This is a genomic window from Paenibacillus sp. NPDC101420 (genome assembly GCF_050277435.1).
Lineage (GTDB): Bacteria > Bacillota > Bacilli > Paenibacillales > Paenibacillaceae > Paenibacillus_AQ.
Genome location: NZ_JBNNSE010000007.1, coordinates 115,343 through 173,013, shown reverse-complemented (window position 1 = coordinate 173,013; position 57,671 = coordinate 115,343). Strand labels below are relative to the sequence as shown.

The window sequence follows — 57,671 nt, the reverse complement described above, 5'->3', positions numbered from 1 at the left end:
TTTTCAGCAATTTTTTGTTTAAGCTCTTCTCTTTCCGGCCCTGTATATTCTCTTTGCAGCAGATTTACGCCAGCATTTCTCAGATGTCTTGGTGTCAGTCCGAAATCGATAAGCGCAGCCGGATTTGGAACTGGCGGCAGCAGTTTTACCGCTACAATCGGGCAGATTTCATTTTCATTAAATTGATGCGACTGTTCGACCGCATATTGCATTAATTCCTTAGCGGCATCATAACTTGACGGTAAATAATGAAGATAGCTGTCCATACTTTCAAGACTGTCAACGAATGTTCCCTGCTTTTTCATGATTGCGGCAAAAGACACGACAAATTTCTCGTTAATTACAAGCCCAAACAAAGGTTCCTGGGATGTGTTGGTTTGAAAGGTTACTAGTTTCATGTTGCAGCGCCTCCATGCATGTAGTGTGATGTTGTTCTGTTACATCATATTACATGGAGCGAATGCATGCAAGTGCTTGCTTGCATTTATGTTTTCCACTCTCTATAATAAAGGCATGCTTTACCCCAAAAACATATACACAAAGGAGAATTTTCATGAAGTATGGACGTATTATCCAAAAACCTCGCGTTAAATTTTTTGAAGTCGCAGATGGCGTCTTTGCCGGTATTTCGCCGTATCGCGGCATCAGTTGGGCCAATGCCGGGTTCATCAACAAGGGTGAAGGGCTGGTGTATGACACGTTCTTCGATTTGTTCCATGCACGGGAAATGCGGGAGGCTTTTAAGGAAGTAAGTAACGGTGGCTCTCCCGCATATGTGGTGAACTCGCACTATAACAGTGATCATGCCTGGGGAAACAAAGTGTTTGAAGATGCTTGCATTATTATGCACAAGGAAGCGTCCAGAGAGCGTCTCACCGAAAATATCGCCTGGATGGATAACGTCATCAGAAGAGGAAAGGATTCTCCGGAATCGACTTCGGGCGAGCGGTTTTTTGCAGCGGAATTTGAAGGATTCGACCTGGAAGGCGTAGAATGGGTGCTCCCGAATATTGAGATAAAGGACGATATCAATATCCGTCTTGGCGAAACGGAAGTTATGATTTACAACGTAGCTCCGGCCCACTCTGACAGTGACTTGCTGCTGTGGATGCCAAAAGAAAAAGTGCTGTTCGCCGGCGATGTCGTGTTTAACGGTTGTACGGCATACAGCGAAGAGGGAACCCACAATTGGGTTAAAGTGCTTGACCGCATTATTGATGAAATTAAACCCGAAATCGTTATTCCAGGACATGGCGCCATCTGCGGCCTGGACTTCGTGAAGGAGCAGAGAGACTACCTCCTGAACTTGATCAGCGAGTTCAACAAGCATTACAATGACGAAATTGATGCCTTGTCCCTGACCAAGCAAATTGATATTTCCCGCTTCCTTCATTGGATTCAGCCAGAACGCTTGTATGTTACAGTGGACATCCTATTGAAAAGCAAACGAGGATTACCACCCCTTCCAATTTGGAACGAGGTGCCTGCTAAGCTGGAAGACATGAAAGTTTTTTTGGCCGGAAAATATGGCAATCAGATCAAGCCATGGGACCCTATGAGTGTTTGGCAAGAATAGCAATTTACAGCTAACCTATGAAAAACAAAAAACGGCCCTGTCGCAAACGATGCGAACAGCGGCCGTTTTTTTGAATTGTTCAACGGAATTAAATGGGCGCTTAGAACCGATTATGATCAACCCCAACTAGATTTGGAGAAGATTCCCGTTGTTTTAATATTTATTATTCCAAATAGCCTTTTGCAATTTTCATCAAAGTTTCTTTGCTTACTTTATTTATGTCTCCACGTAAAGTATAGGCGTATTTCACCTTTTTGTCTGGGCTCTCGTATACCCATTTCAGCTCGTGCGTCTGCGAAGGAGCAAATTCTGTATGCAGCATTTCTACTCCCTTCACTTGAACCTTCTCCTGCTTAAATTCAACCTTCTCGTCAATATACATTGTAGGATCGCTCTTTCCACTCAGATTAGTGATATTAACCCCGATTTTATCTTCGCCATTTTGATACGTAGCAAAGAGAAGGAAAAACTGATCTGTCATTTCAACCGGCATCATGGCATATCCCTGATTGGATTCTTCCGCCTGCTTTCTCAGCTTTTCTGCCATTTTCTTTTTTTCTTCCGAAGAAGGAGGATTCACTTCCTGAGCATTTTTAAAGATTACGTCCGCCTTTTGGAATGTATAATTTCCATTGACTTTGTCTGCGATCTTAATGGATTTATCCGTAATCTTATCTCTCAATTGAGAAAGATCTTGGAAGATAGTCACCTTCGTTCCAAGAATTGTTTCATGATTCGGATTATTGGCAACCATATAAAACAGCCCAGCTTCCCCGTTCTTTAGCACCTTATCCTTAAGTTCATAAAATGCCTTGTAACGCTCTATCTCATCTTTCGATTCTGCTTTTCCGTAATCTTTCGTCGATTTAGTCTCATATACGACTTCGCCATCCTTATTCGTCAAAGAATGATATTGAACTGCCGCATAACCTGTGGAGGCCATTAACATCATCCCTACACACGCAGTCAAAACAACTTTATATTTCATAAAAAACCTCTCCTTTTCTTTTGGCTTAGCATGTAATATTCTCATTACTTTTCCTGTCAAGTCGGCGTCGGGAATGCGCGGGTCATCAAACAGTTTTTTCAAATCCCGATCCCTGTCCATATTCATACACTCCCACTCCCTTCACTTGAGCATAATACTTTCGAAATTTTGCAGATGTACGTTCGTACCTTTTACGAAGGCTGGCGCTGTTTTTACCGAGAATCAATCCGATCTCCTGGTAGCTTTTATCCTCGACACAACGTAAGATTAACAAATTACGCTCTTCCGCCGATAATTTTGCCATGGCCTGATGTACGGATTCATCAAAATAGTTGGCTTCAATATGCAAGTCGACTTCATTATTTTCTTTCTCATCCTGGTAAAAGAAAGGCAAATATTTCACTAACTTTCGCTTACGGATGATGTCGATACATTGATGGTAGGCAATCTTGTATACCCAGGCGCCAAAATCCATCTGATATTGGGTATATTTTTTCAAGGTGCGGAAGGTCTTCAAAAATACTTCCTGTGCGTTTTCCTCGGCTTCGGCGTAATTGCCCAGCATATGATAACAGTAGAGAAAAATCGGTTTTTGATAAATATCCATGATTTTCTCGAATTGTTCTGTGTTCCCATCCAACACATCTGCAATGATCTGATTTAACTCCGTATCATTCAAGCTGTCTCCCCCCTTTCACTCTATACAACGAAGAGCTCGACCCAAAATGTGACAGCAATTGTTCATGGATTAAGCCATAGCTAATTACTTCAAAGAGTATGCCATCATAAACCTTAGGAATATCATGACTATGTATCATCACATTTTCTGTAGTAGATTCAAAGAAAAAACGGATTTTGGTGTTACCTAAATCATATATAAAAAACGAAAGGTGCCCTAAACAGCCATAAATTGGCTTTCTGGACACCGCAAGTGAATTAAATCAGTCTTTTGTTTTAGATATTCATCTAGGTACGATTGTTGAAAAAAAACTGTAATAAGTAGTGCTAGAACTTCATAAATCCATATCGTCAGTTTACTCATGAGCAGCCCAATCGATTCGAAATTGTTTCTCTTGATGTCCATTTCCTTCTCCTATTAAACTGCATACTTTATTCTATTAACAAGAAGGGAGCTGAATGCAATGGGACTTAGTTTTCGTAACAATACGAGTTTAACTGTATATGTTGCTTTCGCATATTACTCCTCTGCAAGCTGTAATCAGGGCTCTAACCCCTTGATACCTTGGCCCAGCTGGTATGAAGCGGTAGGTTGGTACACAATAAATCCAGGTCAAACGGTAGAGGTATTGAGTGGAGCAGTCAACAATCGAGAGATATATTACTATGCTGAATCTACAGATAGGAGTCTTGTATGGTCAGGTGTTAACTATCTTACTCTACCGCAAAATGCTTTCAAACTTTGTGGTGGCGCAGGTTACTGTGATGCTCCGCTTTGTAGAAGGCTAGGATTGAGAAAAATCAGTATTGGTAACTTCAGAAATTATACAGTTAATATTGTATCTAGTAATATTCAAAGTCAATCTAAGTTTTTAAATGTCAACACAGCAGTTCCTGGTAAAAAGAAGAGTGTTGGCCGGAGTACCTCTCCTATTAAAGGTCTTCGAGTTGTACGGCCTGCTGCTGGCAGAAAATCTATCTCGAAACGTTAAGCGAAAAAATGCAGAAACAGTCTTGGACTTTCCTATTCAGTCCAAGACTGTTTCTACTTTTCAAAACATCACACTCCAACTTCTCCGATCATTTGCTGTTCGATTTGTTTCATCTCATAAAAATAGCCTTTTTGCCCCATCAACTCCGAATAGGAACCCGTTTCGACTACCTTGCCTTGGTCCATGACCACAATTCGGTCCATCTCTTCCAATCCGGTTAGCCGATGACAAATCAGGAGAAGCGTATCATTAGCCGCCTGTGCGTAGAGATGCTTCAAAACGTGATGCTCTGTCACATAATCCAGCGATGAAGTTGGTTCGTCCAGAAGCCATACCCGTCCTTTGCGGAGCATCGCTCGCGCCAGAGCCAACCGCTGCTTCTCGCCGTCTGACAGATTCTCTCCTTTTTCATACACCATATCGGTCAACGATGTATCGGGCAGCTGCATTTTAGCTAGCACATCCAACAATTGTTCGTCAGTATGTTCTTCTCCATTCAGCAGCAGGTTGTCCCGGATCGTTCCCCGGAAAAAATGACTTTGCTGAAACACTACATTAGCCGTCTGCCAAATGCTCGTCTCATCCAGTACCTTCACCGAAGTACCGTTTAATCGTATATCTCCAGCCGTTGGTGTTCGCAGTTTGAGCAGCAATTCGATAATTGTTGATTTTCCTGACCCACTCGGCCCGACAATCGCCGTTTTGGAGCCAGGTATAATGTGCAGGGACACATCCCTGAGCGCCGGTCTCCACTCCCCATCATATTGAAACGTAACATCGGATAGTTCCATCGTAACAGCATGATCAACAGACAATGTGCCAATTGGCTGCGAGGACTGCTCATCAAAGGTCTGAACTGTTTCCGTCAGTCGTTTGGCTGCGTGTTCGCTGTCCTCTTTATACGCGGGTAATGTGGCCATAGCCGTCGCTTCTTCAAATACGGTTTGGGATGCCATGACCAACATGGCAAGAAATACGCCTGCAAGCGCTCCTTCCATAATTAAATAGGCGCCGAGCGTCAGCACTCCCCAGGAAACGAGAAACGTAACAAAAGTGTGCATCGATTGCCCGCGCAACAAGTGCCCGTCTGCTCGTTGCTGTTCAGTTGCCAATACAGCGGAAGCGTGCTGAAGCTGTTCCTCCCGTTGTGCCAATTGACCGTATACTTTCAAATCCCGGAAACCGTACAACACTTCGGTAACTTCCGTAGATAGCTGCGCCCTCTGCTCACGAACGCGTCCATGTATTCTCCGCTGCCCGAGTAACACAATTCCCGGTACAACGAATGCCGTTATCAGCATACCTAGTACAAACAAAACGGCAATCCAGATCGAAAAGGTAGAAGTAAACAGCACCGTAGCCAAAAACACCATAACGACCATGATCGGAGGATAAGCGACTCGCAAGAAATAATTTTGTAAACTTTCGACATCCCCAACGATCCGCGCAAGCAAATCCCCGCTTCGATTTTTGTTCAATATACCAGGCGTTAAAGGAATAAGCTTGGCAAAAAAGGATGTACGTAAACGGCTAAGCATGGAGAATGTCGCCCGGTGAGAATATAAGCGTTCTCCATAACGACTCGCCGCCCGAAGCAGACCAAGCAGTTTGACCATCGAGGTGAGTACAATTAAAGTATAAAGCGGTGGCGCAAATACCGTTTGCGAAATTAGATACCCGCTCGCAGAAAAGAGTGCCACACCGGCTATGCCGGCGATAAATCCACCCAAAATCGAAAGAATGATATCCTTACGCTCCTGAATCATCGCCTTTGACAGAACGGCCAGTTCATTCATGAGGATATCCCCCCTTTCCGCTCTACATCAATCATCTCGGCATATTGAGGCAGGCGCCCCAGAAGCTCTTCATGCCGTCCGGAGTCCACCAACACTCCATTGTCCATAAACAAAATCTTGTCGGCTTGTTGAATCGTATATAATCGGTGAGCCACCGTAATCATCGTAGCCGTTTTTGCCAGTTTGGCTATGGAGCGTTGCAGTACCCGCTCGGTGTGCAAATCCAGTCCAACTGTGGGTTCATCAAACAAAATGATAGCAGGACGCTTCAAAAAAGCGCGTGCTAAGGCAAGCCGCTGCTTTTCCCCACCAGACAGTCCCCTGCCTCCTTCACCAACAAAGGTATCAAATCCATGCTCCAATTGGGCTGTAAGCGCAGTGAGTCCTGCTTCCTCCCCCGCCCGCTCAATTTCTGCCCTGGAGATGCTCCCACGAGCACCAATCGCAATATTTTCAGAAAATGTGCCTGCAAAAATATACGGATGCTGCGTAATGTAGCTAATATGTTCGAACCATTCGGTTTCATCGTATTGCGAGAGTGGACTTCCATTCACCAGAAGCGTTCCAGATTCTGGTTTCAGCAGACCGGCAATGAGATGGAGCAAAGTCGTTTTACCGGAACCACTTTTACCTACAATCGCAATATGTTCTCCCGGTTTAAACTGGATCCGACCCGTCTCAAGCTTGAATGAATCTGGAGCATATTGAAACTGAAGATGATCTATTTCCATGGATGGCGGTACTGAAAGATCATTGGAATTTCCAATTTCTAATTTGCTTCCCCTGTCGACCCTATCCATGATGTCGATCTCGTTGATTCCATCGGTTGTTAATGCTCCTTCAATGCTATTCGCGTCCCTACTCTCCCCTGCCGGTTCTTCAAGCATCTGTTCCACCTTACGAACCGCACCCATACTTGTCCGGCCACTGTGAAAGGCCGTTCCCGTATTCTTTAAAAGGTTGTAAAACTCGGGAACGAGCAACAACACGAGAAAGGCGGTGTGGAACGTCATAGATTTGAAAACAAGCAATTGGATGGCCAGTTCAAGAGCGACAATGCCAATGCTTAGCATCACGATCGATTCCAGCATGAAGGTATTCGTAAACGCAATCTTCAAAATGCCCATTGTGGCATCACGGTAACTAAGGCTACTGTGTTCAATTTTCTGTTGCTGACGGTGTGCCCGTCCAAATATTTTTAACGTCACCAGCCCTTGAAGAGAATCCAGAAAAGTACCTGAAAACTCGGCCAGCTGCGCATATTTTTCTTCGGATTTGTTCTTCGTTTTCAGCCCTACCAAAATCATGAATAGCGGGATGAATGGAGCTGTAAATAATAGAATGAAACCTGTGTTGGCATGTTGGATAAATGTAACGACCAAAATCAGAATCGGGATGATAGCAGCTTCCATCATACGTGGCATGTACTGACTGAAATAACTATCAGCCTCATCCACAGCATCCAGAGCAATACTGACCTTCCATCCCGTCTGTCCACGAAGGGTTGAAGGCATGGAAGCATGGGTCAAGTTTTGAAGCACGGCTGCGCGCATATTTGTCTTGGCAGTGGCAGCCATTCGCAAGCCAACTTTACCGTTTCCATATGACAACAATGTGCGTGCAGCCATAACAGCCAGAAGAATGCCGAGCAACACGATTACCGATGAAAATGAAGCTCTCTCCACAAAAATCCGTTGGACTGCTTCAGCAAGCAGTCCAGCCTGACTCACAATAGCAGTACCAAGCGCGAGCGAAAGGATCGCGAGGAGGGCCATATTTTTTCTTTGTGAAGACATTTGTTGAGAAATCAGACTGGATTTCCTCGGCACAGATCACACCTCCTTTATATATAGGCTTATAGAGAAACCTCAAACACACCGTAATGGATCAATTAGCTTTATTTTTTCCCTTTTACATAATCCGCATCAAACAGGAAGAGTTTGAAGACCAGAATAAGGGATGGGATCAACAGGCACAGACCGCCGATAAACACAACAACTAACGCTAAGCCCATTGCTGGTGAAGTTGCACTGCTCTGAATCGTGATATACGGATCGAGAATATAAGGGTATTGCCCAATTCCATATGCGAAAAAGGCACAGAAAAATTGCAGCATGATGCATATGAAAGCTAATCCGTAACGGCGTCCGTTATATAAGAGCCACATCGCGATCATGAAGAAAGCAACGGAAAGTGCCAAGAGCCACCATAAATCCATCATATTTTGAAAATGCCGCTCATTGTGTTGACCCAAATAGATAAATGCTGTCAGTGCGAGAATTATAGTCGGTGTGCTCCAAAACAGGGCGTAGTTCCGCATCAGCTTCAACGCGGAATGATCCTCTGCACGAGATGCGTAAAAAGTCAGAAATGAGCCGCTTATGAACAAAACGGACACGATTGCCAGTCCAACGATGCTCCACGATAACGGATTGGTAAACAGCGCCCAGTAATCCAGAGAAACCGTCTCAGCCTGCTTCACAATAAAGCCGCCTTCAGACAAAGTAAGTGCCACTGACAACGAAGCCGGAATAAGCAGACCTGTAGCTCCGTACAAAAAAAGATATACTATGTTTTTCTTGGAACCATAATTTTCAAAAGCGTAGAACGAACCGCGAATCGCAAGAAGAATAACTGCAATACTTCCCGGAACAAGCAGCGCAGAGCCATAATAATAGGCCGTATCCGGAAAAAATCCGACGATGCCAATATAGAAAAAGATAAAAAATACATTTGTAATCTCCCAAACGGGTGATAAATATCGGGAAATCAGACGATTAATGAGATGATCCTGCTTCGTCAAACGGGCATAAAAGGCGAAGAATCCTGCTCCGAAATCAATGGAAGCTATAATTAAATAGCCGTACAAGAACAGCCAGAGCACCGAGATGCCAATTATTTCGTAACTCATCATTCAGTGCCCCCCTTTTCCACAGATTGATTAGGATGTTCCTTCATCCATTTCTCCATCTCAGCTTCTGCCGGATTATTGTTGAACAAACGTCTTAGCACGATTACACACATACTGCCGAGTACGATGTACAAGAGTAATAAGGCGAAGAATATAATTCTTACATTCGGTGAAGTCGTGGCAGCCTCCTCTACACGCATATATCCGCGGATAATCCACGGCTGTCGCCCAACCTCTGCATAAAACCAGCCCAGCTCTACAGCTAGAAAAGCGAGCGGTGCGATCAGTGCGATGATGCCAAGCATCCACTTGTTAAGCACATTGCGTTTTTTCCAGAACACAAACAGGAAGTACAGGACTGAAATCGCGAGCAGAGCAAATCCGATTCCAGCCATTAAATCAAACAGATAGTGAACAAGAAGCGGTGGCCATTCTTCCTTGGGGAATTCCTCCAGCCCCGTTACCTCCGCATTAAAGTCTCCAAAGGCCAGGAAGCTGAGCACTTTCGGCAAATGAAGAGCCCCTATCACTTCATGCTCTGCATTCAGCCATCCCATTAGAACCAAGTCCACACCGCTACCCGTCTCAAAATGCCACTCTGCCGCTGCAAGCTTCTCTGGCTGATGCTCGGCCAAAAACTTGGCGGACACATCACCAGCTAATGTGTTCAGCAAGCTGAACAGCAAAACGACCGCCATCATGAGATTCAAGGATTTTTTGTGGTATGCGGACACTCCTTTTCTCAGCATCGCAAAGGCTGCAATCCCGGCTAACAAGGCAGCTCCTGTCAAATAGGCCGAGCTTAATACATGGAATACCTTGGAGAACGTCGCCGTATTCAGCATCGCTTGCACCGGGTCAATCGCTGTGAATTGGCCCGCTTCCATGACAAAGCCTCCAGGCTGGTTCATGAATCCGTTCACCGTCGTAATAAAAACGGCAGACATGCCTGCCCCGGCGACAATCGGAATCGTCAACAGCCAATGGATATACGGATTTTTAAACCGATCCCACGTATACAAATAAATGCCCAGGAAGATGGCCTCAAAAAAGAACGCGAACACTTCCATGAATAACGGAAGTGCAATAACATTCCCAGCCAGTTTCATAAAATTCGGCCATACCAAGGCTAATTGCAGTGATATGGCTGTACCGGTCACGACACCAACCGCTACAGAAATGACAAATCCCCGAGACCATCTCTTTGCCATAAGTGTATAATGGGGATCCTTTTTGCGGATCCCGATGAACTCTGCAATAGCGATCATTAGCGGTATACCGACGCCAATCGTCGCAAAAATAACGTGGAACCCGAGAGTCAAGCCTGTCACCAGCCTGCTCCATAGCACCGTATCAATTGCCATTCTTTACTGCTCCCTTCAAACGCTGTTCATTTTTCGTCATAACTTGATGCTTATGATTAGGCCGGCTAATTCTTGGGCTGCATTCAATATCAGGTTTAGCAGGGCTCAGCGACATCGTTGCCTGTTCGTTTTAGTATGACGTTCCTCGTTCTTTGCTATGTAAAAAGAGAAAAATTTCACAAAGCAAGAGTTGGCGAGCCTGATTTACCTGATACTGAGCAGTCAAATTAATAACGTGACCTAATGATTAAAATCATCTTATCTTAAATTGCAAGTAATTCAATCACAGATATCTCTTAATCCCTAAATGTTCAAGAAAGGGTCAAATCTTTCTGACAACTCAGTGAATAACATAAAAAGAACCCAAAAGAGCTATTGATTCAATAGCGTATATATGATTTCACAAGTCTCCTCCTACTTCGATGTTAGAAAAAAACAATATTTCCTCATTTTAACCTCTAATATATACCCCCTTCTGCAACAAAAAAAACACTGACTCAAATCATCAGTGTTTTTGAATTAAAGCTAATGTCATCTTCGTCATGACAAATCTTTCTCCATTTCATATTGCTCGATGTATACGTCAAGACCAACACTTTGAAGGAAACGTATAGAATTTGTATCTCTTTTGTCTACATTATTGACGGTGATGATAGAATGTCTCTCTCCCATCCAATGAAATAAGGAACGCCCAAATCCCTGGTTTCTTTCTTCTCGCAAAATACCGAACTGTACAACTGCTCCATTGGCCGATTTTATTACCGCGTATCCACAAATCTTATTCTCTTCCCTTATCGTGACCACATCGTATAAATGCGGATTTCGTAAAATTGCATGAACAGATTGTTCCCAAGAAGGTTCAAAATTCCAATAAGAATGTACCGATGTCCAATCGAATTCTTCCAGTCGAACCATTGTAATGAATGTATGTCTATGATCGTCCGGAAGGGTGACATCAATACGCCCCTTGAAACAAGCCAATTCTCTATGGATTTGAAATCCTATGGCGGTATACGCTTTTATAGCTTTATCATTCGTTTGAATCACTTCAAGCAAACACTTTTGAATATGAGCTTCTTTAAGGATGGGAAGAGCATGACGATAAATTTGTTCGACTAGCCGTCTCCCTCTATATAAAGGAACGACTCCTGTACCAGTATTAAATGCAGTACTTTCGCCGTTACGATCCCCGATGCCATGCATAACAAATGCAACCAGCTTCTCTTGATCAAAAGCACCAAACGACATCTGATAATTTACTCCCGCACCTGCAAATTTATCAGCTAAATACTCCGAAGAAACATGAAATGGAATTACATAATCGGAGAAGGCTTCGTTAAAGCAAGTTGTAAACTCTTGTAATTCAAGATCCTTAACACTTTTGATCAACATGTAGTTTTTTTCTCCTTTTCTTTTGGTACTAAGTTCTTAATCATCAGCCAATCTCCAATTCATCATTTAGTACGGCCATAGAAAAAAGAATACCCATCTGACTTTCCAAGCTTAGTCGTCTCCGTTCCGTCCACTATCTTGACCGCCTTCAGTAACGATATAATTTGTGTATTCATGAGCTTTGCATCAAATTTGCCCATCTCTCTATCTTCACTATCCACGAGCAGATAGTCGGGCATTGGAATGAAGCCAATCACCGGTATCCCTGCTTCAAACAAAGGCTGACTCTCTCCAAACTCAAACTTGTTATGTCCACGTAATAATACAGTACGTGTGCCGTCGGTGTTTTCAATAGCCTTCAGCCAAATGGCCGCCATCATTTCATTGCCCGCATAGGTATATTCTGTACTTATTTTTCCAGTTGGTCTATAGTGACCCGTATCATCGTCCTTCCACTCCATACTGCCTAAATGCTCAACCGTAATTCCAGCTACAGCTTTTATATGGCCTTTCTTGCCATCCCAGAGCTCTCGATGCCCCTCCATCCAAGTGGAAGTCGCCTGAGAAGATCCTTTGAAATCAGGTAATCTAAAATGGCCTGTCACAAAAGCGAAAATCATCGTACGTTCCGGCTGCTCCTGCTGTAAGTAACGAATCATGGACAGCATGCCCACAGCACCATTTTCCTCCACCACATTTATCCCATCCGTATGGGTATTTATGATAATCGCTTCATCTTTATTTTTCCCGTCAATTTTCACATAAAAGGATTCTGTTGGAGCATTTTTTTGTATTTCCGCTTCTAAAATAACCGTACCTTCTTTGTGCTCCTGGGCTGCACTGATCACCTTTTTCCCTTCCGTTTCATTGACCCAGATCGCAGGAATTCCAGCATAAGCTGTAGTAAAAGGCACATACTGCTTTTCAACCTTATCGTCGGATACCCCTTTCCAGACAACAACAACAGCTTTCACACCCATTTCCTTCGCTTGCTCCAATTTAGCTTCTTTTAAAGCTGTAGTGAGGACTAGATCGCCTTCATTTGGGGCAATTTGGCTTTCCATTGGAGAGGAATCCCGCATGTTCATAACGATCCCACTTGGGAAATTTCTGAAATTCTCAATTTCAATGACAGCAATTTTTCCGCTGGCCTGGTCATACTCACCACGCTTCGTATATACCAGCTCCCCTGTTACCCCATTTTCGTCAGTTTCCCCGGAATAAGGAAAAGCTGAAGAGATATGAATTGACTGCTGATCAATCATTAAAGAGCTGCTCTTTTCTTCCCATCGGTCAAAAGTATAGTGATCACGATAAACTTTCAGCCCCATATCTGTTACCTGTTGCTCCAGCCATGAAATAAATTGATTATGACCCTCAGATCCAGTTGTACGGCTTCCAAAAGAATTCATTACTTCAATATCCTTCAGCATCACTGCTGCAGAATCCAATTTACGTTCATCGATCGTCACAGCCGCATCAGTTGGTAATGCCACAGGTGTTGTAATAGGTTTTGCATAGATTCCAATACCCCAAAGTGCAGTAACGATAAGAGCAGCAATGCTGAATAACACTTTACGAACCACTATCAATGGAGTGACTCTTTTGCTCACCTTTTGCCCAAAGAGTCCTCTCCATATGCCTGCTACGATCAGCAGCAAGATAGAAAGCGCAAGCAGCCAAAACTCTCTTGTTAGTAAGAACAACCCTTCTCCCACCATCGTACTAATTAACACCACATGTAACTTCTCACGCTTCTTTAAAAGTAAAAAGGAGATGACTAATTCCGCTAACAAAAGGATAATGGTCACTATCGAGATAACCGTTTCTTTGCCAATAAATACCGTAGCACAGAGTGCTAGGATCAAAAGCAGCACCGCTGACAATCGTCTATATAAGTTTTCTAACATGACGCCCTCCCATTGTATCTACTACTATTTTGACATTACATTTGTAATGCCTTATGGTTTTAGCATATTGAAAAGACTCATGAAAAACAATAAAACGAACACCAGAATGTACAAACGGAGGGGAAATGTCATCTCAAATCATGAATTATTCAGTCCAAATACCTCTCAGCATCGTTCCAATAAAGAAACCAACCGCTTGACAAGAGAAGCCATCTGCACGGCATTAGTCTACTTGATCCAGGAACAGCCTTTTAACAAAATCACCATCACCGACATTGTGAAGCGTGCAGGGGTCTCTCGAACGGCCTATTACAACAACTATTCCTCCAAGCAAGAGATCCTGGTGGATTTGGTCGATTCGCTTATTTTCGAAATTAATCAAAAACTCTTACCTTACACCAATGAATTAACAGGCAAAGCTAAAGAACCTCAAAAATTTATCAGAGTGCTTTTTGAAGTTGTTTTTCAGCAGCGGAACATCTACAAAGCACTTCAAAGCGCAAAGTTTGATGATGTGATTCTGGATTGCTTGAATGAAATGATGCTCTCTACTGCTCACGACAAAAGCGATGAAAATGTGTACCGAATATACTTTAAAGCGGGGGCCCTCTATAATGTTCTCCTTAAATGGATACAATCAGACTTTGCAAAATCCATTGACGAAATGACCAAAATTTGTCTTGAGGTATACCATACTCCAATGTCCCAGGAATAAGGTTTAAAAATCGTGTTTATAAATGAAAAAACAAAGAAACCACGGAACCAAGTTCGGCTCCGCAGTTTAATTATCAACCCTACTATTGAATTTGAATTTGTTTCATGTATTCTTTGAATGCCTCAGCGATTTCTTTGTATTTTGTATGATGCAGATAATGTGAACCTTCCATTGGGATCATTTTGCCCTGTGCGGATTGTTTGACTTGCTCCTCATGCAGCGGAATCCACTGTTTATTGTGCTCGTTATTCGATTGAACGAAGAGAAGCAGCGGCAAGTCATTTGGCATTGTGATTTTTTCTCCATTTTTGAAATTGGAACCGAGGTGGCCCAGTTCATTCATCAACGTTGGATTGGTCGCGACTTGATTCGAAATCAAACGCATCTGTTCTTTGGTATGCTCATCGAACGCAAGCGATTCATAGGGATCTCCGCTCACTTTTTGGACCAATCTCATTAGACCTGATTTTTGAAGAAATTTCATGGCGTTCAAAGGTAATTTGACATCCATTCCGGGTTGATTGGGAACGCTGCTATCGATGCCGACAAAAGCAAGAACTTCATCCGGATATGTGTTCACATAGGTCGCTCCGTAAAGTCCCGCGATGGAATGTCCCATTAGAATGTAACGGTCTAAACCCAGTTGCTGCACTGCTTCGTGAACCTCACTTACTATATTCTCAGTCGTTCTCTCCTTCTCGGTTTCATCGCTCAAACCATAACCGAAAGGCTCGACCACCACGACTTTATAATTAGGGGTAATTTCATCGATCAGCAATTTGAAATCAAGTGCAGGCGTCGGGGTTCCTTGTCCCGGTAGGAGTACAACCGTTTGTTCTCCGCTGCCTTGAATAAGCACATTCATTTTTTTCCCATCCACATTGACATACTGGCCATACGATTCGATTTTCTTTTTCTCTACCCCATCGCTAATAGAATCAACGATAAAAACGATGCCCATGAACAACACGAGCGCCCCTACAATACCTCCGATTATTTTTAACCATAGGTTCCGTTTCTTGTGGCTCTTAGTCCCTGTTGTTTTTAATTCCACCTTATTTGCCACGTTCATCTCTTCCCTTCCTTGTCCCTGTATCTGAAGTGCCGCCTTGACGACATATTCAAAGTGTAATCAATCAAGATGTACTCATCGTGACGACAATATGAACGGAATATGAACAAGTCAAAAAGGAGGCGTTATATCTGAAAGATATAAGCACCTCCTGGATCAACAGCAAATAGGTATGCAACACCTTCGAATACTTCTTACAAGATTTAAACGCTCATCGTATTATTTGTTGACGGTTACCTTGATGATATCACTTATGGTCTCTCCCGCTGCATTAACCAGCTCCGCCCGGTATTCATAATTGCCGGAAGCGCGACCAGTGACGTCAGTCGTAGCGCTCTGCGCCGAAGGCGTGTTGGCGTTTAGCGCTTGCGTGTCGATCAGTTGCCCGTTCTCATAAAGGCGGTACTCTGTGGCATTAGTGCCCCACCACAGATTCATCGTTACTTTATAAGAGCCATCTCCGTCCCAGTTGTCATGGGCCAGGACCGGCTTGCCCGGTGCGGCATCGCGGATCGTCACCGTGAGCGGCTGGCTCTTGGTTGTGCCGTATTTGTTGGTTAGCTCCACTGTGTATATATAGGTGCCATTCGGCTTACCGTAAAGCGCTGTGCTTGCCGTCTGCGCGGAAGGAGATACATCCTTCAGAGACTTGGAATCGATCAGTGTGCCATTCTCATAAAGCTTGTAGCTGGTAGCGTTATTGCCCCACCAGAGGTTCATGGTGACGGTAAAGTTACCGTCACTGAGTCCATAACCGTAGCCGCTGTTCGAAGACAACACTGGCTGTCCAGGCTTGTCAGTTGCAAGCGCCGCTCCGCCTGTAATTTGGAACGTGTAGCTCTTTTCGGCAGTGTTGCCTGCGGCGTCGGTCACGACGTAGTTTACAGTATGGGACCCGGAACCCAGCTCCGCAGCATTCAGGGTCTGTCCGTCAGCTATGGGCTGTCCATCCAACAGAAGCTGCTTGGAGGTGACGCCAGACAGATTATCTTCGGCAGCCAATACAAACTTAAGCTGGGCTTCCTCCTCCACATCTCCGACCGCATGACCGGACTCCGTCAGCTCCGCTGTCGGTGAAACCGTGTCGATATTAAGGCTCAGTGTCTTAGTTTCTTCCGCCTTTCCCTTGCCCGAAACCGCATGATAAGACAGCGTATGCCGTCCATCTTTGCTTACGGCCAACGGAGTGATGTATACGGCTTCCGCACCGCCGTTCAGCGAGTAATAAACCTTAGCTGTATCGGAGTCGGCCTTCAGGGTCACTTCGGTGGGCTGGTTCAACCAGCCGGCAGCGTTCGGATTTGCCGACAGCGTAGCCGTCGTTACCGGAGCCCCCACTTCTTCCACAATGCTGAAGTCGCCGAGACTTCTAGGCTTGAGTTGGTATACGTCTTTGAAGATCGCGGCTACGCCCGTAATATCGAGCTTCTGTCCTTCCGCATAAGGGAAGCTGTCTTTCGTGATGCCCGTCCGGGTATCCACCCGGATGTGATTGCTTGTCCCCCCATCGGCGATGGCGTCAAATTCAAAGGAACCGCTTGGAGTGGCTGTGATAATATTCGTCACTTTCACGTCTTTAAGCTTGAGCAGCTGACCTTGATTGGTATCGTTCACAGCCGGTACGTCAACGGACTCGGGCAGCTTCGCTGTGCCGGTCTTCTCGATCTGCACAACTTCGGTCAACTCTAGCTCCGAATTGTACAGCGCCGTGGACGCTGTTACCTTGACCGTATCGCCTGCATGGAAACCACTTTGGCTCTGGTAGACATAAAGTCCGCCGGTCTCATCCTGCAGATAAAAGGTTTGCCCGCCGAAAATACCCGGCTCAGTCGTTACGATCCCCTCAACCGTCACCAAGGATCCAACAATCTTGGTCCGGGCTTCGCCGATGGAAACGGTCGCCGGAATTGGATCTTCCTCGTCCGGAAGCGGTTCTGCTGGGACGTTACCGAGCGTTACTGATGCGGTCTTCAGGTTCGTTCCGTTCTGGCGCAGACGTAGATTGGATGCAGCCGTGGTGCCCGGTTTGATCTGCACGGTCAGATCTTTGTAGGCATGGCCGTTCAAGTCTGAAGTCAGGCTAAAGTTGGCGCTGTAAGCATAGCTACTCGGCCAAGTGCCGTCACTGTTCTGGATCTTGGCGATCTGGGCACCGCTACTCACCTGGTAGATACCCAATTGGAAGCCTGATACGCTCGTATTGGCAGGGAGATTATCTGCGCTGACACGAATCTGGAAATCCTGCGCGTTCGGCAGCACCGTTTGGTGCGTGAAATTGTACACCGCACTTGCAGTAGCCGCCGGTCCGCCGTAAGAGGCCGCCTTGTAGCTGGTGCGGTCAAACCATTTGTAGCCGGCATTCGGAGCGGCCCATGGCTCTGGCTGCGGCTCGGTGGAAAGCGCCGGCTCTTCGAACGGAAGCAGCTGCGTCGGCTGATCCAGCGTCAGGCCACTTACCTTGGTGAAATCCGTATAGCTCTCTTGTTCGGCGAGCCAGTTAACGGTGTTCACCAGGAGCTCAGCATCGTCAGCCTCCTTGAAGCCATCGTAAGTCGTTTTTTTGGCACCGGTATCCTCGCGCAAATACTTCGGTGTGGCATCCTCAACTGGGGAGGAGTCGCCGAGAAAGGCGGCTTTGCCGGCACCTTTTTTCGCCACGGCTACATAAGGACCTTCCGCTACGCCGCCGCCATTGTAGACACCTTGGTCCACCGCATTGCCCCAAGCATTGTTGGTTTTCGGCAGATAGACGATGCCCTTCGCCCGGGTCGGGTCGAGGATTGCCAGCGTGGAGCCGGCATGCATGGCTACACTTGATACTCCTGATGTAATACCGAAGGCCTGATCGGGAGCCACGATGTTGGTCGCGTTAATGTCACCTAGCGCATTGAAGCGGAACCGGACACCGAACTCTTCCGCCAGCCAATCGGAGCTGACCACGCCTTGCATTGCCGCGGAACTGGCCTCTTCGGTGCTCATGCCTTTGGCTGGGTTGTCCCAAGCTCCACGGCGGTAACCGTTGAATGCCTCATTGCCGTCCCAGCGGTTCTTATTGCGGTCCGCATTGTAATGATCGCCGATGAAGAAGATGCTGCCGCCGTTCTCCACGTATTCCGCCATAGCTGCCTGCTCGCTGGATTTATATGGAATGTTAGATTCGGCCACGACGAAGACGTCATAGCTGGAAAGATCGCCTAGCGTAATCGGAGTGATCTTACGAAGCTCTTTGACGTAATAGCCTTCTTGCGCAAGCGCATTGCCAAAATCGGAAAAAGCGCCATCAATAACCCAGTCGGCCGCTCCGGCCGTCTGCGCGTGGGTATTGTCAAACAGAATTTTCTGGCCTGCATGCTCGTTAACCACTTTGGCTTCAATGAATGGGGCGGGGTCGCTTGGCCCCTCAGCGTATATCGCCGAGCCGGCTCCGAATGCGAACAAATGCAGGGGTACGGCAACAGATGCAACCAGCATGCTTTTTAGCAGCTTCTTATTCCAACCTGAACGCTTCTCCTTCATATTCTTCCTCCTTAAGATATAGATCGGTGGATTTTTCCATAATTGTCCACCGCTTTCGTCTAATATGCTATCTCATAAGGATTAGGAAAAACATAGATTTTTGTAAAGTGTTGTAAATTTATACTTTCGGCCTATACAGTGGGTGAAAACAAGGTCGAATCTTGGAAATAAGCTATGAAAAAAGTCTTAGTGATACTGGAGTTTAGGTCCGGAACGTCCTGCAATAGAAAAATGGTCAAACACAAGAATCACAAAAAATCCCCCATATATACAGGAAGAGTTCACATTCACGTGATCTCATATATTCCTGACTATCATGAGGGGATTTTTGGCTAAAAAGCAGGCTCTGCTTGATGGAGCACATACTTCATTCGATTATTTATTGAAAGTAATCTTCTCCGAACCGTTCTCAAGAATGATCGAAGTGTCCCGCGGCTTTGTTTCCGCGATTTTGCGGCCGGCTCTGAACGAATAAAGTACTCCGGCCTGTTTACGAATGGTCTCATACTCGTTCTCTGCTTCAAGAACGATGAAGTTGGCAGGTTTACCTACTTCAATGCCATACATATCCTCGATATTCAACGTTCTTGCGCTATTTTTCGTAATAAGATCGATTGAATTTACGATTTGATCGTATCCGAGCAACTGAGAAGCATGAATACCCATGTGCAGCACCTGAAGCATATTGCCTGTGCCAAGCGGATACCATGGATCAAAAATGTCATCGTGACCGAAGCATACATTAAGTCCCGCTTCCAGCAGTTCTTTGACGCGAGTTAACCCTCTTCTTTTCGGATAAGTGTCAAAGCGTCCCTGCAGATGGATGTTAACCAGAGGATTGGAGACGAAATTTAGGTCAGCCATCTTCAGTAATCTAAACAATTTGTACGTATATGCATCATTGTATGACCCCATCGCCGTCGTGTGGCTTGCTGTCGTACGGGAGCCAAGCCCGCGTTCGTAAGCTTCTTTGGCTACAACTTCCAAGAAACGGGATTGCTCGTCATCGATTTCGTCGCAATGGATATCGATCAGACGGTCGTATTTTTCAGCGAGGTCAAACGCAACCTTCATCGAATCGACGCCATATTCTCTTGTGAATTCGAAGTGTGGAATACCACCCACCACGTCAACACCCATTTTCAGCGACTCTTCTAGTAATTCCACACCGTTCGGGAAGGAGTGAATACCTTCCTGTGGAAAAGCGACAAGCTGGATGTCAATGAACGGTGCCATTTCTTCTTTCACTTCAAGCATCGCTTTTACGGCGGTCAAGCTTGGATCAGTAACGTCTACATGTGTTCGTACATGCTGGATACCCTGCGCGATCTGCCACTTCAATGCAGTTTTGGAACGCGTTTTGACGTCTTCATGCGTCAGGAAGGCCTTGCGTTCTGACCAACGCTGGATGCCTTCAAACAGTGTTCCGCTCAAATTCCATTCCGGCTCACCTGCTGTTAACGTTGTATCCAAGTGAATATGAGGTTCAATGAACGGTGGCAGCACAAGTGAGCCGTTAACATCAATTACTTCCTCATTCGCAGTTAGCTCCATTGACTGCGTGATAAGCTCAAACTTCCCATCTTTCACAACAATATTCCATAAACCTTCTTTACCCCGCAATTTTGCGTTCTGTATAATCATTTTTATTCCCCATTTCTTTGGATTCTTTCTTAGCAACGATCAGCATTATCACGGTGTATACAACCGCTGTTCCAATCAGTGCATTAAGTGGTGTTATTCCTGGAGCCAGCTGGGCGAAGGCCACGCCGATAACCCAAGCTACCATCGCGATCCAGTTTACATTTTTGAAAGTCATGTCGGCAAATGGTTTATAGTTTCTGCGCTTCACAATAAAATAGTCTGCGATGATGATGGCGCCGATGGACGGGATCGCCGCGCCCAGCACATTCAGGAAACCAACGAAATTGTTGTACATCCACATGGCAAATACGGTACCCACGATGCCGTTAACGATAACAAAAAACTTTTTCGAAATTTTAGTGATATTGGCAAAGCCCAGCCCGGAAGCGTAAAGTGCGTTATCGTTAGTTGTCCAGATGTTCAGCCCCAGTACGATGATCGCAGGAATGAGCAATCCTTGCAAGAACATGACCTCCGAGATATCTGCCAAATTATAAGCCATTGCGCCGACTGCACCGAAGAGAAACATAAGTGAGTTCCCTAGAAAGAACGAAATGACCGTTGCAGTAACCGCCTGTCGGGATGTTCTGGCAAACCGGGCAAAATCGGGCGTCAACGTTCCGCCGCTAATGAATGACCCGATACAAATGGTCAATGCTGCTGCTGCGGTGAGCGACTCTGTTGGTGAGTAATCGAGCAACCCTTGCAGACCACCCAGCGTGTTAACTCCTTCGAACACGGAGTAACCACCGAGAATAGCAATGGCCGGAACTGCTATATAACCCAGAATAACGAGCGACTTCATGCCGAAGATGGCTGATGCCGTCATTGCGAGACCAAACACGAAGATCAAAAGGTACACATTCCAGTCCATCGCTCTGGCGACCGGTACCGCGAACATGGCTACACCGACACCGAACCAACCGACCTGTGTGAAGCCAAGCAGGAAAGAAGGAAGGTACGAGCCTTTTTCACCGAACGCATATTTTGCAAGCAAATGCGTGGAAAGACCTGTTTTGGCAGCGATATGTGCCAGAGCTCCGGTATAGATGCCGAGTGCCAGATTACCGGCAAGTACGATTCCAATGAACTCCATGAATGTCAAGCTGACTCCTAACGTTCCCCCTGCCAGCATGCTTGCGGAAAAGAAAGTGAATGCTAACATGACGGAGAACGTCTTTCCAAAATGATTTCTCTGCGTTTTCGGCACCGCTTGCCACGAAAACTCTTGATCTTGTTTACTCATCAGAATACCCCCAAGTATAAAGTGTCCTGATACCAAAAAAGCAGAAACAAAAGAGGCTACTCGTCAGATCAAACTGACAAGTAGCCTCTTTTGTTCATCATAACCCGCGCTAAGACACAGAGCATCCCTTGACGGAATATGCCCTGCTTCTCACGTGATTATAAAAATCCGCTGTCCTTGTCAGCCTCTCTGGACTGAATTAAAGGTACCAGTATTCAATTACATTCTATTATTTTAGAAAAACCTATAGATGTCAATGTCATTAATATCCATTGATAAAAATCCTCTTTTGAATGCTGCGCTTGGAATTTTTATGTGGATGAGGTCGACCAAGGCACTTGCTCATAGGACAAAGCCTTATGTGGTACCGGACAACCTCAGATGTGCCATATCTATTAAATTATTTAGTAGTGCCAAGTAATAAATTCACAATCGTATCCAGCTGAAGCTCTAATGAAAAAGGGTCCTCCATTACGAATTCATCATGATAGTTATCACCATACAAATAAACTTTGCCATTTTTCACTGCAGGGATGCCTTTCCATATGTTACTTTCCATTGCTTTATTTGTTGCATCAGCATCGCCATTATAAACAAAAACATAATCCCCTAAGTATTCTGGGAGCACTTCAAGTGAAATCGATTCAAACCCCTCCGCCATATTTTTTGCACTTTCTGTTGGAGGCAGCTGCAGCATATTGTATATAGTGGAAGAACCATAGTTTCCTCCCTTTGCCGCTAAGACGTATACCGCTTTTTCTGAAAATGAAACAACCGAAACGGTTTCCCCTTCCTTGATAACACCGGCGAGTTTCGACTTTGCTTCAGCTACTTTCTGTTCGTATTCCGTAATCCATTCTTCTGCTTCTTTTTCTTTTCCGAATATCTTGCTTACACCCCTGAATTTATCAAGCGGCCCTGCGGTTGTTAACCCCTCCCAATAAGGCAGAAAAACAGTCGTTCCAATCTTCTCATATTGTTCTATGTTCTCATCGATTGAACCGATAATTAAGTCCGGATCTAGCATCGTTAATTTTTCCAGGTTTAAAGGAAAATCCCCTAAATCTTCAATTTTCTCGATCGTTTCTTTCGGAATGTCCGCCTTTTCCATCCAGCCTTCATCCAGCATAAATGTTCTTGCACCGATTGGAACAATTCCTAATTTTAATAAATGCCCCATATATTGGTCAGCGGCTACTCTTTTTGGCTCTGCAGGTACTTCCACATCTCCCTTTGGGGTTGATACTATTCGAGTCTTCGAACTTTCTTCTAATGCAGTTTGATTTTCGGTTCCATTCCCAGTACTCTGCTCCTTCGCAACTGTGCCCGTCCCGCTTGAGCAAGCGCCTAATAATAGAGAACCGCAAAGCAGCAAAGCTGCCGTCGTCTGAGATTTTGTCATTTTAAACATATGTAATTCCCCTTTTTCCGTATTATGATAATGATTATCATTATTAATATACTGTTGAACGATGTGTTCAAAAATAGAGGATATGGGGAAGTTTGATGGACTTTCAGCAACTTTATGTGCCTGTATCTCTCTTGTTCTAAAATGTGCAGGGGATACACCTTTTCTTTTCTTAAAAATTCGGCTGAAATAATAAACGTCTTTATAACCAACGCTTGCTGCAATTTCCCCGACAGAAGCCTCTGTTGTCATTAAAAGCTCTGTTGCACGTTCAAGCCGAAAACGAATTAAGTAATCAATCGGACTCATACCTGTGTACTCTTTAAACAATGATGACAAATGATAAGCACTGAAATTAAATACTTCCGCAAGAGAATCTAATGTAATTGGCTCCGCATAGTATTCCTGGATATAGGTGATTACTTGAACTGCAACACTTGTTTGTTTCACCTCATTCTCTTTTTTATGTAATTCTTTTAAAACCTGATCAATGAATTGATAAAACAGTGATTTAACATGGAGTCTCTCTTCTTGCCTGTTCCATTTTTGATGCATCATTTGAAATTTGTTATAAAGTAAAATAGGTGCATTAGGGGAAAAACAATATTGTATTTGGAAGGGATCCTCTTCATGAATCCATGCACGGTAGTAAATGATATAGTAAACAAATTTCTTGCTTGTCGGAACAATATTGAGGGTCGCCCCTTTCCCGCTATGGAGGATTTGAAATCCTGTAAAAGAAAATTCGGCCTGATCTAACTGAACTTGAGCGCTCCCATGTACCGAAAGTAAAAATATACTGGCAGGAATCTTATATTTTTGAAGAATTTCGCTTTGAACCATTTCAATTTGGCGTACATCCAATAACTTGACGGTCGCTTGATCCCAAAGAAATATTTGATTGTTGATGTGCATAATGACTACCCCTCCGTTATCTGTCTAATGATCATCATAAATGATAACCATTATCAATAACAGTTGTCTAAAGATAATAAAGGACTAGACTGAAGAAAACTGTTAAAATGTAGTTAATGTATAATGTAAATATCCCTCATGATCAAAGGAGAACTGAAAATGAGAAAACTCGTTCTATTTCTTCACACATCGCTTGACGGTTTTGTTGAAGGGCCTAATGGTGAAATGGACATTGGTTGGGTTTCCTACGATGCTGATTTGGAGAAACATGCGAAAGAAATTCTGAGTACTGCCGACACTGTCCTTTGGGGACGTGGGACTTATCAGATGATGCATAGTTACTGGCCATCTGTGCCTTCGAACCCATCAGCTTCGCAGCATGAACGGAATCATGCCGAGTGGATCGAAAAGACAGCCAAAATCGTTTTTTCCACGACGCTGGAGAAAGTCGAATGGAATAATTCCAGACTCGTGAAAGAAGATGTCGAGAAAGAGATCAATAACCTCAAACAGCAGCCAGGCAAGGATATGGTCATCCTCGGCAGTCCTAGGTTCGCACACCACCTCATGCAGCTTGATTTAATTGATGAGTATAAAATTACGGTTTCTCCCGTTCTGATCGGTAAGGGATTGCCGTTATTCCAAGGTCTCAAGGAGAAGATCAATCTTAAGCTAATCGAAAACAAGACCTTTGATTCTGGAGCCATAGGCCTCGTTTACCAGACGCTAAGATGACCTTGTCACTTAAGGTGATTATGCTAACGGGGAACGTTATTGGAACGACAACAGCTGCAGTCTAATACTTTATTTTCACCAAACAACAGGACAAGATATTTATCTAAATAACAAAAATCCGATTGCGCCCAGCAGCGTCAATCGGATTTTTGTATAATAAATTATTGTTCAGCCGCCAATTGCAGGAAATGATCTGCAGCCAAACGGACAGCCAGGATACTTGCGCTGTTTAGTGAATTATCAAAGATAAGAACATGATTGTTTTTTACTGCTTCCAGTGAGTTCCACGCTTTTGAAGTTTCCTTCTCCTTGATGGCCGCCTTTGCGATATCCATATCATGCTGGATAATAATATAATCGGGATTCATGCTGTATAGACCCTCCAGAGAAAGAGCCCCACCCTCCTCGGGATATCCCTTTGGTGGCAACAACCCAAAGCCCACTGTTTGATTGTAGTACATCGTGTTTTTAGAGCCTTGAGCATTAAAATTGGCTTTTCCATCGACCCGTAGCAAGGCAAAGGTCTTATTTTCAAGACTATTTAACTGTTTTTTCGTATTGGCTATCATTTCTTGTGTTTCCTTAATGGCTTGTTCCGCTAACGTCTCTTTTCCAACAATCTGAGCACACAGCATAGTCGTTTTTTCCCAGGTATCGGTGTAGTCAATTAAGATGACAGGTGCAATCTTATTCAACTCATCATAATTGCTATCAACAGAACCCTTGAAGGTTACAATCACATCAGGCTTTGCATCCATGATCATTTCCAGATTCGCATTGCTATTGCCCAAATCAATAATCTCAGCAGTTCCGGCATAAGGCTGTAAAGTAGCGAAATCTTTCATTGCTTCAGCTGCGTTAGTTGATGCGATTGGAGGCGTATCTAGAGCGAAAAAGTAGTCCAAATACAAAGGATGCAGAACCGCTATCCGCTCAGGTCGTGTCTTGAGCACCACTCCATTGTCGCTGGCATCTGCAATTGTTCTTGGCCATCCCTCTTCCTCGATCTTGCCGACTTCAGGTGCAGTTGTGACTGAAGTTTCGGAACATCCAGCCAGTAATCCTGCTATTATAATTAAGGATGCAATCCATCCAAATAGTCTATTCATTTGGCTCCCCCTTGAGTTGTTATCATTACTATCTGTATAAATGCTTCATTAAATCACGGTTTTTCTGTATGAACAGGTCATTGTGCGAAGACACCATCCCGGTCGAATTTGCCTCTGGCGTGATGTATTGTTTGGCCTGGTTTACTGCATTGGCAGAATCCTGGAACGCTCCCGCTATCAGGTGCAGCTTACCTTCATGATGCAGAACATCACCTGCCGCATAAATACCCGGCACGGATGTCCCGCTCATTGCTGATCCTGAAATCCGATGTTCCCACAGATCAATTTTAATTTCACTGTTCACCAGTAGTTCCTTGTCGCGTTCATAGCCGTGATTAATGATGACCTCATCAACGGACAGATCAAATGCTTCTCCGTTGTCATTGCTTTTTAGCAGTACCGTCTCTATTCTTTCGTGATCCGGTGTGGCAATCAATTTTTCGATTGAAGTATTTAACAAGCACACTACGCCATTGTTCGCCAAGCGTGAAATATCGGCTTCATGTCCCTTTAAGTTCTCTTTCCGGTACGTTAAATACACCTTCTTGGCAATCGGGGCCAGTTCGTTCGCCCAGTCAACAGCAGAATGTCCCCCTCCCGATATTAGGATAGTCTTCTCTTTAAATCGGGCAAGTGACTTCACCGTATAATGCAAATTAGTGATTTCAAATCTTTCGGCACCCTCGATTTCAAGCTTAATCGGCTTCAGAATGCCTCCTCCAATGGCCAATATTACAGTTCTAGTGAAATGCTTCCGGTTTGCGGCCGTGTGCAATATAAAGTAACCTGCTTCATCTTCCGAGATGGATGTGACCTTTTCATTAAAAGCAACCTCCGGTTGGAACGTCATCCCTTGCGCAACCATTTGTTCAATAAGCTGCGAGCCAAAAATAGGTTGTAAGCCTCCCACATCCCAGATCATCTTTTCCGGATAGACATGCACCTTGCCGCCAAGTACAGGCTGAAATTCAATGATTTTGGTCTTCATTTCGCGGAGTCCACTATAAAATGCAGCAAATAATCCGGCCGGACCGCCGCCAATAATCGTAACATCAAACATTTCCTCTTCATGCATCGTTCAATCGCCTCAACTCTCTTTTTTATATCCCTAGATGCTCACGAAAAGTGCACCCCGTATATTCACTTCGGAACAAGCCTCTCTCAACCAGCTTTGGTACCAGCTTCTCAAAAAACAGTTCCATAGATTGTTCTGAACCGCCCGGCAAGGCGATGAAGCCATCCATAGCCCCCGCTTCAAACCGCTCAATAATATCGTTCAGTACATCCTCGACTGTCCCGACAGATACCCAATGAGCAGATCCGACAACCTCCGGCCTGTCCAGGATCTCTTTCACTGTAGGCTGGTTTTTGATAATATACCGCCGCAATAGTTCGGCATGTGTCCGGCTGCGGACGGCCTGATTTGGATCGGGTAACATATCGGCAGTTACGCGCCTATCTATGGAATAACCGGTTAAATCAAGACCTAACACCGATTTAAGCGATGCATGTCTGCGCTCAAGACTTAAATTCGCATGTGCGGTCTTATGTAATTCAAGCGCTTCTTCGCGCGTATCAGCCAGGAAAAAATATAAGCCCGGCAAAACTCTGATGGCATCCGGATCACGTCCCTGCTCTGCCGCTCTTTTTCTCAGATCATTTCTTAGCTCCACTCCTGATTCGATATCCGGCATTGCTGCAAAAATAGCATCTGCAACGGAAGAAGCGAAATTCCGCCCAATATCCGAAGCGCCTGCTTGAAATAGCGGAGGCGTTCCTGACCTGTGAGCAGGCAAAGTAAGTGGTCCTTTTACACTGAAAAATTCTCCGGAATGATTTATAGCAGTCACTTTATCCTTATCCGAGAACATACCCGACAGACGGTCGATAACAATCGCTTCATTCGGAAAACTCTCCCACAGCTTGCATACAACATCCGTGAACTCTTTTGCCTTGGCATATCTCTCTTCCGGTGAAGGCATAGGTGAATCGCTGAAATTATCGGCGCCTTCAATAGATGTGACAATATTCCAGCCAGCACGTCCATTGCTCAGCCAGTGTAAAGACTGAAGCTGTCTTGCTACAACATAAGGCGGATTAAAAGTGGTAGAAATCGTCGTCACTAGTCCGATCCGTTCGGTTTCACGGGCTATCGCTGCAAAAAACAATGCAGGGTCCGGGCTGCCGAAATTAGAGGAATCCCCTAACATCTGCGGGCTAACATACAGATAATCAGCCCTGAATAGAAAATCGAGCTTAGAATTCTCCGCCATTTTTGCCAAATCAATATAATATTCGATAGACCCCATCTTTTCGACTCCGCTATCCGGGTGCCGCCAGCCGTCTCCTTTCATCCAGGTTGCATTTAAGGACAACCCAATACATAATTGTCTGTTTCCTGTCATATCTACCAGCCTTTCATTTATAATCAATTTACTGATAATGATTCTCAGTTACAAGGGTGAGTTTATCAAAAATTTAAATGAATTCAAATGTACAAATCTTAAATTCTACATGCATCATTATTTAATCTAAATAAAAAAGTCTGCACTTCTGGTTCATCACCAGTAGCTGCAGACTTAATTCAAGTATAAGAAACTCAATATGTATATTATCTAATTATCTATAGGTAGAGGGAGAAACACCGAATTTCTTTTTAAATAATCGGCTGAAATACAACGGATTGTCATAACCGACACGGTCTGCAATCTCGTGGATAGGAAAATTGCCTGCTTTGAGTAAGTCACAAGCTCGTTCCATACGATAATTAACGACATAGTCGATTGGGCGCAGCCCCGTGTATTTGTGAAAGAAGTAAGAGAAGCGGTTCGTACTCATTGCATGCCGTTCCGCTAACTCACCGAGTGTAAGTGAATTCATATAATGGAGTTTAATGTATGCGAGGGCTTCGTCTACCATCCTTTGATTCGGTGAACTGTCGTTCTCTCTGTAACTGCAAGCAATCAGAACCTGATGCATTAGGCTTAAGAACAGCTCTTTGATACGCAGCTTTCCAATCTCTCCGGATGGATGAGTATTCTGATGAAGCATGATTAGTAACTCAATAATTTTTAGATTGGCTCCTGGCTCCAGCTTGAAATGAGAGTCAAATTCGGTAGTACAATTCATTTCTTCTGGCATATCCAATTTATAAAAAAGGGAGTAATACTCAAGCTCTGATTGTCCTATAACCTGCGAATCCATTTGCATACCTGGAGCCGCATGAAAAACTGACCCTGGCCGTAATTCATATACGGTTCCATTCACACGTATTCTGGCTCCCCCGCGAATGATAAACAGAAATCCATGCTTAACGGTGGTAAATTCACTTAATAAACTTTTGGGCTGGATGACTAATCTGCTTCTATCTTCTATATCATAGACACCTTTAGTAAATGCCTTTGCTAATTTGTCCAAATTTATCAATGTTCTGCACCTGCTTCCTAGCACCATGCTTCTTTTAAAATCAGATCGGATTCTGATATTTATTTAAAATAGTATAGACAATAGTGTGCAAAATTGCTAGAAGTGTAGTAGATATTCTACTGTACATTGCACCCAAGAAGATGCTCAGGAGATTTTGGTTGAAAATATGCCGTCTTCATTACAATCAATTTGAAGAAGTTCATCCTGTAAAATCCAAACATCAGTGTTTTCAACAAAGAAATGAAATCCACCAATGGATTGAACCCATGCTGGATCGATCGGTGTAGCACTTGCATTAATTCCAACAGTGAAAGCATCTGAGCCTCCACCGGCATATTTTGCATAAATTCTTACATATTGACCCTCTTCCAAATCCCATTCATTCTTAAATGAATCCAATGCTTTTTCGGAAACTGCAAATGATATCATTCCTCTTCTCTCCTTTCTGCTGTTTAATCACATTTTTTTATTTCGCCACGATAATTGGCCATTCTGAAACTGGCTCCGCATCCACATGAAGCTTTTGCATTAGGGTTATTCATAGTGAATCCGCCTACCATTCCACTCTCTTCATAGTCAATTTCAAGCCCGTCAATATATGGAATACTATTCGGGTGAACCAAAATACTAAAATCCTTTTTATTTAATACAATGTCCTCTTCTGCCTGCTGTTCATCTACGACTAGGGTGTAGGATAATCCACTGCATCCCCCTTCATCAACACCCACTCTAAGGAATGGATTTCGGATATTTGCACTTAATAAGATTTCAGTGATTTTTTCTGATGCCTTATCACTGACCTCGATGATCATTGTAAACTCCTCCTTCGGTTATTTGTTTTTCAAACCTAAAGATTGGATACCCGTTCCTATCTTGGTATACGTCCTATGGATAGTACAAAATAACGTGGGCTTAAAATGCTTTGATGAATTAGACGGCATGAAATGTGACTTCCAAGAAAATTGGTATGTATACATCGTATCCGGACACTTAGTAAACATTTTTGTTTATAATGTCTAAACTACAGTTCAGCTTTGACTTTGTCAACATTTTTGTTTAAAATGTAGTCTGTGATGTAGATTTAGTTGCTTCAAAAGGAGGTGCACCTTGAGCCGAAATCATACCAAAAAAGATGTCTCAACCAAGACCCGAAGAGCGATCATTGATCTGTTAAAGCAGCAAGGGGGAATGGATGTTATGGCACTCTCCTCCCAGTTTTCGCTATCTGGAATGGCTATTCGTCAACATTTGAATGCGCTGAAAGAAGAAGGGTTGGTAACTAACAAAGAAGAGTCCCGTCCCATGGGTCGACCCACCAAGCTATGGATCTTAACACCCGCGGCCGATCGGTTTTTTCCAAGCGGATATTCGGATTTATCCGTCAGTTTGATCAATTCTATGAAAGAAGCTTTCGGAAATGAGGGGCTGGACAAGCTGCTGGCTGTTCGAAATAAGAATATGCAAGAACAATATCTTCAGCATCTTGGTGATACAACAGACGTTAGAGAGAAACTGGAGAAGCTGGCCGAGATTCGAACAAATGAAGGTTATATGGCCGAGGTTAAGGAGCAGGAAGATGGCAGTCTTTTATTCATTGAGAAACATTGCCCGATCTGTGAAGCTGCTGCTGTGTGTACCGGGTTATGTAAGAATGAGTTGCATCTATTTAAAACTGTTCTAGGAAATAATGTTCATATTGAACGGGGGGAGTACATTTTAGCGGGAGGAAGAAACTGTGTATATACGGTTAGGCAAAATAAGCTGCCGTTTTAGCGACTTTTAAAGGGACTATGTTCTTGTCCCTCGATCTTAAAACCGGCGGTGCGACGGATGAAAGAGCCAGCCGCCTATGAGATTTATGGGAAGTAGCTCATTTTTCAGATTATCGAATACACTAGTCCATTCACAATACCTTGAAAATCTACAAGCTCACACCCTATCTCCCCCCATACACATAGTTAGTAAGAACAGCCCTTCTGCCACCATCGCACTATTACATACAACGGTAACTTCTCACGCTTCTTAAAGAGTAAAAAGAAGATGCCTAATTCAGCTAACAAAATGGTAATATTCACTATCGAGATCTTGAAGTATACCATACCCCAATCCCAGGAATAAGGTGTATAATCAGCAATCACAACCCATGCTCGACAACAGGATCATGATTTCTTCTGCCGATGTTATCTCCATCGTATAATTCACCCCCTGCGGTAAGATGAAGAACAGAATTTAGAGTGTACTAAATTCTTTGTCCTTGCCTCCTACGGATTTACACCGATTGAGAACGGACGTGCACCTACAGGAATAACACTAATCACAGCCTGGGTAACCATATTCGTAGCCCCGTCAATGACGGTAACAATATCCGAGTTGAATTCAGCTACATAAATAGAATTGTTTAAGGAATTCACACCTATCTCCGTTGGAAAAGGAGAACCGCCGGCGGGAATAATGGTAGTCACCACAGTGTTGGTCGCTCCGTCCATAACGGATACGTTGTTGCTGTTCAAATTAGCAACATAAATACGATTGGTTAACGGGTTTATGGCTACCCCGGAGGATTCGCGCCTACAGGGATGACTACTATCACCGCACCTTTTACTCCGTTGATCACAGAAACATCATTGCTATTGAAATTGGAACAATAAATGCGGTTAACGGAGCCTGTGTGTCTATACAGAAAATGAAATTCTAGTTTTTAAAAATTGTTATTTCGATGAATCTTGGTATTCAGTATCTCTTGACGAAAGTACGCGAACATAATCGGATCCGATAGTAAATTATCAACCTATGTAAATGCACTCACTAAAGTGGGATTTGTCATTGAGCAAATGATTGAGCAATCTGATGATAACTTATGTAGTTGCGGGACGATAAAAGCGATTTTTCAAAAAAAGCAAAAATGCTTCCTGTAACTTCTGTAATTAAAGCAAGAAAACTCTAGCATCCGATACCTATTGAAACAACACCTTACAACGTAATGATTATTAAATAAGCCGATCCAGAAAAGGATCGGCTTATTTAATAGCTTTTTTAACGTCAATCTTGTCTGTTCTCAACAGATTTCATGCGGTTTTGATCGTCAGGCACTCGGTCATTACTGAATTCCTGGCCTGCTTCTACTTCACCATGACCGGAAACACTTCGGGCAAAATTTGTGAACTGCCTTTTTTGCTCATCTAGCTTGTGTTTACTCTTAAGAAGCTCCTGCGGATCCTGATTTGTCATAATGCTATCCTCCCAAAATGGAATCATGCAGTTTATTCGCACTACAGAAGTTTTCCATAATAGAGCGGTGCTTATGCAAGAATTTCAAATACTTTATTCAAAACAAGGTATTCTAAAACAACGATCCCAACGCAAAGAATAATAAAAAACTGAAGTCTTGCCGTATTCATTCTATCCTTCCAATACTCTCCTCGGAATAATGAAACGATGTTAGGTGTAAAAGTATGTCTAATCGTTTCGTTATAATCATCATTATCCACAAAGAACACGCGAAACAATACTTTATATACTGGAATATTTAAGAACAGTAGAAAAATGATCATCACAAGATCGAGACTCAATTTACTCGCCTCCCAAGATTCACTTATCCTAATTTTACCACATAAATAACTCTAGACATTGGAGGTCGATGATAATTTTATAATTGCTCCATTCAATAAAAAGACCACCATTCGATACTCTAATAGGTAATATCATTGTATCCACCGAGAGAAAGTTTCTTTTATAGAAACTTTCTCTCTTTATTTGAGCTTATTCAAGTTCTCTCTTAATATTGACCTACATAAAGGAGGTGAAAGTATGAATTCAAAAATCCTAATAGCACTAATGTCACTTGCACTAAGTGCTTTTGCCATTGGAACAACAGAATTTGTTATTGTTGGTATTCTGCAAGAGGTAGCTTCTGATCTTGGCATATCGGTTACGCAAGCTGGGACTCTGGTGTCTGGGTATGCAATTGCCCTTGCTATTGGAACCCCGATTATCGTTGTTATTACAGGTAAATTCCCTAAAAAAGGATATCTACTGTTCCTCATGATCGTATTCACTGCAGGGAACGCTCTGGCAGCATTAGCTTCTACCTATTCCATTTTGCTCTTAGCAAGGATAATTACAGCTGTTGCACATGGTGTGTTTTTCGCTGTTGCAGCTACAGTGGCCGCAGATATGGTCCCTACTAACAAAAAAGGCACCGCCATCTCCATCATGTTCACCGGGTTAACCGTCGCTACCATTCTAGGTGTTCCCCTTGGGACATATATCGGTCAGGAATTTGGATGGCGGATGTCATTTGCGGTGGTTGCTGTATTAGGACTAATAGCTTTGTTTGTCACTATTATTGCCGTGGAAAAAATTCAGCGTTCAATTCACTCACCGAGCCTTAGAGATGTTGGTAGTCTGATTGCCAACCCACGTATCATCGCTGCACTGCTAATGACAGTACTGGGTTTCGGCGGAACCTTCGCCTTATTTACGTATATCTCTCCTATCCTTAAAGAGATTAGCGGATACTCAGCCTCGTCTATTTCATGGCTGCTGTTGGTTTACGGAGTTGCTGTGGCATTTGGGAATATTATTGGAGGGAAATTAGCAAATGGACATCCTGTAAAGTCGCTCCGATTTGTATTCCTGTTTCAGGGCATTGCTCTGCTGTTGCAAATATGGCTGCTACCCAACAAGACGTTCACCATTTTATCCCTTATATTAATGGGCTTCTTCGCTTTTATGATGTCTTCCGGCGTACAGGCTTACATTCTAATGCTTGCAGAAAAGCTGGTACCTTCTGCTAAGGATGTCGCTTCTGCATTAAACATCTCTGCATTTAATATTGGGATAGCTGCTGGTTCTACATTAGGTGGGCTTGCAGTAGACCATTTGTATATTATGGATACGGCTTGGATCGGTTCAATTATGGCTGGATTGGCTTTTTTACTCGCAGCTATAAACTACAAAATGGATAAGAAACAGAATATTTATGTTGAGGAGAGAGGATAAATGGATTTAAAAGCATTAGACCTATTAGAGAAGGAATTGGAATTTACAAGTTTTAGCCATCAAGATGCACTCGCTATTGGCAACCGGATTGTGCAGTGTGCCCAAGATAACAAAGTAGCGGTAGCCGTGCATATTGAACGTAACCGAGTTCCCGTGTTTACGCATCTAATGGATGGTACTTCGGAAGAAAACTACGAATGGTTATTTCGCAAAAAACGGATCGTTGATCATTATAACCGAAGTTCTGCCTACATTGAGCAACGCTTTATCCAAAGTGGTGCTTCTCACACAGAACACTCCCTGCTTTCCACGTCAGAGTATCAAGCAGTGGGTGGTTCTATTCCCATCCGTGTCAAAGGTGTTGGGGTTGTCGGGTCCGTAACAGTCGGAGGTTTGACCGGCGAGTTAGATCATGCTTATGCAGTTGAGGGCCTTCACCTGTTTTTAAAAGGCGAATAAGTGTCATAGTTATGGTCATGACCATAACTACTTTAATATAAATGAGAGGGTTAGGCGTAAAGCTCAACCCCTCTCATTTTCATTCATAATAGTTCATCAAGAGCCATTTTCGATGTAATCTTTATGTTTCCCAAATAACCCCTTTATAGAACAGACTAATTCATTGAAATGCGTTGAGGTTCTCTGGCGAAAGAACTAACCAGTATAATGTTACTTTATATAAGCTAAAATGGAATTAAATGTTTTTATTTGTATGCCAATAATTCAATTATAGTTTTGAGGTGAATCAATGGATCAATATGAGGTTGCAACCTTAAAAAAAGGTCTACTCATTCTAGACGCTCTGCAGCAAGGTGAACCCATGAGATTGACTGAGATTATGCACCGGTTTAACCTTAATAAGTCAACAACTTTTCGTCTGCTTTATACGCTGGAATTGACAGGTTTTATTCAAAAAGAAGGTCTCACGTACAAAGCTTCTGAATTAAAGGGGCACTATTCATCATCTGCTAACACTCGACTTAATTGGTTAGTTGTTCCATCCCTGCATCAATTAGCGAATGAACTTGGCGAAACCGCATATATTGGGGTTTTAGATGGTATGAAAGTCATGACAGTACAAGTGGTGGAGAGCAATCATGCCATCCGTAGCCACACACACGTGGGTGATTCTGCTTATGCCCATCTCAGTGCCTTTGGAAAAGTAATCCTGGCGCATCTAAGTGATGAACAACTAAAAGAAATGCTTATACATCTTACCCAGTACAAAGCAACAAAGCATACTTTTGACGACAACCATTTATTAAAAGAGCATCTTAATGTAATCCGTCAACAAGGATACGCCATTGATGATGAAGAAACAGAAGTGGGTTTACGCTGCGTTGCAGCACCTATATTTTATAATGGTAAAGTGATTGCTGCATTGGCTATATCCGGCCCTGCTGCACGATTGAACCGAAAGAGAAACCGTGCGGTAAGTAAAATATTGAAGGAATGCAGTGCACAGATTTCCAGTCAACTTTGACACGCTCAACTATTCAAATTTCAATAATTCACACCAATAACACCATCTGACGCGAAAAAAAGGCGTATCCCAAACTGGGACACCCCTCTTTAAGCTTAGCTTAACGTTTCACCCTTCGAGCAAAATCCACGAACTGAAATTTATCCAGTCGATGCCTGGACTCGGTATATTGGAAAAGCACCGTGTTCTCCAAATAAACATAGTTTCGTACTACTACAATATGCGTGTAACTCTTCAAATCAAGCAGTCTATGATCCTCCTCGGTAGAAGGCTCAACGGATATCAGCTTCTTCGCATAACTGATTTTAAGACCCAACTCCTGCTCCAGATAATCATAGAGTGAGCCTTCCGCGATTTCCTCGCTTAGGAATGGAACAATATCCGCCCGGAAATAATCCTTATCCAAAATGATCCGATCGCCTTCAATCTCTCTGGCACGAATAACTTTCCAAACCAGGGTTTCAGGCGGAATCTGTAGGTGTCTGGCGAGCGCGGAGCCTGCCGGCTCACTTATCGTCCGCTCTACCAATGTCCGCGAGGCAGTACCCAATGTATCGGCCATCTCTTTAAATGAAATCAGACCGGTAACGGGGAAATCCATTCTCGTCATATCAAGCACAAAGGAGCCTCTGCCCTTAATTTTGTGAATGTATCCTTCACGGAACAGCAGGTTCAGCGCTTTGCGAACAGTCTCTCGTGAGGTGCTGTAAGCTTCAGCAAGTTCACTTTCAGAGGGCAGCTTGGTTCCCGGTACCAGTTGTCCAGAAAGAATTTGGTTGCTGTACTCATTATAAATTTGCAAATATTTATTTTCTCTCAATTTTGATCACCGCCCTTTATTGTATCACGTCATGCCTTTGGAAGCATCGATTCAATTGGAGGGAAATTTATAGCGTGGACATATGAATTCTTATATTTACAGAAAAACAGCCCCCAGGGGCTGTCTTTCTGTAATATAAAGTCTTTGCCAATATAGCCTGTATCAACCCTTGAGATGAATAGTCAAGATGCTAGATTGTCTAGCTGCAGCTGGTCCAGTCTTCTCCTCAATCTTATCCACCATATCCTGACCTGCAGGAATGATGATAGGAGTAATCAAAGGGTAACCTGCTGCGCGGATAGCTTCCATATCAAATTCTAGCAGAAGCTCGCCTGCCTGCACCTTGTCGCCAATATTCTTATGGGTGGTAAAACCACTGCCTTTAAGCGACACCGTATTAATCCCAACGTGGATGAGTACTTGTACACCACTGGCATGCTCCAATATAAGCGCATGTTTGCTCTTGATCACATGAGCTACTGTAGCATCAAAGGGTGCATATACTTTACCCTCAGAAGGTTCGATTGCAATGCCTTCGCCCATCTGCTTCTCGGCAAAGGCAGGATCAGGAACCTGTTCCAGAGATACTGCAGTTCCACTGAGCGGAGAGATAAGCTCCAGAATATTCACGGAGTCCTGTGACTCTTGAACTGTAGGGCGGCTGTTCAAATTGTCTGTCTCGCTCACAGTACTAGTAGCCTTTGTAGCTGAGTTCTTTTCGGAACGCCCCATCACAGAACGGCCGTAGAGTACAGTGGCGACAAATGGCACAATGAGAACAATAAGCATGCCAATGAAGAACACGCCCCACTGGTTCGGGAATATCGAAAGGAAGCCGGGAATCCCCCCTACGCCAATGGACGAAGCGCGAACCTGATTAACGGTAAGAAGCATACCGGCAATCCCTGAGCCGATCATCCCGAAGATGAAAGGATAACGATAGCGGATATTCACTCCGAAGATCGCCGGCTCCGTCACGCCGAGGAATGCAGAGATGGAAGATGTAGCCGCCAAGCCTTTTGCCTTTTGTTCTCTGACTACGAACATCATTGCCAGTGCCGCGGCACCTTGTGCAATATTGGATAATGCTAACATCGGCCAGAGGAAAGTGCCGCCCTCGCTGCCGATGAGCTGCACATCAACCGCCAAGAAGGTATGATGCATACCCGTGATGACCAGAAGCGCATAGAATCCGCCGTAAATCAAGCCACCAAGGAGCGCAAAATGATCAAATACAAAGATCAGGCCGGAGGTGATGGCATTGGCAATGCCAAACGTAACCGGTCCGATAATGGTGAAGGCCAGAAAACCTGTAATCAGTAAAGTCACTGGCGCAACAACCAGCAGTTTAATGGAATCATGCACCCGGCGGTTGAGGAACTTCTCCAGCCTTGCCAGAATATAGGCCGAAACCAGCACTGGCAATACTTGTCCCTGATAACCGATCTTCTCCAAATGCCAGCCGAACAAATTCCAGGTTGGAACAGTTCCCTCAGTGGAAGCACTTGCATAGTTATAGGCACTTAATAGATCTGGGTGCACGAGAATGAGACCCAAAACGATCCCGAGCAGAGGACTGCCGCCGAAACGTGTAACAGCTGCCCAACCGATAAGTGCTGGTAAAAAGGTAAAAGCTGTGCTGGCAATCGTATTAATAATCGCCGCAATGTCTTTCCATGCGGGATAGACATCCACCAGCGACTGATTATCAAAGAAGATACCAGGCCCGGTCAAAATATTATTGATCCCAAGCAGCAAACCTGCGGTTACGATAGCTGGAAGAATAGGAATAAATATATCAGCCAGCGTCTTGATCGCACGCTGCAGCGGATTCTGTTTTCGGGCAGCAGCGGATTTCACTTCATCTTTGGAAGAACGAGAACCGCCAGTGATCTGAATCATTTCATCGTATACTTTATCTACAGTTCCCGGTCCGATAACGATCTGAAACTGCCCCTGGCTAGAAAATTGTCCTTTTACTAGTTCGTTGCGGTCCAAGGCTTCCGAATCCACCTTGCTCTCATCATACAGCGAGAATCTCAGCCGGGTTACACAATGTGTCGCAACCTCTATATTCTCCTTGCCCCCAACTGCCCGTACAATATCCTCAACATTTTTGCGGTCTATAGCCATATTTTCACTCCTTACATAATTGATTTGTGCTCCTTCTCAAGTACACCTCGTTAGCGGATTAACCACATGTAGGAAGCATAAGGACTAAGCTGAAGCTCTTGTGTTAATTCAGGTGTTTCTGTTGTATTTCCAATCAGAAGCTCGTCTTTACCACTTGATGATAACTCTGCCCAGTGACTATCTTCAAAGCGGAAGGTAATCTCTTTACTGCTGAAGTTCGAGACCACTACAAGCGCCTCTCCATCACCTGTTCTGGCGTAAGCGAACACTTCAGGATGACCATCATCGAGTCTCTTGAATACACCTTCAATGAATATCCCATACTCCTTGCGTAGTGCAATCAGCTTGCGGTAATGATTGAAGATGGAATCGGGATTGGCTAGCTCCTTCTGCACATTGATGTCCGAATACCGCTCATCAACTTTCAGCCATGGAGTACCTGTGGTGAATCCGGCATTTCGGCTGTCATCCCACTGCATCGGCGTACGGGAATTGTCCCGTGAACGTTCCTGAAGAATACTCAGGGCAGTCTCAGGGCTTTTCCCTTGTTCACACAAAATACGGTACATATTCAGTGACTCAATGTCACGGAACTCATCGATGCTCTTCCATACCGGATTTGGCATCCCGATTTCTTCCCCCTGATACACATAAGGTGTTCCCTGAAGGCCATGCAGAGTTGTTGCAAGCAGCTTGGCACTCTCTATACGGTAGACCTTATCATCAGTGAATCTGGAGAGGGCACGCGGTTGATCGTGATTGTTAAAAAATAAGGCGTTCCAGCCCCGACCTTTCTGCATTCCGGTCTGCCACTCTGTGAACAAGCCTTTCATCGCCTCAAAATCATAGGGCATTAGCTCCCACTTCTGTCCATTCGGATAATCAACTTTTAAATGATGAAAATTGAAAGTCATAGAAAATTCCCGCTCTTTAGGACTCGAGTATCGGATGCAATGCTCCAATGTAGTTGAGGACATCTCTCCGACCGTCACCATCTCATACGGACCAAATACCTCTTCGTACATCGCTTTGATGTATTCATGAACCCGTAGACCGTCAGTATAGAACTTGCGTCCATCCCCCGGTGGAACACTCCCGTCATCGTTAGGGAAGCGTTGATCCTTGGAGATTAAATTAATTACATCCATGCGGAAGCCGTCGACACCCTTTTTAGCCCAGAATAGCATCATATCATTCACTGCTCTACGTACCTTCTCGTTCTCCCAATTCAGATCGGCCTGGGTTTTATCGAAGAGAGTAAGAAAATATTGTCCCGAAGCTTCATCAAACTGCCAGGCAGGACCTCCGAACTTCGACTGCCAATTGTTGGGTAAGCCACCGTCCGGAGCCGGGTCCTTCCAGATGTAGTAATCACGATAGGAATTGTTCCTGCTTGAAATGGACTGTTTGAACCACTCATGTTCTGTTGAAGTATGGTTAACCACGATATCGATCATTAGCTTCATTTCACGTCTGTGCAGTTCCTGTACTAACTCTTCGAAATCCTCCATCGTACCAAAATCCGGGTTAATATTTTCATAATCCGCAACATCGTAACCGTTATCATGTTGTGGCGAGACATAGACCGGCTGTAACCAGACAATATCAATTCCAAGCTGCTGCAAATAATCTAATTTTTCAATAAGTCCTTTAATATCTCCTGTTCCGTTGCCTGTAGTGTCCTTAAAGCTCTTCGGGTACACCTGATACACCGTGGACCGGCGCCACCACTCCGAATACTGGGACTGACTCAAGTTGAACACCTCCAAAAGAATTACTTTATGTCAAATATTAAACCTGTATATACAAGTTCAAACACTTCACACAGTTTAAACCTGTATATACAGGTTGTCAATACTTTTGCTATCTGACTCGGAAAAAGAATAAACACTGGCGGTTCTTCTTTAATTAACCCATTTGATAATCAATTATTCTTATTACTATTTCCTATCTTAATAATTGTTCTATAATCACAACAAAAAAAGCCGCTAAGTAAGCGGCTTTTTATATACAAAGATGTCTTGTGCAGAATTCATAACGATGACGAAAATCCGCTAAGTTTAACTAAAAAATGATACCGATGATCAGAGCGGATAAAACGCTTACAAGTGTGGCGCCAAATAACAGTTTCAATCCAAATCGAGCCACAATATTCCCTTGTTTTTCATTTAAGCCTTTCACTGCACCCACAATGGTACCAATGGACCCAAAGTTAGCAAATGAGATTAGAAAAACCGAGACAATGGCTGTAGTACGCCCACTTAAACCATCTTGGATCTTAACAAAGTCAAGCATAGCAACGAATTCATTCGCAACAAGCTTTGTCGCCATGATACTGCCTGCATCAACAGCTTCATGCCATGGGACACCGATAAGAAAGGCAATGGGTGCAAAGACATACCCTAAAATTCCTTGAAACGAGATACCGAATACTCCGCTGAAAACCCCGTTAATTAATGCAATGATCCCAACGAAACCAACCAACATTACACCAACTACTATGGCTACTTTAAAGCCATCCATAATATATTCGCCCAGCATTTCAAAAAACGTTTGTTTTTCTTCTACCTGAACTTCAACAATATCTTCTTCAGGTGTAACTTCATAAGGATTAATGATGGATGAAATGATAAATCCGCCAAATAGGTTTAATATCAATGCAGCTACTACATACCGAGGTTCTAGCATCGTCATATATGAACCAACAATTGACATGGATACCGTCGACATTGCAGACGCACATAATGTATACAAGCGATGTTTTGGTAATAATCCAAGCTGGTTTTTCACCGAAATAAACACTTCATTTTGTCCTACAATTGCGGCTGCAACTGCATTATAAGACTCCAATTTGCCCATGCCATTAATTTTACTTAGTACCAAACCAATATACTTGATAATGAACGGGAGAATTTTGTAATGCTGCAATATCCCAATTAATGCCGACATAAAAACAATTGGCATCAAAACATAAAGGAAAAATGTATGGGCCCCTTCATTTGCAATCCCACCAAAAACAAAGTCAGTCCCTTCATTGGCGTATCCAAGTAATTTTGCAAAACTATCGGCAAACCCTTTAATTAAGAATTCACCTATACTTGTTTTTAGTATAATTAATCCCAAACCGATCTGAATAGCAATCATTACAATGATTGGTCGATATTTAATCTTTTTCTTATTGTTACTTCCTAGCCATGCCAGTAATAGAACAATAACCAAACCAGCAATAGAAATTAGATAATGCATTTTTAGCCCTCCAAATTATCGGTTAATTTTCTTGGAATACTCATATCGAAATGCATCTTTCCTCATTAACCCTTGTTCCAAAATAATCGCCAACAGACTTCCGCATATTAATCCATTATTTAAAATGGCTATCACGATCGGAGATAAATTGGCCGTAGCTGATGAAGGGATAAACATTAATCCCACACCCACTAAAAGGGAAATTCCACTAACGATAAATGTTCGTTCTTCATGAATGACCTTCTTCAATTCCTTTAGCGCTAGTCCGACCATCTTCACAAAAATGACGAAGGTAACGGAATAGCCTATGGGAGCTGGAATCGCTGATATAACATTCATCATTGGCGGAAATAAGGATATTGAGATCACAAAGCAACATCCAATTAAAAATGATCTGCGCTCCTTCATCCCTGTTTGTTCAACATATCCCGCCGCTCCCGAGATAGGGACAGAACCGACCGCTCCTAAACCGCCACTAATAAGATGCGTAATTCCAGAAGTAAACCCGGCGCGCAAATAACGATGATGATCCACTTGCTTTTGTTTCATAACGGTCTCCATCAAACGGATCGATGCAACTGCATTGGTTATTAATAACAGCGTTAATAAAAATGCAGTAGTGATTGTCCCGACATCGAATTGAGGTCTGCCAAATGGGAATATTTTCGGTAGCTTAAATAGAGTATCCGCATGAGAAAACACTGGTATATTACCGCAGATAATAAATAATAGGCAGCCTATCAATATACTGAAAATTATTGAAAACTGGCTGAGTACTACAAAGCGACTTTTTCCTAACCAAAAGGTAATGCAAACCACAATCACACTAAGGATGAATACTTTAACATCTAACGTGGTGTGGGCTATGGTAATCCCCATCATCCCTTTCATAAAAGATCCACTTAATTGAAAGATCAATAAAAGTAAATAAATAAAAGTGATGGTGGGAGTAAATAGACGAGCGATTTTATCCATTAGCTTAAATGCTGAAATTAGGATAAATAACACACCGCTAATGATCATTGCCCCACTTAAAGCTTGTAAAGCACCATTGTTAGAAGAATAAAGCCCCCCCACTAAACTTGCGTAAATCGTAAAAATGCTCCACCATAACCCTGCCGGACCTTCATGGATAGGGAATTTATGACCCATCAGGCCTTGTAAAAATCCAGCTATCCCCAAAGTAATCATTGTGCTCTGGATAAGCCCGGAAGTCTCTATGGGTGTTAAGTTATATAAATCTGCGATAGCAATGGGTGCAGCAATTGCACCAGCGATCATAAAAATCATCCACTGCAATCCTGACAGTATTACCTTCATTTCTTTCTCACTCTCTTTTCTAACAACACTGCTCTTATCCATAAATCAGCCATCAATGACTGTGTTAAGGGCTATTTCGACCATTTCATAAAAAGATAGTTCACTTTCTTTATGAGTCAGGTGTTCCTGTCTTAGCAATTGACTGCCGACTGTTAAAATCGATAACGCTTTTACACCATATTTAGCGGCTAAAGTGTATAGGGCTGTACTTTCCATTTCTACTGCTAATACACCAAAATCCATAAACTTGTGAAGTCGATCTAAATTTTCACGATAAAATTCATCAGAATTATAAATGTTACCAACAAAAACATTTGCATTTTTAGCTTGTGCTTGTTGATACGCTTTCATTAACAATGAAAAATCTGCTGTAGGTGCAAAATTACAACCATGAAAGATCTTCTCCGTCATATTACTGTCTGAAGACACCGCTTGGGCTATTATAATATCGCGGATATTAATTTCACTTTGCATCGCACCACATGTACCAATGCGAATCAATTTCTTAACTTCATAATCGACGATCAATTCTGTAGCATAGATACTCATCGATGGATTTCCCATCCCTGTCCCCTGAACCGACACCGGTACACCCTTGTATAATCCAGTGTATCCATACATCCCTCTTACTTCGTTATAACAATTAGCCCCCTCTAAAAAGTGTTCTGCTACAAATTTTGCACGTAAAGGATCTCCTGGGAGCAAAACGCGCTCTGCTATTTCTCCCTTATTTGCACCTAAATGCCTACTCATAGTTCTTCCTCCAACTTTTAATAGTAAACTGAGGTTTACCGAAATCGCTTTCCACTTGCCCTCAAGTAAAATCAGTTTCGAAACTAGATTGAGCATAAGGTTTTTTAACATTACAAACTAGACCAAAAACTTACGTAGGTAACGGAAAATAATTGGTCAAATTATAAAAGCAATTCTTTACGGATATTGTCCAAATCTCTTTTAGAAGGAATCGTAGAAATAATAACAACAGGCACGGTCTTTAGTGCAACCGGGATATTACTAATGACAAGATCAATATTATTTTGCTGCATGATCTCGTCGGTTAGCCCTTTCATAATGGAGGTATTAAGGATCAACTGATCCCCTATTTCCTTCTTTATCAAATCTGCTATGTAATGACGAATTGAAAATTCCTCCCCGATCACTAAGAAAGCCCTCTTACTCTTATAACGTAAACTCGAGCGGACAATTAAGGTTAGTTTTGTTAAATGAAAATTATTGAAGAGAACGGAAGGGTAAGTTTTATTCCACGTTTGCATACAGGTTTGCATTTCTTGATAAATCTGCTGGCACTCCTGCTCTACATATGTTGTTAAATGACTTTTCGAAATCATCATCCATTCCGGAATGGCATTTTCGATTAATAACTTGTCAAAGAACCCGTAAATCTCCAAGATAAATCGTTCATGCATATCCAAGTTCGGGTATACCTTTGCCAACAACATTAGAAGCAGATTCCCCATTTGATATTCTTCTTTATCCTTGTGTAATTCGACTTCTTTCATCGGAGTGATCTCTGACCCTTCATAATAATGATATTGGCTGAGACTAACCATGGATTGCATAAAGAATATTTCACTCTTTGGAAATTCGATAGACAGCTTTTCTTCAAGACGCTCTGCTATGGCTCTCACTGGTATATAAAACATCCCCTTTTCCCAGGGGTATTCATTTTTGTCGATGGTTACACAATTTCCTTTCCCAGCTCTTTCTATTACAATTGCCAACAAAAAGGACAATTTCCTTTTGGAATTGATAAAATATACAATGTTATTCTCATTCTCTATATTTGTGATCAATTGATTTATATAAGCAAAATCGACATTCGTAAAGGGCCATCCTGTAAACTCATACGCATCACAATATAAATTCCAATAAAAATACCGAATATTCATTTCATTCCCTTTGATCACAGGTGTAGAGTAACTAATGCGTAACTTATACGCTTTTAGATCATTGTTATTTAATTCCACAATCAGCTTCTTCAAAGACGAGGTACTCATAAACATGGCTTCAGAAAGCTCCTCCACAGACATTCGACCAGCATTCGTAAACAATAAATGCATCAGCCGATAAAAAATGGTTTGTCTGAACATAGAAGAAATCACTTCACTTATCGTACTTTGCCCATCACGTAGAAGAACGATTCCCTTACCTCTAGAAACTTCAATGGTTACAGTAGAGGGTAATTGCTTACTGATTTCCTCCACCATCTTCCGTATTGTCTTATCTGAGATCCCTAAACTTTTTTCCACTTCGGCTAAGGTAAACCATCTTTGTTCCGTATCAAGCAGCGTTAATAGTTGGCTAGCTAAATTAAATCCCTTATCCATTGTTATCCACCCTATTTCAATTTCATTTTAATTTTTATAGTATAAACAAATTCACATCTATAACCATATTATTTTTCAATAAAAAAACCCGGGTTTCATTTACCCGAGTTTCACATCACTTTATATTTGTGTTTTTTCTTCAATAGGGCTAATTGCTTTCAGCTGCATCGTTATGACGGCTGCTATAACGGCTTTGATGATGTCCCCCGGAAGAAAGGCTAACGCTCCGACAAGTCCAGCCCAGATCGACGTATTGGTTATTAATGCCATGACTGGTGCACCAATCAGACTCACTAGTAATACACCAAAGATTATGTTGATCACTATCAGCTTCCAAGTTCGGACCTTCGGCCAGATTTTTTCAGAATACCAGCCGATTAGGCCGGCCGCGATAGGGAAGCTAAATATGTATCCTGCAGAAGGACCAATGAGCACTGCGATTCCGCCACGGCCACCAGTCAGTACAGGCAGTCCAATGGCTACCAGAATGATGAAAATGACTAAACTAAGGGCGCCCATCCGTTTCCCCAGAAAACCTCCAGCTAACATGACGCCAAGCGTCTGGGCAGTGATAGGAACGGGGATGAAGCCGAGGGGGATGGGTGGAATCATGCCCAGCACCGCGATAAGCGCTGCGAATAATGCAGCATAAATAAGTTCTTTTGTCTTCAAAAAATTGACCTCCATTGGATATAAATAATTGTATTCTGGTTAGTAAATACGTCCAGTAAGCTGAATTATAATGGAGATATCATTGATTGTAAACCATAATATTTTTAGAGGTTTACAATAGAGCGAAATACCAAGCTTGAGTTTTTCCAATTGTTCTATAGAATTAGAGTATTCAGTCGCAATCGTTGGATGTTAATATATTCAATGGGTTTTGGTCGGAGAGTTATACTTTTGGAGGTTAAGTTCATGACAGTAAAAGAACATATTCTTGCCTTGCTCGACAGTAATAAGGGTGAATACTTTTCCGGCGAGGAAATAGCCGTTCAGTTATCCGTGACGCGCAGTGCTGTCTGGAAAGCCATAAAATCGTTACAGACTGACGGATATTCGATACAAGCTGTAACCAATAAAGGATATTCCATGTCACCTCAAACAGATATCCTATCTGCAAGTGCAATTTCAAAATATCTGGATACCCAGGGGCAAAAGTTACGTTTAGAAGTCTTTAAGACACTATCTTCAACGAATGAAGCAGTAAAAAGTCTTGCCTCAAATGGAGAAGCTGAGGGTAAGGTGATCCTTTCCGAAGAACAGACCGCTGGACGTGGGAGAATGGGCCGAAAATTCTTTTCTCCACCAGGAACGGGTATCTATATGAGTATCCTGCTGCGTCCCAAGCTGTCAGCAGCAGATTCCGCTCTGCTGACCACTTGCGCCGCTGTTGCAGTCGCCCTTTCCATCGAGAGCGTATCCGGTAAAGAAACGCAGATTAAATGGGTGAATGATGTTTTTATGGAGGGAAAAAAGGTATGCGGGATCCTTACCGAAGCATCCGTGTCGCTGGAAAACGGCTGGCTTGATTATGCCGCTCTTGGTATTGGTATCAATGTAGCGCTACCGTCCGACGGCTTTCCTAACGACCTTACCGAGATTGCAACAACTGTAATTTCTGAAAACAGTTCTTATGGTGATCTCCGCAACCGACTGGTAGCAGAAGTACTGAACAATTTCATGGGATATTATGAGCAATTAACGGATAGATTGTTTCTTTCTGAATATAGAAAACGGTTAATTTCACTTGGTAAACCCGTAACAGTGATAAAGAATAATGAACAGCTTAAGGCAACAGCCATTGATATCGATAACGATTGCCATCTGAAAGTCAGATATGAAAATGGTGACGAGGAATATCTTTCAAATGGAGAAGTCAGCGTTAAAATTTAGCTATTGTTCTTTTTAAGATAGGCTAGCTTATAACGTTTTTCGCAAAAGAAGCCACCTAATAGGCGGCTTCTTTTGCGTATATGTTATTCATGGTAATCGTCAAATTTAAACATGGAGAAATCATTTTTCAGTGGTTTATTATTGCAAATTATTTTTTATCCAGCTAAGCAGCGACTCTTCCTTCGGAGCCCAGGCAAGTAGATTTCTTGCATGGGTGGCACGCACACGGCTGTTCGAGGCGATAGCAAAACGCGCCCAGTCTCCAAGTTCTGCTATCGCTTCGTCTGCGGGCCAGCTTATGGTCTTGCCCCCAAAGCCTAACGCCTCGCTGACAGATTTGGCGATGTCCCCATAAGATTCCTCCCCATTTTCGGCAAAAAAATACGATGCAGACGGTGCTTTTTCAAGTGCCAATACATACAGTTGTACCAAATCTTTGATGTGGACATTAGACCAGCGATTTACGCCTTTACCTACGTGAACGCCTGCCTGCAGCTCTCTCGACTTGCGAATAATTTGCGGCAATTGATCGCTTTCCGCAGGCAACGCTAGTGCATCACCATAAATCATAGATGGGACTATCACGATGCTTCTCACCCAATCCTCAATTCCAGCCTTGCGTACGAGGTTGTTTATCGCTACGCGGTTTTCCCTAATATCCATAGGTACAAATGGTGTTTCCTCGTCAAAAATTTGTTCGCTCGCCGTTTCGCCACGGGCATCATCTCCAACCACACTTGAACCCGATGTATGCAAAAATGGCTTTCCACTTCCACGTAGAGCAGCTATAAAAGTTTCAACTGCCAGCAAATGATCAGAATCGGCTGTGTGAATTACTGCGTCGCTGAGCTTAGCATATTTCGTTAGCGTATCCGTATCTTCCAACGTGCCGAGTATAGGCTCTATACCAATATCCCTTAATGCTTCCACCTTATCGGGATTGCGAACCAGACCGAAGACAGTATGCCCGGCATCAAGTAAACCTTTAGCCACCGACCCGCCGATATAGCCTGAAGCTCCTGTGATAAACACTTTCATAATAATATTTCCTCCTCATCTATGCTGTTGATGCTTGTCCATTCGACAAAGTGTGGTGCCAGTCTCAATTATTTATTAATTTTGCTGCTTCTTTATTGTAAGCTCCAAAACATAAATAAAACAAATTATGAAATAACCATTTATTCATAAATTATTTTATAAATAATACTAGCTAATCCATCTTCTTTTCTCTTAGGATAGATATGATCTCATGAATCAGAGGCAAATGCTTATTCTTTAACTGATAAGCGATATATAACTCATTTTTTACTTTTAAATGCTTAAAAACAACTTTTGATTTTCCTTCTTTTAACGAGTTTCGCAAGAGGTATGTAGGTATGACACTCAAGCCCACCCCGAGCTCAACTGCCTTCAGGATCATGTGTAAATTAGGAATGATATGAATAGGTCTAATTTCAGGACGTTTCTTAAAATGTTCTCTCCAAATTCTTCTTATTATCGGCAATTCCAAGCCATAGCTGATCCATTTCTGTTCAGAGAGCCATTGCTCTTCAAGCTTCAGAGTATCAAATCCAAGGATTTCATAATCGCTTGGAGCTACTATAACAAACTCTTCATCCATTAGTTTCAGATACTCGACACCGGGAGTTTGGAACCTTTTTGACATAATGAGAATGTCTAGCTTGTCTTCCTTCAGAAGCTCTAGCAATTGCTCGGAGGTTCCAAAATGCGAAATGGTGCAAGTATTAAAATCAGTAAGTTGTGGCAGTATTTTTTCACTAAAAAACTCATGCGCCGCTCCCAGCTTGATCACACTCAGCGTAGGCAAAGAAGCCGATTTAAAGCTCATTGTCGTATTCTCTAATGATTCTATAAGTGGAGCGAGCTGGGAATATAACTCCTTTCCCCGCTCTGTTGGGGTGATTTTTCTAGTCGACCGAATAAATAAAGTTTCTCCCACCTCCGCCTCCAAGGCGGCTAAGTGCTGACTCATGGCTGGCTGCGTCATCATGCGGGTTTTTGCGGCTTCAGAAATCGATTGATACTTATATATTGTGCAAAAGCTTCTATACCATTCAAAATCAACCATACTCTAGGCTCCACCTTTATACTGTGAAATTTATATTAGAAGATGAACTTAATATATCAACTTAAGACTCTGTATTCTACTGTGCTAAAGTATTTAAATCCGGCTGCATCTTGTTCCGCAGAACATACAGCATGATGGCACCAACAAGGAACGCAACGGCATCCGAAATGACGAGCGACCAGACCACACCATGGAAACCATTCATTCGATTGGCTATATACAACACAGGAATCAGAGTAACTCCTTGAATAATTGACATTATAAATGCAGCAGTTCCTTGCGCTGTAGCTTGGAAGATCCCGGTAAACAACGAAGTCATTCCTGTAATGAACAAGGATAAGAATGTCACATGCAGAATGTAGCTGCCCATTTCAATTAATTGCGGGTCATTCGTAAATAAGCCAATTAAGTGGTCGGAAATCAGATAGACGATAACGCCGAACACGACAGCTAAAGCTATAATCGCTTTGATCGTGAATCCGATGGTATGCTTCATGCGTAATTTATTTGCTGTAAAAGAGAAGGCAATGAGCGGCACGACACCTTCGCATAATCCCATCAGAATACACTCAGGTAATTGTAATAAACGTGATGAAATTCCGAACCCCGCTATGGCTTGATCTCCATATTCGACTAGAAAATGGTTCAATATGAGTGACATTGCACCCAAGAAGATGCTCATAATAAAGACGGGAACTCCGATTTTGAATACATTGCTCAGTATATCCTTGGTAGCTTTGAACCATTTAAAAGAGACAGTTAAGAATTGGCTTTTATAACCCAAATGGTAGGCGTAGAATGCACTCGCAACCAAGTTAGAGATGACCGTAGCAGTCGCAACGCCAATCACGTCCCAATGCAAGACGAAGATAACTAGCGCATCGAGAATAATATTCACGACAACACTTAGAATCATCCCGATCATCGATGTGATTGCTGAACCTTCCGAGCGCACGATATTCTCCAATGTGAAGCATAATACAACGAATGGTGAGCCGATAAGCATAATCGTTACATAGTCCTTTGTAAATCCGAAGGAGTCGGGCGTCGCTCCCAGACCATGAACAATTGGATCAATCAACGGGAGGCCAACAGCCATCACGATAAGACCGATAACTAAACTGCTGTAAAAAGCGAATGAAGATACATGCTTAACATCATCATATTTTTTCTCCCCTAGCAAGCGGGAGATGAATGTACCACTGCCCATGCCAATCAAATTTCCTAGCGCCATAATGATCGCGAATAACGGCAAGGTTAGTGCAAGTGCGGTTAACATAGCCGTATTGCCCAGTGTGCCAAGGAAATAGGCATTCAAGATGGAATATATGACACTCATTGACATGCCTAACATCATCGGTATACCGAAGTGAGCTACGGCTTTTGAGATGGGCGCTTTTTCAAAGTAATGGAGGTTTTCTGCATCCATGTGGGTCACCACTTTCTTCATCTATTTAGTATTCAGATTACTTAGAATTCTAACTATTTATTGAATATGAACCATGACGCAGCAACAAACAACCCCGTACCGTAACATCGACTTTACGGGGTTGGTGTGCGAAATTAACTGTTCTTCAGTTTCCAAGAAAGTACGTCATTGCGCCGCCTTTGCCGTTCATCTTTCGTTTGTGAAAGGCACGCCACTGCTACTGTTTGACGAAAAGACTTTGCTTACTTATCGTCCGGATCATGTGACTGGTCTGGTGACGAATTTCTTCCATCTCTGGAAGGCCAGCCGAATCCGCGCATATCACGATGCCCTTCCCCGCCAAAGCCAGGGAACCTTCCGCTAAAGCGTTCGTCCCTAGAATTCCCCCACATTTTTTGCATTTGTCCACGCATGGCCATTAGTTTTTCGAATTCCTCTGTACCCATACGCTCCTTTGCAGCCTCCATCCACATAGCCATTACATCACGTTCTCCGTCCGTTCCAAGCTCTTCTTCTAAAGCCATAATTACGCGGGTTAAGTAATCCCCGAAAGCAACCTGCTCTTCTGAAGATAGGCTAGAAAATATGTTGACGCTGTCTATCTCTTGCCCCTCTTCCTCTTGTCCTTTTTGGGTTAAGTAAATCAACATGATGCGTTTGTCTGTTTCTGATGGCTTACGGGTGATATATTCGGCTTTTTCCAATTTTGCAAGCAATTCATTGAGGGATGATACACGGATGTCCAGCATATAGGATAAATCTTTGGTGCTGATACCATCTTTCATCCGGAGAAATGCCAGTATCCTGCCTTGCCCGCGGGATGTGTCGGCCATAGGGCCAACGGCAGCGTGTGTTTTTAAGTGTTGGCGTTGCAGCAGCCATTGCAGTTTCGCGAGTTTTTCGTATAATTCAGTATTCATGTCCATATTGGATCCTCCATAAAGTTTGTATGGTACCTGTTAATCTTTGTGACGGTACCTGTTGATTTTTATTATAACGGTACCTGTTAGATATGTCAAAATGTTTTTTACAGGTACCGTTAGTATGTTGTTGATTGTTACCGCAACAATGTAGCGGGCAAAATTACTTACATCCTTATTACATTTTTTATCATATACTTACTGTAAGTTCGCTTGCACGATATTATAATTGGTGTTTATGACAGTAACACTTATTCGGGTTTATTTTAAAAAATATCTGGAGGTGATTTGATTGAAATTACTACAGCTCAGTTTAGCTGTTACTTTAGCGAGTACCCTATTATTTGGTCCTTCGTATCCATCTTTTGCAGCGTCTACTACAATAAACTCCCCTGTTCTATTGCAAATCAATGAGTACAATATTCTCTACACTTATCCAAAGCAACCTTATATTGATAGCAAACAAAGATTAATTGTTCCCCTTCGTGCAGTAAGTGAACTACTAGGAGCTTCAGTGTCGTATAATGCCGAATTAAAACAAGCAATAATTGAAAAGAATGGTAAGAAAATTATTTTAACAGAGAATTCGAATAAGATAATAGTAGATGGTGTAGTGAAAACAATGGATACTGTTCCAGTAGTATACAAACAATCTTTTATGTTACCTATTCGTGTACTGTTGGATAATATGAATTTAAGGGGAACTCACGATAGCCAAACGGGTATTTTGCACTTGGAAGATGAAGCGATCAACGGATTTAATATTGTAAAGTCTATTAAGGAATCGGACATTCCTCCTGATAGAATTGCTAATCAGAATGGAATTTTACCAACCACTTTTGATTTGACGCTGAGTGAACTAATTGAAAATAAGCTTCAGCAGGGAAATATCAATTTAAGCGCAAAAAATATTAGTGGAATTTCTATACCTAAAGGTAAAGAAGATCTACATGTTATTGTTATATTTAATAATACCTTTCAAATGGAAGCTGATCTTAACCCAACAACAGAACAACTACGTCCTCGTCCAGCCCTCATAAAAGATCAAGTATTTCAGCAGAAAACGGAGTTTACAGCAGGCAATTATGGCGACTATTTAAAATATATACTAGTAGTGGGCAGGATTCTAAAATAAGTAAATACAATTCACGAAACGCAAAACGAGCCTAAAAGTGATTTTAGAGGCTCGCTTTTGTCTTATTTTACAAGGAGGGGTATTAATATATGAAACACCCTATTCTAAGTAAAAAATCGCTCATTCTAATAATTTTTTTGATATTCCTTATAGGAATATACTTTTTATTCTTCGGATTACCATGGAAGTCCATAACTCATAAAAAACAATTCGAAGTCTATTTAGAAGATAAGTATCAAATTGACTTCAAGTTAAAAAAGATGGACTATGATTTTATGCACAGAACATACCTTACTTATGCATATCCCGTGAGTGACCCAACTTTAGTTTTTTTTGTAGGTCAAGATATTGAAAACAAAGAAATTCATGATCTTTATCTATATGAACTAGAAAAACGTATGTTCAAATAGGTTACTAGAATAACCGTTGAGCTTTGATCAGTTTTCTTTTTTTATATCTTCAAGCAAACCTTCAAACCATTGAATATTTACTATATGGTGGGAAAGTGAATTTTCTAACATTTTTTTAAAATAAGCAGTGATATTTTCATCGTTCTCAAGAGATAGCTGTATTAAAGACATCTTATTTTTAGTTTGTTCGATTTGTATTTCTATTAATTTAGTTAGCTCTTCTTTTTTATATTCATCTGAAAATAACATTGCTACATAAAAAGATAGGTTTATATAGTCTGTCTTAGACCCATATTTGAACATCAACTTTTCAAACTCTTTTTCCCCTAATTCCGTGATGTTATAATTATGTGTCTCTCTGGTGCTGTCTCTTTGGTCAACTTTTACAATATACTTTTTCTCTACTAATTGCCCAAGATTATAATAAAAGGACCCTTTGGTGAAATTCACTATATATTTATAGTGTTTTTCTTCCATTAAGGATAACAATTCATAACCGTGAGCCCCTGGATTTTGTTTTAATAATCCTAAAATTAGTAATATTATCAACTCAACGCCTCCGTCAAAATGCTACTAGCTTTAATCATTGTTGATTTGTATAAACTTGGCTTGAAATTCGTCAAATGATATTTTTCCTAAAGCAAAATCCATACTCAATATATACATTTTTTCCGCTTTAGTGTGTGTTCTTGCATTATGGAGACTTAACAACTCCTGTTCATTAATTAGCGGCTCAAGTACATGTTGCTTATTAATAAAAGCTTCAAAATATCGCAACCCAAATTTTCTTTGAGATATTGCATCGATATGAATACCATCCGGATTAGAAGTTAAACCTGAAGCTGTAACAAAGTAACAATCATCTTGTTCAAAAGCAAATTTTTGTAACTCTTGATTCATCAACTCGTATTCAGTGCAATGTTTTCCAAATCCTTCTTTGCCTAAAAAATCCCCTAAGCCACCAATTATAAATGGAATATTTGGAGCATCTAGCTCTTTTCTAAGGGCCGTAACCATTAAAAGTAATTTCTGATAATAGACTTTGTAGCTGCCATTACTACTATCACTTTCTCCTTGATGCCATAAAATCCCCGTTAATTCACTATTTTGCATAGCAAATTTAGTTTCTTGCAATGCATGTTTAAAAAGTGCCCCATCTACAGCCCATTCATCAATGGTGCTCCCACCCTCAGCACAAGGAATTAAGCCAATGATGTCTTCTTCATTTTCACGACACCATGCATCCGTAAATGATCCTGCCAGACTTATTCCAGAAACAGGACGGTCATAATTAATAGGTTCAGCCATCATTTGCCATCTGCCATTACGTAGCATTTGGATTCTCTCGTTATAAATTGGGGGTACTTCATGTATAAATCCTCGTCCAGCCATATTTGACTGTCCAATCATTAGAAATGATTTGATCATTATTCTCATCCTCTCTTCAATAGTCTAATTAGACTGTTTATATTATTAGTCTAATTAGACTATTTGTCAACAAATACGCTTTTATTCTCTCCCTCTTTATGAAATCAAAAAAAGCTGATCTTCAAAAAGATCAACCTTTGTATGAAGTATTAACATCTCAGAAGTGAGGTAATACCATCTAATTCTGATACGATTTCATATACTCGCGTCCGTCTGCCTTACTTTGAATAGGGTTCCAAACCTGAGCAAAGAACGGTTCACGCTTCGCACGTTCTTTGTAATTCCAGCTTTCGAGCTCACACTGCGGGCAGAAATGTCCACCTTCTAGCATAAGCTTGGGGCTAGCCGTAAAGGTATGGTCGAACGCACATTTGAAATCAAGTTTGCCTGCCCAATTCCCCGTTTCCATATCTGTTGAAAGACATTCACCACCACGAAATTTCGCAGCACCCTTGATATCTTCAAGATTTAATTGCGATGTTGGCTTATTCTCATCATACCCGTGGTCAAGTTTGATGACTTTATCCCAATCCGCGAATTTCTTCATTTCAGACACCTTTGCAGGAATCGCCTCCCAGTTGTTCTTGCTGCCCCAATAAGCGTCTATTTTCTCAATGTCATTTTCCTCGATAAAACGTATCGTTCCTCGCTCTTTTACTGCTTGCTTTTTCATCGTCCGCTTAATCATCGCGCCCATCAATTTTTGACCTCCGGGCAATTTAGTGATGACTTTCGCAACAGGCACAAGTGCGCCTAGATTATCGAGGTAGCTTTGATAGAAATAATCTATTGAATCTCGGCGAAAGTGAAAATAGTCCTCCAGCTTATCAGAGTCCAGATAATATTGTCCGTGAAAATTCCGTGTTGCATACCATTTAGGATCTATCACATAATCAAGATTTGTTAAACCTAACTTACCATAAAGCACCTGATACATCTCAAGCGTGCTGACTCGACAGCTCTCGCCCCCGCCAATGTTGTAAATATGTTGCCAAAATCCTTCATTTAGTTCTCCGTCTATATCCGAGATGCAGAGGTTTCGCATTAAACGTCCTGAATCCCGATCTGATACGTATTCAAGCACATTTTCTAGACAGTTATGGAACATAATAGGGTCTTCTATCTTGCTCATCGCTGGCCCCATAATACCTGTTTGGCGGAGGCTCACCCAATAGCTTAGTCCTGATTCAATTACCATACGCTCGGCGGCAATTTTCGAAACGGCATAGTAGTCATAAACACTTGGTTTGAGAGGGTCGCCCACACGTCCCCAATGGATTGGCGGCATACGGTCACCCGTTTCCGCAATTGTACCGATATTTACGAAACGCGTTACATGGGCACGACCACTTTTCTTGATGGACTCGACGATGTTCTTCGCTGAACCATAATTAATCTGCATCGTTCGTTCGGGAAACTCATCTGCAGCAGGAGATACAAAGGCTGCTATATGGAGCACAATGTCGGCATCTTTCACACATTCATAGACAAGGTCGCAGTCTAGTAGATCGCCATAGACTACTTTAACGCCACTTACTCTCTCATATTCTTTCAGCTTTTGGCGGCTGGTTGAATTGTCTAAATCAAAGAGTAACAGCTCGCATTTCGCTAAATCGTTTCTAAGAAATTTCAATGTTTCGCCACCCATATTGCCCGCTGCACCTGTTATCATGACTCGTTTTTTCTTTACCATATTCTTCACCTGCATTATAAGATTATTGACAAGTCATTCGTCTCCCTTCAGAATACAGACACAGTGTCTATTTCACAACCACCAGTTGATTATCAAACTGATGTAATATAGACAGTCGAAGATATTCTGTCCATTAGTTTTTAAAAATTTTTATAGGGGGTGAATCAACAATGAATCAACGTGAACGGTTAACCAAATTGCTGCTGAAGCAAAGCTTGATTCGTCTGCTCAAAGAAAAAAACATAAGCCAAATCAGCGTAAAAGAATTATGCGCTTCAGCAGGCATCAATCGCTCTACCTTTTATTTGCATTATGCAAATGCATACGATCTGCTTGAACATGTTGAGCAGGAGATTATTGATAACACAAATGCATATCTAGAAAAAATCGAAGCTAATGACAATGGCATCACTTATATATTGACCTTCTTAGACTACATCAAAAAGAATGATGATTTATTTGCCATCATGCTACTCAAATCAAATGAAAACGAGTTGTTTTCAAAACGTTTGCTTAATGAAGTACTGATGAATATTGACACTTTCCTTCAGCTTGACGTTCCCGAAAATATGAAGCGTTTTACTTACGCTTATTTGGTTAATGGAAGCTTAGCAATTATACAGGAATGGATATTAGAAAATTTCATTATATCAAGCGATGAATTGGCTCAACTTATTTTCTCTTTGGCGGATCATTCCTTATTAACGTTTAAGTCATCGGAAACTTGAAGTAATAGTCACCAGATCCAACTAGTAGTTTAAGGCCTTCTGACATTTGTTCCACACTGGATAGACCTATGACTTGTTCTATTGGTGTCCCAGACTCCAAAATACTGTCCTGATTCATCGTTGGAATAATAATCTCAGCTGTTGTATTGGATGGAATCAGCACTTGCATTTCTACTGAAGCTTCGTTCTGTTTTTTCCA

Annotated in this window: 52 protein-coding genes (2 of these 52 running past the window's edge); 11 read left to right on the top strand and 41 right to left on the bottom strand. The window is 42.5% G+C overall.

From position 1 onward, the window contains the following. Window positions 1-398, bottom strand: partial view of a fumarylacetoacetate hydrolase family protein gene (locus tag ACQKMP_RS25235; RefSeq protein ID WP_427471643.1) — the 5' portion only. 613 nt of this gene lie to the left of the window's left edge; 398 of the gene's 1,011 nt are visible here — the first part of the coding sequence; its start codon is at window positions 396-398; the stop codon falls past the left edge of the window. Between the two features lie 155 nt (window positions 399-553). Here ACQKMP_RS25235 and ACQKMP_RS25230 point away from each other — a divergent pair, with 155 nt between their 5' ends. Beyond that, window positions 554-1,576: an MBL fold metallo-hydrolase gene (locus tag ACQKMP_RS25230; RefSeq protein ID WP_042188433.1), complete on the top strand. Its 1,023-nt coding sequence runs from the start codon at window positions 554-556 to the stop codon at window positions 1,574-1,576. 163 nt (window positions 1,577-1,739) lie between these two features. Here ACQKMP_RS25230 and ACQKMP_RS25225 read toward each other — a convergent pair whose 3' ends face one another. From ACQKMP_RS25225 to ACQKMP_RS25215, 3 genes are all read right to left on the bottom strand, one after another. Further along, window positions 1,740-2,564: a hypothetical protein gene (locus ACQKMP_RS25225; RefSeq protein WP_340969689.1), complete on the bottom strand. Its 825-nt coding sequence runs from the start codon at window positions 2,562-2,564 to the stop codon at window positions 1,740-1,742. Between the two features lie 85 nt (window positions 2,565-2,649). Then, the gene (locus ACQKMP_RS25220) at window positions 2,650-3,243 is read right to left on the bottom strand and encodes an RNA polymerase sigma factor (protein WP_427471642.1); all 594 of its coding nucleotides are present in this window, start codon (window positions 3,241-3,243) and stop codon (window positions 2,650-2,652) included. Window positions 3,244-3,459: 216 nt separating this feature from the next. Continuing rightward, window positions 3,460-3,648: a hypothetical protein gene (locus ACQKMP_RS25215; RefSeq protein ID WP_427471641.1), complete on the bottom strand. Its 189-nt coding sequence runs from the start codon at window positions 3,646-3,648 to the stop codon at window positions 3,460-3,462. 58 nt (window positions 3,649-3,706) lie between these two features. Between ACQKMP_RS25215 and ACQKMP_RS25210 the strand changes: the two genes are divergently transcribed. Next, window positions 3,707-4,234: a DUF1036 domain-containing protein gene (locus ACQKMP_RS25210; protein ID WP_379424218.1), complete on the top strand. Its 528-nt coding sequence runs from the start codon at window positions 3,707-3,709 to the stop codon at window positions 4,232-4,234. A 68-nt stretch (window positions 4,235-4,302) separates the two neighbouring features. Here the strand turns inward: ACQKMP_RS25210 and cydC are convergent, their stop codons facing one another. From cydC to ACQKMP_RS25180, 6 genes are all read right to left on the bottom strand, one after another. After that, entirely contained in the window at window positions 4,303-6,030 is a 1,728-nt protein-coding gene (gene cydC / locus ACQKMP_RS25205) for a thiol reductant ABC exporter subunit CydC (protein WP_427471640.1), read from the bottom strand. Beyond that, on the bottom strand, window positions 6,027-7,859 hold the full coding sequence (gene cydD, locus ACQKMP_RS25200; protein ID WP_427471639.1) for a thiol reductant ABC exporter subunit CydD: 1,833 nt from the start codon (window positions 7,857-7,859) through the stop codon (window positions 6,027-6,029). Before cydD ends, cydC begins: the two co-directional genes overlap by 4 nt. A gap of 68 nt (window positions 7,860-7,927) precedes the next feature. After that, window positions 7,928-8,944: a cytochrome d ubiquinol oxidase subunit II gene (locus ACQKMP_RS25195; RefSeq protein WP_042188427.1), complete on the bottom strand. Its 1,017-nt coding sequence runs from the start codon at window positions 8,942-8,944 to the stop codon at window positions 7,928-7,930. Beyond that, entirely contained in the window at window positions 8,941-10,305 is a 1,365-nt protein-coding gene (locus ACQKMP_RS25190; RefSeq protein WP_149645730.1) for a cytochrome ubiquinol oxidase subunit I, read from the bottom strand. The genes ACQKMP_RS25195 and ACQKMP_RS25190 overlap by 4 nt, the downstream gene beginning before the upstream one ends. A gap of 540 nt (window positions 10,306-10,845) precedes the next feature. Beyond that, entirely contained in the window at window positions 10,846-11,697 is an 852-nt protein-coding gene (locus ACQKMP_RS25185) for a GNAT family N-acetyltransferase (protein ID WP_076283694.1), read from the bottom strand. Between the two features lie 62 nt (window positions 11,698-11,759). After that, a complete protein-coding gene (locus ACQKMP_RS25180; protein WP_427471638.1) occupies window positions 11,760-13,607 on the bottom strand; it encodes a hypothetical protein in 1,848 nt (615 codons plus the stop codon). Between the two features lie 196 nt (window positions 13,608-13,803). Between ACQKMP_RS25180 and ACQKMP_RS25175 the strand changes: the two genes are divergently transcribed. Next, window positions 13,804-14,322: a TetR/AcrR family transcriptional regulator gene (locus ACQKMP_RS25175; RefSeq protein ID WP_427471637.1), complete on the top strand. Its 519-nt coding sequence runs from the start codon at window positions 13,804-13,806 to the stop codon at window positions 14,320-14,322. Between the two features lie 82 nt (window positions 14,323-14,404). On the opposite strand, the gene ACQKMP_RS25170 is transcribed toward ACQKMP_RS25175, so the two are convergent. The 5 genes from ACQKMP_RS25170 to ACQKMP_RS25150 form a co-directional block, all read right to left on the bottom strand. Next, window positions 14,405-15,394 (bottom strand): alpha/beta hydrolase, encoded by a 990-nt coding sequence (locus ACQKMP_RS25170; RefSeq protein ID WP_341086698.1) that lies wholly within the window; start codon window positions 15,392-15,394, stop codon window positions 14,405-14,407. A 219-nt stretch (window positions 15,395-15,613) separates the two neighbouring features. Continuing rightward, window positions 15,614-18,910 (bottom strand): chitinase N-terminal domain-containing protein, encoded by a 3,297-nt coding sequence (locus ACQKMP_RS25165; RefSeq protein WP_427471636.1) that lies wholly within the window; start codon window positions 18,908-18,910, stop codon window positions 15,614-15,616. Between the two features lie 375 nt (window positions 18,911-19,285). Next, window positions 19,286-20,554: a cytosine deaminase gene (locus ACQKMP_RS25160; protein ID WP_042188420.1), complete on the bottom strand. Its 1,269-nt coding sequence runs from the start codon at window positions 20,552-20,554 to the stop codon at window positions 19,286-19,288. Continuing rightward, window positions 20,523-21,800: a cytosine permease gene (gene codB, locus ACQKMP_RS25155; RefSeq protein ID WP_427471635.1), complete on the bottom strand. Its 1,278-nt coding sequence runs from the start codon at window positions 21,798-21,800 to the stop codon at window positions 20,523-20,525. The genes ACQKMP_RS25160 and codB overlap by 32 nt, the downstream gene beginning before the upstream one ends. 400 nt (window positions 21,801-22,200) lie before the next feature. Beyond that, complete coding sequence (locus ACQKMP_RS25150; RefSeq protein WP_427471634.1) at window positions 22,201-24,123, bottom strand: AraC family transcriptional regulator; 1,923 nt, start codon at window positions 24,121-24,123, stop codon at window positions 22,201-22,203. A gap of 159 nt (window positions 24,124-24,282) precedes the next feature. Here ACQKMP_RS25150 and ACQKMP_RS25145 point away from each other — a divergent pair, with 159 nt between their 5' ends. Further along, complete coding sequence (locus ACQKMP_RS25145; protein WP_042188417.1) at window positions 24,283-24,858, top strand: dihydrofolate reductase family protein; 576 nt, start codon at window positions 24,283-24,285, stop codon at window positions 24,856-24,858. 161 nt (window positions 24,859-25,019) lie between these two features. On the opposite strand, the gene ACQKMP_RS25140 is transcribed toward ACQKMP_RS25145, so the two are convergent. From ACQKMP_RS25140 to ACQKMP_RS25115, 6 genes are all read right to left on the bottom strand, one after another. Beyond that, window positions 25,020-25,967: an ABC transporter substrate-binding protein gene (locus ACQKMP_RS25140; protein ID WP_427471633.1), complete on the bottom strand. Its 948-nt coding sequence runs from the start codon at window positions 25,965-25,967 to the stop codon at window positions 25,020-25,022. 28 nt (window positions 25,968-25,995) lie between these two features. Beyond that, window positions 25,996-27,042 (bottom strand): NAD(P)/FAD-dependent oxidoreductase, encoded by a 1,047-nt coding sequence (locus ACQKMP_RS25135; RefSeq protein ID WP_427471632.1) that lies wholly within the window; start codon window positions 27,040-27,042, stop codon window positions 25,996-25,998. 25 nt (window positions 27,043-27,067) lie between these two features. Then, window positions 27,068-28,372: an NtaA/DmoA family FMN-dependent monooxygenase gene (locus tag ACQKMP_RS25130; protein ID WP_427471631.1), complete on the bottom strand. Its 1,305-nt coding sequence runs from the start codon at window positions 28,370-28,372 to the stop codon at window positions 27,068-27,070. Between the two features lie 214 nt (window positions 28,373-28,586). Then, complete coding sequence (locus tag ACQKMP_RS25125) at window positions 28,587-29,393, bottom strand: helix-turn-helix domain-containing protein (protein ID WP_427471630.1); 807 nt, start codon at window positions 29,391-29,393, stop codon at window positions 28,587-28,589. Window positions 29,394-29,537: 144 nt separating this feature from the next. Beyond that, window positions 29,538-29,822, bottom strand: a complete 285-nt coding sequence (locus ACQKMP_RS25120; RefSeq protein ID WP_427471629.1) for a HesB/YadR/YfhF family protein — start codon at window positions 29,820-29,822, stop codon at window positions 29,538-29,540. Window positions 29,823-29,845: 23 nt separating this feature from the next. Continuing rightward, a complete protein-coding gene (locus ACQKMP_RS25115; protein ID WP_427471628.1) occupies window positions 29,846-30,205 on the bottom strand; it encodes a HesB/IscA family protein in 360 nt (119 codons plus the stop codon). 295 nt (window positions 30,206-30,500) lie between these two features. Here ACQKMP_RS25115 and ACQKMP_RS25110 point away from each other — a divergent pair, with 295 nt between their 5' ends. Then, the gene (locus ACQKMP_RS25110) at window positions 30,501-31,166 is read left to right on the top strand and encodes a metalloregulator ArsR/SmtB family transcription factor (protein WP_339795826.1); all 666 of its coding nucleotides are present in this window, start codon (window positions 30,501-30,503) and stop codon (window positions 31,164-31,166) included. 488 nt (window positions 31,167-31,654) lie between these two features. On the opposite strand, the gene ACQKMP_RS25105 is transcribed toward ACQKMP_RS25110, so the two are convergent. From ACQKMP_RS25105 to ACQKMP_RS25090, 4 genes are all read right to left on the bottom strand, one after another. Then, window positions 31,655-31,903 (bottom strand): YncE family protein, encoded by a 249-nt coding sequence (locus tag ACQKMP_RS25105; protein ID WP_427471627.1) that lies wholly within the window; start codon window positions 31,901-31,903, stop codon window positions 31,655-31,657. 38 nt (window positions 31,904-31,941) lie between these two features. Next, complete coding sequence (locus ACQKMP_RS25100; protein WP_427471745.1) at window positions 31,942-32,007, bottom strand: hypothetical protein; 66 nt, start codon at window positions 32,005-32,007, stop codon at window positions 31,942-31,944. Window positions 32,008-32,432: 425 nt separating this feature from the next. Continuing rightward, window positions 32,433-32,621: a hypothetical protein gene (locus ACQKMP_RS25095; protein WP_339264768.1), complete on the bottom strand. Its 189-nt coding sequence runs from the start codon at window positions 32,619-32,621 to the stop codon at window positions 32,433-32,435. Window positions 32,622-32,692: 71 nt separating this feature from the next. After that, the gene (locus ACQKMP_RS25090; protein ID WP_427471626.1) at window positions 32,693-32,962 is read right to left on the bottom strand and encodes a hypothetical protein; all 270 of its coding nucleotides are present in this window, start codon (window positions 32,960-32,962) and stop codon (window positions 32,693-32,695) included. A gap of 238 nt (window positions 32,963-33,200) precedes the next feature. Here ACQKMP_RS25090 and ACQKMP_RS25085 point away from each other — a divergent pair, with 238 nt between their 5' ends. The 3 genes from ACQKMP_RS25085 (at window position 33,201) to ACQKMP_RS25075 (ending at window position 35,877) form a co-directional block, all read left to right on the top strand. Beyond that, window positions 33,201-34,394, top strand: coding sequence for an MFS transporter (locus ACQKMP_RS25085; RefSeq protein WP_427471625.1), 1,194 nt, complete (start codon window positions 33,201-33,203; stop codon window positions 34,392-34,394). After that, on the top strand, window positions 34,395-34,853 hold the full coding sequence (locus tag ACQKMP_RS25080; RefSeq protein WP_339795820.1) for a heme-binding protein: 459 nt from the start codon (window positions 34,395-34,397) through the stop codon (window positions 34,851-34,853). Window positions 34,854-35,142: 289 nt separating this feature from the next. After that, the gene (locus ACQKMP_RS25075; RefSeq protein WP_427471624.1) at window positions 35,143-35,877 is read left to right on the top strand and encodes an IclR family transcriptional regulator; all 735 of its coding nucleotides are present in this window, start codon (window positions 35,143-35,145) and stop codon (window positions 35,875-35,877) included. Window positions 35,878-35,977: 100 nt separating this feature from the next. Here the strand turns inward: ACQKMP_RS25075 and treR are convergent, their stop codons facing one another. From treR to ACQKMP_RS25035, 8 genes are all read right to left on the bottom strand, one after another. Then, entirely contained in the window at window positions 35,978-36,697 is a 720-nt protein-coding gene (treR, locus tag ACQKMP_RS25070) for a trehalose operon repressor (RefSeq protein WP_339795816.1), read from the bottom strand. A 162-nt stretch (window positions 36,698-36,859) separates the two neighbouring features. Further along, entirely contained in the window at window positions 36,860-38,830 is a 1,971-nt protein-coding gene (gene treP, locus ACQKMP_RS25065; protein WP_427471622.1) for a PTS system trehalose-specific EIIBC component, read from the bottom strand. Between the two features lie 50 nt (window positions 38,831-38,880). Then, entirely contained in the window at window positions 38,881-40,584 is a 1,704-nt protein-coding gene (gene treC / locus ACQKMP_RS25060) for an alpha,alpha-phosphotrehalase (RefSeq protein ID WP_427471620.1), read from the bottom strand. 310 nt (window positions 40,585-40,894) lie between these two features. Continuing rightward, window positions 40,895-42,076 carry a NupC/NupG family nucleoside CNT transporter gene (locus tag ACQKMP_RS25055; protein ID WP_042188403.1) on the bottom strand — a complete coding sequence of 394 codons (1,182 nt, stop codon included), beginning with the start codon at window positions 42,074-42,076 and terminating at the stop codon, window positions 40,895-40,897. A gap of 15 nt (window positions 42,077-42,091) precedes the next feature. Beyond that, the gene (locus tag ACQKMP_RS25050) at window positions 42,092-43,438 is read right to left on the bottom strand and encodes a purine/pyrimidine permease (RefSeq protein WP_427471617.1); all 1,347 of its coding nucleotides are present in this window, start codon (window positions 43,436-43,438) and stop codon (window positions 42,092-42,094) included. Between the two features lie 3 nt (window positions 43,439-43,441). Continuing rightward, a complete protein-coding gene (gene deoD, locus ACQKMP_RS25045; RefSeq protein ID WP_339241075.1) occupies window positions 43,442-44,149 on the bottom strand; it encodes a purine-nucleoside phosphorylase in 708 nt (235 codons plus the stop codon). Window positions 44,150-44,310: 161 nt separating this feature from the next. After that, the gene (locus ACQKMP_RS25040) at window positions 44,311-45,744 is read right to left on the bottom strand and encodes a helix-turn-helix domain-containing protein (protein ID WP_339241072.1); all 1,434 of its coding nucleotides are present in this window, start codon (window positions 45,742-45,744) and stop codon (window positions 44,311-44,313) included. A 120-nt stretch (window positions 45,745-45,864) separates the two neighbouring features. Next, complete coding sequence (locus tag ACQKMP_RS25035; RefSeq protein WP_339241069.1) at window positions 45,865-46,416, bottom strand: biotin transporter BioY; 552 nt, start codon at window positions 46,414-46,416, stop codon at window positions 45,865-45,867. Window positions 46,417-46,662: 246 nt separating this feature from the next. Between ACQKMP_RS25035 and ACQKMP_RS25030 the strand changes: the two genes are divergently transcribed. Next, on the top strand, window positions 46,663-47,640 hold the full coding sequence (locus ACQKMP_RS25030) for a biotin--[acetyl-CoA-carboxylase] ligase (protein WP_339241066.1): 978 nt from the start codon (window positions 46,663-46,665) through the stop codon (window positions 47,638-47,640). 138 nt (window positions 47,641-47,778) lie between these two features. On the opposite strand, the gene ACQKMP_RS25025 is transcribed toward ACQKMP_RS25030, so the two are convergent. The 4 genes from ACQKMP_RS25025 to ACQKMP_RS25010 all read right to left on the bottom strand — a co-directional run bounded on the left by ACQKMP_RS25025 (window position 47,779) and on the right by ACQKMP_RS25010 (window position 52,084). Next, window positions 47,779-48,678, bottom strand: a complete 900-nt coding sequence (locus tag ACQKMP_RS25025; RefSeq protein WP_339241063.1) for an NAD-dependent epimerase/dehydratase family protein — start codon at window positions 48,676-48,678, stop codon at window positions 47,779-47,781. A gap of 172 nt (window positions 48,679-48,850) precedes the next feature. Beyond that, a complete protein-coding gene (locus tag ACQKMP_RS25020; protein ID WP_427471613.1) occupies window positions 48,851-49,729 on the bottom strand; it encodes a LysR family transcriptional regulator in 879 nt (292 codons plus the stop codon). A gap of 76 nt (window positions 49,730-49,805) precedes the next feature. Continuing rightward, window positions 49,806-51,158, bottom strand: coding sequence for an MATE family efflux transporter (locus ACQKMP_RS25015; protein ID WP_339241057.1), 1,353 nt, complete (start codon window positions 51,156-51,158; stop codon window positions 49,806-49,808). A gap of 242 nt (window positions 51,159-51,400) precedes the next feature. Then, on the bottom strand, window positions 51,401-52,084 hold the full coding sequence (locus ACQKMP_RS25010) for a MarR family winged helix-turn-helix transcriptional regulator (protein WP_081382919.1): 684 nt from the start codon (window positions 52,082-52,084) through the stop codon (window positions 51,401-51,403). 286 nt (window positions 52,085-52,370) lie between these two features. Between ACQKMP_RS25010 and ACQKMP_RS25005 the strand changes: the two genes are divergently transcribed. Further along, complete coding sequence (locus ACQKMP_RS25005; RefSeq protein ID WP_042188395.1) at window positions 52,371-53,213, top strand: copper amine oxidase N-terminal domain-containing protein; 843 nt, start codon at window positions 52,371-52,373, stop codon at window positions 53,211-53,213. 437 nt (window positions 53,214-53,650) lie between these two features. Here the strand turns inward: ACQKMP_RS25005 and ACQKMP_RS25000 are convergent, their stop codons facing one another. The 3 genes from ACQKMP_RS25000 to ACQKMP_RS24990 all read right to left on the bottom strand — a co-directional run bounded on the left by ACQKMP_RS25000 (window position 53,651) and on the right by ACQKMP_RS24990 (window position 56,744). Continuing rightward, complete coding sequence (locus ACQKMP_RS25000) at window positions 53,651-54,172, bottom strand: PadR family transcriptional regulator (RefSeq protein WP_427471610.1); 522 nt, start codon at window positions 54,170-54,172, stop codon at window positions 53,651-53,653. 30 nt (window positions 54,173-54,202) lie between these two features. After that, entirely contained in the window at window positions 54,203-55,051 is an 849-nt protein-coding gene (locus ACQKMP_RS24995; protein WP_339241051.1) for a sialate O-acetylesterase, read from the bottom strand. Between the two features lie 178 nt (window positions 55,052-55,229). After that, window positions 55,230-56,744, bottom strand: coding sequence for an NAD-dependent epimerase/dehydratase family protein (locus ACQKMP_RS24990; protein WP_427471607.1), 1,515 nt, complete (start codon window positions 56,742-56,744; stop codon window positions 55,230-55,232). A gap of 170 nt (window positions 56,745-56,914) precedes the next feature. Here ACQKMP_RS24990 and ACQKMP_RS24985 point away from each other — a divergent pair, with 170 nt between their 5' ends. Continuing rightward, window positions 56,915-57,472, top strand: coding sequence for a TetR/AcrR family transcriptional regulator (locus ACQKMP_RS24985; protein ID WP_076283751.1), 558 nt, complete (start codon window positions 56,915-56,917; stop codon window positions 57,470-57,472). Here ACQKMP_RS24985 and ACQKMP_RS24980 read toward each other — a convergent pair. Further along, window positions 57,453-57,671, bottom strand: partial view of a family 78 glycoside hydrolase catalytic domain gene (locus tag ACQKMP_RS24980; RefSeq protein ID WP_427471605.1) — the 3' portion only. The gene runs 2,442 nt beyond the window's last position; 219 of the gene's 2,661 nt are visible here — the last part of the coding sequence; its start codon lies off the right edge, out of view; its stop codon occupies window positions 57,453-57,455. The genes ACQKMP_RS24985 and ACQKMP_RS24980 overlap by 20 nt on opposite strands.

Bases quoted from the DNA above. Each gene is read 5' to 3' on its own strand.
- ACQKMP_RS25165 (WP_427471636.1), bottom strand. From the start codon at position 18,910: ATGAAGGAGAAGCGTTCAGGTTGGAATAAGAAGCTGCTAAAAAGCATG.
- ACQKMP_RS25190 (WP_149645730.1), bottom strand. From the start codon at position 10,305: ATGGCAATTGATACGGTGCTATGGAGCAGGCTGGTGACAGGCTTGACT.
- ACQKMP_RS25120 (WP_427471629.1), bottom strand. From the start codon at position 29,822: ATGATATCATTTGCAGTTTCCGAAAAAGCATTGGATTCATTTAAGAAT.
- ACQKMP_RS25225 (WP_340969689.1), bottom strand. From the start codon at position 2,564: ATGAAATATAAAGTTGTTTTGACTGCGTGTGTAGGGATGATGTTAATG.
- ACQKMP_RS25050 (WP_427471617.1), bottom strand. From the start codon at position 43,438: ATGGATAAGAGCAGTGTTGTTAGAAAAGAGAGTGAGAAAGAAATGAAG.
- deoD (WP_339241075.1), bottom strand. From the start codon at position 44,149: ATGAGTAGGCATTTAGGTGCAAATAAGGGAGAAATAGCAGAGCGCGTT.
- cydC (WP_427471640.1), bottom strand. From the start codon at position 6,030: ATGAATGAACTGGCCGTTCTGTCAAAGGCGATGATTCAGGAGCGTAAG.
- ACQKMP_RS25185 (WP_076283694.1), bottom strand. From the start codon at position 11,697: ATGTTGATCAAAAGTGTTAAGGATCTTGAATTACAAGAGTTTACAACT.
- ACQKMP_RS25230 (WP_042188433.1), top strand. From the start codon at position 554: ATGAAGTATGGACGTATTATCCAAAAACCTCGCGTTAAATTTTTTGAA.
- ACQKMP_RS25180 (WP_427471638.1), bottom strand. From the start codon at position 13,607: ATGTTAGAAAACTTATATAGACGATTGTCAGCGGTGCTGCTTTTGATC.
- ACQKMP_RS25130 (WP_427471631.1), bottom strand. From the start codon at position 28,372: ATGACAGGAAACAGACAATTATGTATTGGGTTGTCCTTAAATGCAACC.
- ACQKMP_RS25020 (WP_427471613.1), bottom strand. From the start codon at position 49,729: ATGGTTGATTTTGAATGGTATAGAAGCTTTTGCACAATATATAAGTAT.
- ACQKMP_RS24995 (WP_339241051.1), bottom strand. From the start codon at position 55,051: ATGATCAAATCATTTCTAATGATTGGACAGTCAAATATGGCTGGACGA.
- ACQKMP_RS24985 (WP_076283751.1), top strand. From the start codon at position 56,915: ATGAATCAACGTGAACGGTTAACCAAATTGCTGCTGAAGCAAAGCTTG.
- ACQKMP_RS25210 (WP_379424218.1), top strand. From the start codon at position 3,707: ATGGGACTTAGTTTTCGTAACAATACGAGTTTAACTGTATATGTTGCT.
- ACQKMP_RS25160 (WP_042188420.1), bottom strand. From the start codon at position 20,554: ATGATTATACAGAACGCAAAATTGCGGGGTAAAGAAGGTTTATGGAAT.
- ACQKMP_RS25010 (WP_081382919.1), bottom strand. From the start codon at position 52,084: ATGGACATGAATACTGAATTATACGAAAAACTCGCGAAACTGCAATGG.
- ACQKMP_RS25085 (WP_427471625.1), top strand. From the start codon at position 33,201: ATGAATTCAAAAATCCTAATAGCACTAATGTCACTTGCACTAAGTGCT.
- treP (WP_427471622.1), bottom strand. From the start codon at position 38,830: ATGGCTATAGACCGCAAAAATGTTGAGGATATTGTACGGGCAGTTGGG.
- ACQKMP_RS25195 (WP_042188427.1), bottom strand. From the start codon at position 8,944: ATGATGAGTTACGAAATAATTGGCATCTCGGTGCTCTGGCTGTTCTTG.
- ACQKMP_RS25150 (WP_427471634.1), bottom strand. From the start codon at position 24,123: ATGCACATCAACAATCAAATATTTCTTTGGGATCAAGCGACCGTCAAG.
- ACQKMP_RS24990 (WP_427471607.1), bottom strand. From the start codon at position 56,744: ATGGTAAAGAAAAAACGAGTCATGATAACAGGTGCAGCGGGCAATATG.
- ACQKMP_RS25135 (WP_427471632.1), bottom strand. From the start codon at position 27,042: ATGCATGAAGAGGAAATGTTTGATGTTACGATTATTGGCGGCGGTCCG.
- ACQKMP_RS25055 (WP_042188403.1), bottom strand. From the start codon at position 42,076: ATGCATTATCTAATTTCTATTGCTGGTTTGGTTATTGTTCTATTACTG.
- ACQKMP_RS25145 (WP_042188417.1), top strand. From the start codon at position 24,283: ATGAGAAAACTCGTTCTATTTCTTCACACATCGCTTGACGGTTTTGTT.
- ACQKMP_RS25075 (WP_427471624.1), top strand. From the start codon at position 35,143: ATGGATCAATATGAGGTTGCAACCTTAAAAAAAGGTCTACTCATTCTA.
- ACQKMP_RS25080 (WP_339795820.1), top strand. From the start codon at position 34,395: ATGGATTTAAAAGCATTAGACCTATTAGAGAAGGAATTGGAATTTACA.
- ACQKMP_RS25040 (WP_339241072.1), bottom strand. From the start codon at position 45,744: ATGGATAAGGGATTTAATTTAGCTAGCCAACTATTAACGCTGCTTGAT.
- ACQKMP_RS25030 (WP_339241066.1), top strand. From the start codon at position 46,663: ATGACAGTAAAAGAACATATTCTTGCCTTGCTCGACAGTAATAAGGGT.
- ACQKMP_RS25095 (WP_339264768.1), bottom strand. From the start codon at position 32,621: ATGACAAATCAGGATCCGCAGGAGCTTCTTAAGAGTAAACACAAGCTA.
- codB (WP_427471635.1), bottom strand. From the start codon at position 21,800: ATGAGTAAACAAGATCAAGAGTTTTCGTGGCAAGCGGTGCCGAAAACG.
- ACQKMP_RS25215 (WP_427471641.1), bottom strand. From the start codon at position 3,648: ATGGACATCAAGAGAAACAATTTCGAATCGATTGGGCTGCTCATGAGT.
- ACQKMP_RS25140 (WP_427471633.1), bottom strand. From the start codon at position 25,967: ATGAATAGACTATTTGGATGGATTGCATCCTTAATTATAATAGCAGGA.
- ACQKMP_RS25170 (WP_341086698.1), bottom strand. From the start codon at position 15,394: ATGAACGTGGCAAATAAGGTGGAATTAAAAACAACAGGGACTAAGAGC.
- ACQKMP_RS25025 (WP_339241063.1), bottom strand. From the start codon at position 48,678: ATGAAAGTGTTTATCACAGGAGCTTCAGGCTATATCGGCGGGTCGGTG.
- ACQKMP_RS25015 (WP_339241057.1), bottom strand. From the start codon at position 51,158: ATGGATGCAGAAAACCTCCATTACTTTGAAAAAGCGCCCATCTCAAAA.
- ACQKMP_RS25115 (WP_427471628.1), bottom strand. From the start codon at position 30,205: ATGATCATCGAGGTCAGTGATAAGGCATCAGAAAAAATCACTGAAATC.